This window comes from Brevundimonas sp. TWP2-1, assembly GCF_049897645.1.
GTDB lineage: Bacteria > Pseudomonadota > Alphaproteobacteria > Caulobacterales > Caulobacteraceae > Brevundimonas.
Window position 1 is genome coordinate 2,010,781 of the sequence record NZ_JAFCWR010000001.1, and the last position, 49,104, is coordinate 2,059,884.

A 49,104-nucleotide genomic window follows, 5' to 3' on the forward strand; every position below is an offset into this window, starting at 1 on the left:
GTTGCGCACCGAACGCTCGGTGGTGCTCTTGCACTATGCGCCCGTGGTCGAGACGGTGATGGGCGAACCGCCCGAGATCCACGCCTTCCTGGGCTCGTCGCGCTTGGCCGAGACCATCGATCGCTACGACAACGTCAGCCTGGTCGTGCATGGGCACGCCCATCGCGGCGGGCCGGAGGGGCGCACCAACAAGGGGGTGCCGGTCTATAATGTCGCCCTGCCCGTGCTGAAGACATTGGGCGACACACCCTATCGGGTCTTTGAAATCTGATCCGGGTGTAGGAGTGTGCCGTCCAGGGCGGATACTAAGCCTTATCTCTGGTCGCGAAGCGGCCTGTTTAGGAGTTTCCCATGCGTCTTCTGTCTTGCGTCGCGGCCGTCGCCGCCCTGGCCCTGACCACCCCGGCCTTCGCCGCCGGCCAAACCCCCGCGCCCCAGGCGGCGCCCGCGCCCGCCGCAGCGCCTGCGCCTGCTGAAGAAGCGGACAGCCCGGAAGAAGCCGCCTTCGAAGCCAAGGGCGAAGCCTTCGGCGAGAAGATGGAGACCATGTCCAACGAAATGCAGGCCGCCGCCGCCCAGACGGACAAGGCCAAGGCCAAGACCGATCTCGACGCCCTCCAGGCGCGCTATCAGCCGGAAGTCGACGCCTTCGCCCAAGAGCTGCAGGCCTTTGCCATGACCCAGGGCGCGCCGGCCGATCAGATGGCTGCGGTCGCGGCGCAGATCCAAGGCATCCCCGCCAAGGTTCGCACCCAAGTCGAACAGGCCGCCGCCGCGCCGGCAGCCCCAGCCCCGGCCCAACCGCAGTAAGCCGCGCCTTACCGCGATTTCACTTGAGACGGGGCGGCGCAGGGTCGAGTTTGCACGGGTCATTCAACGGGAGCCCTCCCATGATCCGCCTGCTCAGCCTGACCGCCGCCCTGGCGATCCTGCCCCTGTCCTCCGCCCTGGCCCAGGACGGGACGCCCACCCCTGAATCCGCCGAGGTCCGGCTGGAAACCGCCGCCTCCGCCTTCGAGGCCCGGATGCAGGCGTTCGGCGAACGCGCCGAGGCCATCTCCGAAGACAAAAGTCTGAGCGAAAGCGTGCGCGGCCAGCGCGTCGCCGCCCTTTGGGCCGAATATGCGCCGGACGTGGCCGCCTTCACCGCCGAGGCGACCAAACACGCATCCGAGATCGCCGCCCAGGCGCTGAAGGACATCGACGTCGACGCCCTGGTCGCCGACGCCCTGAACAGTCCCGAGGTCAAACAGGCGATCGAGGAGGGCGTCCATAAGGGCGTCGTCACCGCCAACGGCATCGCCCAGAACAGCGCCTGGACCAATCCGACCCCCGAGCAGATGGAAACCTACAGCCTGGTCGCCCAGTACGCCCTGGACCAGGCCGCCGACGCCGTCGTCGAGGACGACATGGCGGCCGAGGTTCCCGAAGCGCCGGAGCCGCCGGCGCCACCCGTTCGTCCGACGGCGTAATCCATTGCCCCCTCCCCTCTTGTGAGGGACACAGACGCTTGACCGCGCCGACCTAAGCAGCGACATCGCGCCGCATGTCCGCCCTGCCCGTCGATCCGCACCTCTATTCCACCTTCCTCGGCGTGATGGCGGTGATGGCGATCACGCCGGGGCCCGCCAATCTTTTCGCGGTCGCCGCCGGGGTCGAAAAGGGGCGCGCCTCGGCCCTAGTCGGGGTGGTCGGGATGAATGCGGCGACCCTGGTGTGGTTCGGCGCGGCGGCCCTGGGTCTGGGCGCCCTGGTCAAGGCCTTTCCCGCCGCCTTCAAGGTGATCGCCGTCCTCGGCGCCCTCTATGTCGCCTGGCTGGGGATCAAGGCCCTGCGCGGCGCCTTCGCAACCGCCGCCCAGCCTGACCACGTCGTCGTCAAGAAGGGTCGCAGCGCCCTGATCGACGGGTTCGCCGTCCAGATCGCCAACCCCAAGGCCATCCTGTTCTTCACCGCCGTCCTGCCGCCGTTCGTGGACGTGAACCGGCCGGTCGCGCCGCAATTGGCCCTGTTCGCCGTCGCCGTGATCGGCATGGATATGATGTCGATGAGCGCCTACGCCCTGTCCGGCGCCGCCCTGTCGCGTCGCATGCAGCAGCCCCGGTTCAAGCGCGGATTCGGGATCTTCGTCGGCCTCCTTTTGCTGACCGCTTCGGTCCTGATCGCCCTGCGCATCTAGACGCGACCGCGCTTCGTCCTAGATTGAAGGGGAACGCCGCCATTCATGCTCCGTTCAGCCGTCAGCGCGCCCGAATGGGCGATCAAGGAGTTTGATTTCATGAAAGCCCTTCCAATGAAGACCCTGGCGATGACGGTCGCCGCCGGCCTCGCGCTGGCGGCCTGCGCCACCGCCACCCCGTATCAGCCCGCCGGCTTCAACGGCCAGCGCGGCGGCTATGCCGAGCAGCGTCTGGAAAACGACCGGTTCCGCGTCAGCTTCTCGGGCAACTCGCTGACCTCGCGCGAGCAGGTCGAGCAGTCGCTGTTGCTGCGCTCGGCCGAACTGACGGTCGAGAGCGGCTATGACTGGTTCGCCACCGTCAACCGCGCCACCGACCGCGACACCCGGTTCGTCGGCACGCCCGACCCGTTCTATGCGGGCTACAATCGCTTCTACAGCCCCTACTGGGGTCCGTCGTGGCGCTACTATCGCAGCGGCTTCTGGAGCCCGTGGGATCGCTATGGTCCTTGGGGCGCCAACGACTTCGACGTGCGTCAGGTCGATCGCTTCGAGGCCAACGCCGAGATCGTGCTGGGCCGCGGACCCAAGCCCGCCGGCGACCCCAACGCCTTCGACGCCCGCGAGGTGATCCAGAACCTGGGCCCGCAGGTCACGCGGCCGGCGGCGTAAGACAAAAGCCCCTCTCCACGGCGTGGAGAGGGGCTTTTTCGTTTATCCCACGCGCGGCGACTTCAGCCGGCGCTTGTTCGAGTGGGTGGCCGGCGCCGTGCCCAGGGCCTCTGGCACCTCGCCCTTGAAGTAGTAGCGCTGCCACGCCTCCTTGGCCGCATCGGGATCGCCGCCGGCGAGGCGCTGGTTGAAGTCGGTGCGGGCGCGGTTCCAGGCCTCGAACTGGCCCTTCATCACCGGATTGGACTCCAGCGTGCGGATGATCGGCTGGAACTGCTCGACCTTCTTGTGCTCGATCAGATTGATGAAGCAGAAGGGCTCGCCCTTCTCGAAGGTGATCCGGCCCGGCCGGGTGAAGATCCAGTTCATCGTGAAGGGGAAGGGCAGCCAGTCCGTCTCGATCAGGCCGACCAGGGGCTGGATCCCGTCCTTCACATGGTTGGGCGACCCCGAGCACATCATCCCCCAGCCCGGCGGCGTGCGGAACAGATATTGCGGGTGCATGGTCAGGACGCCGCGCGAGAAGTGCGAGGTGACGAAATGGTCCAGATCGTGCTGGGGCCGGTCCGGCGTGATGACGATGTCTTCCTGACGCGGGCCGCCGTTCCATTCGGCCGAGAAGCCGAACGGGCACAGGATCTCCCACCCCGTGGTGTTGGCCATGTTCAGCGGCAGGCACCGATAGGGGTGGCGGCTGATGAAAGCGTCCATCCAGTTGCGCGACTGGCGGCCGGGCACGAGGTCCGGCGGCCGGGCCGTCATCGGATAGCATTCCAGTTCCAGCGGGCGCGTCTTGACGGTATCGACCATGATCATTTCCTAACGCCCGAAACCCGACGGCTCAACCATGACTGACGAACCCGCTTTCGACCGCGAGACATTGACCGTCTGGTTGACCGCGAACGGCGTGGACCACGTCACCCACGACCACCCCGCCGTCTTCCGCGTCGAGGAAGGCCTGGACCTCAAGGCCGACCTGCCCGGCGCCCACACCAAGAACCTGTTCCTGAAGGATCACAAAGGCCGGCTGTGGCTGATCTCGGCCCGCCAGGACACGGTCATCGACCTGAAGCGCGCGGCGGCCGCCATGGGCTCCGGCCGCCTGTCTTTCGGAAACGAGACGCTGATGTACGAGACCCTGGGCGTCCGTCCCGGCTCGGTCACGGCGCTGGGCCTGATCAACGACACAGACCGCCGCGTGACCTTCGTCTTGGACCGCCGCCTGTGGGACGCCGACATCGTCAACTTCCATCCCCTGACCAATACGGCGACCACAGCGCTGGATCAGACGGCGTTCCGGCGGGTGCTGGAATTGCTGGGGCGAGAGCCGGTGGTGGTGGATTTCGAAGCCCTGAACTGAGGCTTCCGACATTCCTAGCGTTGCCTTAGCGCCGTCGTCACCGCCTGGCCGCTGTCGAAGATCGTCACCTCGTCACCATTGAAGGCGAACTGAAGATCCCGGTCCGTCGCGGCGAAACGCGCCTCGCTGACCGGAAAGAGGACCAGCGACAGATCGCCGGACTGCATCCGCAAACCCCGTCCCTCGACCGACAAGGTCACGTCGCCAAAGTCCGGCGACCGATACAGACCGGCGTATTCTGGCAGGCGCGCAACATCGAACGCCGCATCGACGGGCGGCGGCGCATAGGGCGGCGGGCCGTGATCGTAGCTGACCACCCGGGCCATCCGCCATCGCCCGTCTTCGCGGCGCCAGACATCGGCGAACCGGGCGCGGGCGCTGACATGCTCGGTCTCGCCGTCCTGACGGACGTAGAACTGATGGTCCCCGACGAGGAAGATGTTGCGGTCCGCCAGCGGAAAGGCCTGGACCGTGCCCTCGACGACTTCGCGGCGCAGATGCTGGCCCGCCGTCCCGCACGGTCCGCTCATCAGCGAGGCAACGATAGCGTCGCGCCCGCGCGTCAGGCCGGTGATGTCGTGATAGAATTCCGCGTCCTCGGTGAAGGCGTCCGCCATCCGTTCGCGGTCGCAGTCATTATAGGCGGCCCAGAAGGCCTCGTCCGCCCGCTCCACCTCGACGGCAGGGCTCGGGGGAGACTCAGGCCCGCCCGCCAGGAATGCCGCAAGGATCGCTGCGATGATGATCATGGCTTCTCACTCGTGACGACCCTGAACTCAGGCTCAAAGGACAGGAGGCGTCCAGCGGCCCGAACGGATGCAGCGCCGGTCCTTTTCGTCGCGCCACCGACAGCTTGAACCCCGCGACCAAGGCCCCATCTCGCTGTTCAGGACCGATCAGCAGGGGAGCGGGCGGTGTTTTCAGACGATTCAGACGAATTAGACTCAGTTTTCTGCGGCCCGAGTCTGAAATCCCGGCGCGACCAATTCGCCGCTTGATGCCGACGCATCCCGACGCCATCTGATCCGTTGAACCTGACCGACCCTGCACGGACTTCGCCCATGACACTGCTTGATCCGACCCTGACCCCCGGCCACTCCGGCGACGACCTGATCAAGGAAGGCACCGACGCCTCCTTCATGACCGACGTCATTGAGGCGTCGAAGCATCAGCCGGTCATCGTCGATTTCTGGGCCACCTGGTGCGGGCCGTGCCGGACACTGGGCCCGGCGCTGGAGAAGAACGTGCGCGCCGCCAAGGGGGCGGTGAAGATGGTCAAGATCGATGTGGACGCCAATCCGGCCTATGCGGGCCAGCTGCGGGTGCAGTCGATCCCGACGGTCTACGCCTTCATTGACGGTCAGCCGGTGGACGGCTTCCAGGGCGCGATCCCCGACAGCCAGATCAAGGCCTTCATCGACAAGCTGACCGGCGGCCAGGGCGGTTCGACCGAGACGGCGCAGCTGCTGGAGCTGGGCGAGGAGTCACTGGGCCTGAACGATTTCGGCGGCGCGGCCCAGGCCTTCGCCCATGTCCTGTCGATCGAGCCCGAGAACGAAAAGGCCATCGCCGGCATGGCGCGGGTCTATCTGGCGGGCGGCGACCACGAACAGGCGCTGCAGACCATCGCCATGGCGCCCCAGGACTCCAAGGAACCGACGGTCCAGAGCGTGCGCGCCCAACTGGCCTTGGCCGCGAAGGCCCCATCGGGTGCAGCAACCGAACTGGAGGCCAAGGTCGCGGCCGATCCGAACGATCACCAGGCCCGGTTCGATCTCGCGGAGGCCCAGAGCGCCGCCGGCGATTTCCAGGGCGCGGTCGACAATCTGCTGTCCATCATCAAGGCTGACCGCGAATGGAACGAACAGGCGGCGCGCAAGCAACTGCTGGTCATCTTCGAAGCGGCGGGCGTTAGTTCCGACGTGGCCAAGGACGGGCGGCGCCGGCTGTCGTCGATCCTGTTTTCGTAGGCTCATTAGGCGGGCCTCAAGTAGCGCGAAGCGCGATAGGCCCAAGGAGAAATAATGCCGCAAGGTTATGTCCGCGCACTCGACCTGCCGCAGGTGATCCCGGTGTTCCCGCTGGGCGGGACCATCCTGCTGCCGCGCGGGCAACTGCCGCTGAACATCTTCGAGCCGCGCTATCTGAACATGGTGGACGACGCCATGGCGGGGGACCGGATCATCGGCCTGGTCCAGCCCAATGGCGGAACCCCTGCCCTTCCCAGCCTGTCGCCCATCGGCTGTGCGGGCCGGATCACCAGCTTCGCCGAGACGTCCGATGGCCGTTATCTAATCACCCTGACCGGGGTGTCGCGGTTCCGCATCGCCGCCGAAATGCCCTCCAAGGCGCCCTATCGCCAGATCCGCGCCGCCTTCGAGGCCTATGAATCCGATCTGGTTTCTCCGCCCGAAGAGCCGGACTTCGACCGCGAGGCCTTCCTGGACGCCCTGCGCGCCTATATGGCCCACCGCCTGCTGGACATCGACTGGGAGACGGCCGAGAGCGCGCCGATGGAGGCCCTGGTCAACAGCCTGTCGATGGCCCTGCCGTTCGAACCGGCCGAGAAACAGGCGCTGCTGGAGGCCATGGGCCTGATGCCCCGCGCCGAGGCCCTCACCGCCCTGCTGCGTATCGACGCCGCCGACGCCGGTGACGACGCCGCGCCGTCCATGCAATAAGCGGCCACGCTTTCAGGAAACCGCCATGAGTGACGCCTTCAACACCCCGGTCTCGGTCGATCCCCGCCTGCTTGAGGTGCTGGTCTGCCCGGTCACGCGCGGCAAGCTGACTTACGACCGCGACGCGGGCGAGCTGATCTCGGCCGGCGCCAAACTGGCCTATCCGATCCGCGAGGGCGTGCCGATCATGCTGGCCGAGGAAGCCCGTCAGCTCGATTGAGCTCCAGCCCGCCTACACCCGAACACCCACCGGCCCGCGCGTATCGCACCCTACGGGCCTCAAGTAGCGCGAAGCGCGATAGGCCCAAGACACCATGACCCTCAAAGTCGCCATCCAGATGGACCCGATCGAGGCCGTCGACATCGCCGGGGACACCACCTTCCTGATGGCCGAGACGGCCCAGGCGCGCGGGCACAAACAGTGGGTCTATGACTTCCGCACCCTGGCGCTGGAGGAGGGCCGCCTCTACTGCCGCGCCCGGCCGATCACCGTGCGGCGCGAGGTCGGAAACCACGTCGATTTCGGCGACTGGGTGAAGCTCGACCTGGCCGAGGACGTGGACGTCATCCTGATGCGCCAGGACCCGCCCTTCGACATGGCCTATGTCACCGCCACCTATCTGCTGGAGACGGTGCATCCACGGACCCTGGTGGTCAACGACCCGGCCCAGGTGCGTTCGGCCCCCGAAAAGCTGATGGTCACCGCCTTTCCCGGCCTGCAACCGCCGACCCTGATCTCGGCCGACCCCGTCGCCCTGACCGCCTTCCACAAGAAGCACGGCGAGGTTGTGCTGAAGCCCCTGCACGGCAACGGCGGCTCCGGCGTGATCAAGCTGCGCGCCGACGATCCCAATCTGGACGCCCTGATCGAGATCCACGCCGCCGGCAGCCGCGACCCGCTGGTGATCCAGAAATTCATCCCCGCCGTGTCCAAGGGCGACAAGCGGATCATCCTGATCGACGGGGAGCCGGTCGGCGCCATCAACCGCGTGCCGGCGGCCGGCGCCGTGCGGTCGAACCTGCACGTCGGCGGCACCGCCATGCCGGTGGAACTGACCCCGCGCGACCTGGAAATCTGCAAGGCCATCGGCCCGACCTTGAAGGAGCGCGGCCTGATCTTCGTCGGCATCGACGTGATCGGCGACTATCTGACCGAGATCAACGTCACCTCTCCCACGGGCGCCCAGCAGTTGAAGACCTTCACCGGCATCGACGCCACCGCCCTGATGTGGGACGCCATCGAAGCCCGCCGCGCCGCACAGGTTGCGTAACCGCCACTTGAATTAGACTTCAGTTCATGGTTCGTTCTCTCGCGGGAAGCGGGAGGACGTCATGGTCGCACGGGTTGTCACGGTCGCCTTCGACGGGGTGGAGGCCCGGCGCGTGGACGTCGAGGTCCAGCTGGTCGGCCAGAACCGGGAGACGGTCTTCACAATCGTCGGCCTGCCGGACAAGGCGGTGGCCGAGAGCCGCGAGCGGGTGCGCGGCGCCTTTTCCGGCATCGGCCTGGCTCTGCCGGCGGCGCGGATCATCGCCAATCTGGCGCCCGCCGACCTGCCCAAGGAGGGCAGTCATTTCGATCTTCCCATCGCCCTGGCCCTGATGGCAGCCATGGGGGTGATCGCGCCCGACGCCCTGGACGGCTGGGCCGCCATCGGGGAGCTGGGGCTGGACGGACAGATCGCGCGGGTCGGCGGCGCCCTGCCGGCCGCCGTCGCCGCCGACGCCATGGGCCTGGGCCTGATCTGCCCCGAAGCGACAGGACCGGAGGCGGCCTGGGCCGGCGGTGCGCGCATCCTGGCCCCGCGCTCGCTGATCGGCCTGGTCAATCACTTCAAGGGGACCCAGGTGTTGCGTGCGCCCGAGCCCGGCCCGCTGGCCAGCGGCAAGGCCGTGCCCGACCTGCGCGAGGTCAAGGGCCAGGAGAGCGCCAAGCGCGCCTTGGAGATCGCAGCGGCGGGCGGTCACAACCTGCTGTTCATCGGCCCGCCGGGATCGGGCAAGTCGATGATGGCGCAGCGTCTGCCGGGCCTATTGCCGCCCCTGACCTCGTCGGAACTGCTGGAGACCTCGATGGTCTGGTCGGTCGCCGGCCTGATCGAGCGGGGGGCGCTGACACGGGATCGGCCCTTCCGCAGTCCGCACCATTCGGCGTCGATGGCGGCCCTGACGGGGGGCGGCCTGCGCGCCAAGCCCGGTGAAGCCTCCCTCGCGCACAACGGCGTGCTCTTCCTGGACGAGTTGCCGGAATACAGCGCCCAGGCCTTGGATTCGCTGCGAGCGCCGCTGGAGACGGGCGAGATCGTCGTCGCCCGCGCCAACGCCCATATCCGCTATCCGGCGCGGTTCCAGCTGGTGGCGGCGATGAACCCCTGCCGCTGCGGCATGGGCGGGGCCGGACGCGGCGCCTGCGGCAAGGCCCCGCGTTGCCAGCGCGATTATCAGAACCGGGTGTCGGGTCCGATGTTCGACCGCATCGACCTGACGGTGGAGACCCCGCCCGTGACCGCAGCCGACATGGCCCTGCCGCCGCCCGCCGAGGGCACGGCCGAGGCACGGGCGCGCGTCGAGACCGCGCGCGCCATGCAGGAGGATCGAGTGCGAGAGGCGGGGCTGGACCCGGCCCAGGGCCTGAACGCCCGCGCGTCCGGCGACACGCTGGACCGGTTCGCCACGCCCGACGAAGCGGGGCGGATGCTGCTGATGCGGGCGGGCGAGGCCGGGGGACTGACGGCGCGCGGCTGGACCCGCACCCTGCGCCTGGCGCGCACCATCGCCGATCTGGACGGCTGCACCGGCGTGCTGCGCCGCCACATCGCCGAGGCCCTGATCTATCGCCGCAACACCGTCGGGGCCGAGGCCGATTTCGACCGGCGCGTGGCGTCCCGAAACGACGCAGCGTTCGGCATGCGGGAGGACGACGGCGCGCAAACCCCGTTCCTTCATTCATGAACGATGAGGAGATATCCTTAACCCGTCGCGCTTAAGGTCTGTGGCGATGGGGGAGGCCACCATGGCGCGACGCACGGAGACGAAGCGGATCGAGGATCAGGCTGTTCAGCCTGCCGATCCCGCCCAGCAGTTCCTGCGGCTGATGAGCCACGAGATGCGCACGCCGCTGAACGGCGTCATTGGCATGATCAACCTGCTGCAACGAACCCGGCTAGACGGCGCCCAGCGCGCCTATGCCGAAAACGCCCGTCAGTCGGCGGAACATCTGCTGGGTCTGGTCAACGACCTGTTGGACTATGCGCGGCTGGAGGCCGGGGCGCTGGAGTTCGACCTGGCCCCCGTCGATCTGGAGGGGCTGGTGCGCGGCGTCGCCGAACTTCTCAGCCCCCGCGCCCACGACAAGGGCCTTGAGATCGTCTGGTCGGTCGCCGCAGACGCGCCCGATGTCCTGGCCGACGAAGGCCGGCTACGCCAAGTTCTGTTCAATCTCGCCGGCAATGCCGTGAAGTTCACCGAGACAGGCGGCGTGCGGATCACGGTCGAGCGCGCCGGCGGCAGCGCGGCCCGCCCGCGCCTGGCCTTCCTGGTCGACGACACAGGGCCGGGCGTCGCGCCAGAGGCCCGCGCGCGCATCTTCGAGGAGTTCGGTCACGCCGATTCCTCCGACGCCGTGCGGCATGACGGCGCCGGCCTGGGGCTGGCGGTCGTGCGCAAACTGGCCGCCGCCATGGAGGGCTCGGTGCGGGTCGAGGACCGGCCCGACGGCGCCACATCCGGCAAGGGCGCCCGCTTCCGCTTCGAGGCCGCCTTCGCCGCCGTCGCCGTGGCGCGCAACAAGCCGCTGCGGAACCATACGGTCGCGGTGCGCTCGCCCGACCCCTTCGTCCTGTCCGCCGCCGGCGCCCAGATCCAGGCCTCTGGCGGCACGATCGCCGACCAGGCGCCGGTGACCCTGATCGACCACGCCGGCGCCTCGGCGGGAAGTCTGGCCGCCCTGCCCGCCACCGGCCGTGGAATCGTCCTGCTGAAACCGTCGGAGCGCGATCTGATCGCCCGATATCGGTCCGCAGGCTTCCACGGCTATCTGATCAAGCCCCTTCGTCGCGCCTCCCTGGCCGAACAGGTCCTGGCGGCAGTCGGCGCCGAGACGGGCGACAGAAGCGCCGCTCCCGTCGCGGCCCATGTCGAGGACGACCGCGTCTCGCCTGTGCAGTTCGCCGGCATTCGCGTGCTGCTGGCCGAGGACAATCCCGTGGGCGCGCTTCTGGCCCGCACCCTGCTGCGCCGCGAAGGCTGCACCGTCGAGACCGCCGCCACCGGCGTGGAAGCCGTCGCGGCCTTGAAGCGCGCACGCTACGACGTGGTCTTCATGGACATGCGGATGCCCGGCATGGACGGCCCCGCCGCCGCCCGCGCCATCCGCGCCGGGGGCGACATGACGCCGATCCTGGCCCTGACCGCCAACGCCTTCGCCGAGGACCGCCGCGCCTGTCTGGAGGCCGGCATGGACGACCATATCGTCAAGCCGCTGGACGCCGACGCCCTGCGCGCCGCCCTGGCCCGCTGGACGAAACGCGACATCCGCGCCAAGGTCGGCTGAGTTACAGGCGCCCGCGTTTCCGGCCGCCGCGCCGGAGCCGTGCATGACCGACCAAGCCACCCCCGCCGCCACCGGCAAACCCGCCGGACGTTTCGGCGGCCTCGCCGTCTATGGCGAGCGGCGCGTGTTCATCATGCTGCTGCTGGGGTTTTCGGCGGGCCTGCCGTATCTGCTGATCTTCGACACCCTGTCGGCCTGGCTGCGCGAGAGCGGCCAGACGCTTGAGGTGATCGGCTTCTTCGCCCTGGCCACGCTCAGCTATTCGTTGAAGTTCGTCTGGGCGCCGCTGGTGGACCGCACTGCGATCCCGCTGCTGACGCCGCTGCTGGGCCATCGCCGATCGTGGATGCTGGTGACCCAGGCCGTGGTCATCTTCGGCCTGTGGTCGATCTCGGGCCTCGACCCGTCCAACGCCCTGGTGGCCATCGCCCTGTTCGCCACCCTGGTCGGCTTCTTCGGGGCCACTCAGGACATCGTCATCGACGCTTGGCGGATCGAGGCGGCGGACGACAGCCGCCACGGCGCCATGGCCGCCGCCTATCAGATGGGATACCGCGTCGCCATGATCGTCGCCGGGGCCGTGCCGCTGGTGCTCGCCGATCTCTACAACTGGAACGTCTCCTATGCGGTGATGGCGGCCCTGATGGGCTTCGGTATCGCCGGCGTCCTGTTCGCCCCGCGCGAAAAAGCCCATTCGATCCGCGCCATTCCGGTGGGCGACACGCCGTCGCGACCCAAGCTTGAAATCCTGGAATGGATCGCGCGCCTGATCGTGATCGCCGCCGCCGCCATGGTGGTGGGTTCGGGCCTGACCGCGCAGGCGGGGCCGCTGAACGGCTTGCTGGGCCTGTTCGGTCTGGGCGCCGAGGGCCAGACGGCCATCGCCGACGCCTGGGCCGCCAAGCCGGGCGGCGTCTATCTTCAGGTCGCGGCGGTGTTCGGCGGCCTGGCCCTGCTGGTGCTGGCCTGCTGGCCTTTGCCAGGAACCAGGACCCGGCCGGGCGCCTATCTTGCGGGATCGTTCGGCGAGCCAGTGGCCGACTTCTACAAGCGGTTCTCGGGCGTGGCGACGCTGATCCTGGCGCTGATCTGCGTCTATCGCCTGGCCGATTTCGTCCTGAACATCATGAACCCCTTCTATCTGGACCTGGGGTTCTCGAAGATCGAGCTGGCCGAGGTGCGCAAGGTGTTCGGGGTCGTCATGACCACCCTGGGCGTCTTCATCGGGGGCTGGTCGGTGGCCAAGCTGGGGTTGATCCGAACCATGGTGATCGGCGCCTTCATGAGTCCGGTGTCGAACCTGGTCTTCGCCTGGCTGGCGACCCAGGGGCCCAGCATTCCGGCCCTGACCATCGCCATCGGGGTGGACAACATCGCCACCGGCTACGCGGGGACGGCCCTGATCGCCTATATGTCCAGCCTGACGTCGATCGGCTTTACGGCGACCCAGTACGCCCTGTTCAGTTCGCTGTACGCCCTGCCCGGCAAGCTGATCGCGTCCCAGTCGGGCCGCATCGTCGAGGCCTCGGCCCGCGCTGCGGAAGGGGCAGGTCCATTCTCCGCGCTGCGTCCCCTGTTCGCCCGCCTGCCCGAAGGGTCTCTGGCGGCCGGGGCGGCGACCAGCGGCGTGACCCCGGCGGCGCTGGGCGCGGGTTATGTCGTCTTCTTCCTGTATTCGACGATCATCGGCGTATTCGCCGTCGTCCTGGCCTTCGTCGTCGCCGGCAAACAGACCGCGTTGCAGGAACGCCAGAAGGCGGCGGCCGAAGAGGACGCCGCTATTGCGGCGACGGAGGGCCAACCCTCTTGAGCGGACCCTCCTGACGCCTCAGCGCTTCAGGAAGCCGCCGATCATGTCGCCCAGACCGCCAGCAAGCCCGCCCGGCAGCTTGCCCAGCAGGTCGTCGGCGCCGTCGATCTGACCGCCGGGGGTCAGGCGGTCGATGGCCTCGGGCAGCAGGCCCGCCAGGGTCTCGCCGGCCTGCTGGGGCGAGACGCCCATCTTGGCGGCGATGTCGGCGATAGGGCCGTGGCCCAGGACGGCCGTGATCTGCTCGGGCGAGATATTGGCGTTGGGGCCCGTGCCGACCCAGGAGCCGATCACGTCGCCCAGGCCCGCCTGGCCGAACTTTTCCGCCAGGCCGCCGACGCCGCCCTGACCCTTGAGCAGATCGGCAAGGCCCCCTGCGGCGTCGTCGCCCAGGCCCTTCACCACATTGTCGAGAAAGCCCATCGTCCGTCTCCTGTCTGAAGCCGAACCGTAACATCGTCATGCGACGGATACGAGAAAGGCCCGCCGGGAATCCGACGGGCCTTTGCAGCCTCAGCTTTGGCCGAAGCTTAGTTCTTGGCGTCGTTCGCGCCGGTGGTGACGGCCGAACCGGCGGCCGAGACATCACGGCCGGCGCCGGCGATGGTGTTGCAGGCCGACACGGCCAGGGCGGCGGCGACGATGGTCAGAGTGATGATCTTGCGCATGGTGTGAACCCCTTGTTGGTATGGTCAAGCTCCGTCCAAACGCCGACCTTGAACTTGGGTTGCATCAAGCGACGCCGTATTGGAATTTCGTCTGGACGTGTCGGATCGCCGCAACGCCTGCGACATTGGCGGCTTGCGCCCGGCGAACGCGCGCCCGAAGGTGAGCCCCTGTTTCACGAGGGGTTGTCCATGCGTCGTCTTCTGATCTCGTCCGCCGCCATGATGGCGGTGCTGTCCGCCGCGCCTGCAATGGCCCAAACGCCGGCGGCGACACCGACGGGGGCGCCGGCAGCCGAGGCCCAGAGCGAGGACGCGCGGCTGAACGCCTTCTTCGAAGAGGCCTTCCAGGCCCGCATCGCCCTCAGCCCGCAGCAGATGACCTCGCTGGGCATCAAGACCGACTACGACAAGCTGGACGACGTGTCGGACGCCGCCGCCGACCGCGCCCTGGCCCTGTCCGAAAGCCAGCTGGCGCGGATGAAGGCCGGGTTCGACCCCGAGAAACTGGGGCCTCAGGCGCGGTTGTCGTGGCGGATGTTCGAATACGGGGTGCAGCAGGCGCGGCTGTCGAACCAGTGGCGCGATTGGGGCTTTCAGTTCGCCGCCAACGGCAATCCGACCACCAGCCTGCCCGTCTTCCTGATCAACAACCACCGCGTCTCCAGCGTCGCCGACGCCGAGGCCTATGTCGCCCGCCTAGGCGCCGCCCAGGTCCAGATGGGCCAGGTCGCCGACGAACTGCGTCAGCGCGCGGCGGCCGGCGTGGTCTCGCCCCGTTTCGTCTTCGAACCCTCCATCGCCAACACCCGCAATGTCATCTCCGGCGCGCCGTTCGACGATGGGGCGGATAACGCGGTCTGGGCCGACTTCAACAAGAAGATCGCGGCGCTGGAGGCCGATCAGGCGACCAAGGACCGGTTGCTGTCCGAAGGACGCGCCGCTCTGACCGGCCCCTACAAGACCGGGTTCGAGACCGTGCTGACGGCCCTGGCCGAGGTTCAGCCTATGGCCGACAGCGACGCTGGCGTGTGGCGCCTGCCGCAGGGCGAGGCCTATTACAACGCCCGGCTCCAGCTCTCGACCACCACCGCCCTGACCGCCGACCAGATCCACCAGATCGGCCTGGACGAGGTAGCCCGCATCCAGGCCGAGATGGAAGTCATCAAGGCCCAGGTCGGCTTCACCGGCACGCTGCAGGAGTTCTTTGCTTTCCTGAAGACCGATCCGCGCTTCCAGTATCCGAACACGCCCGAGGGCAAGGAACAGTATCTGACGGACGCGCGCGGCTTCATCGCCCAGGTGATGGCGGCGGCCCCGCAGTGGTTCTCGACCCTGCCCAAGGCGGCGCTGGAGGTGCGGGCGGTGGAGCCGTTCCGCGAGGCGACAGCTTCGATCGCCTTCTATAACTCCCCGGCGCCGGACGGGTCGCGGCCCGGCATCTATTACGTCAACCTGTCGGACATGACCCAGGTGCTGAAACCCCAGATCGAGGGCATCAGCTATCACGAGGGCGCGCCCGGCCACCATTTCCAGATCGCCTATGCGCAAGAGATCGAGGGCCTGCCGCGCTTTCGCCGGTTCGGCGGTTACGGCGCCTATGCGGAAGGGTGGGGGCTGTATGCCGAACAGCTGGGCAAGGAGATGGGCTTCTATCAGGATCCCTATTCCGACTTTGGCCGACTCTCGACCGAGCTGTGGCGCGCCGTGCGGCTGGTGACCGACACGGGACTGCACGCCAAGCGCTGGAGCCGCGAACAGGCGATGGACTATTTCCGCCAGAACTCCCTGCTGTCGGAGCGCGACATCGAAAAGGAAGTCGAGCGCTACATCACTAATCCCGGCCAGGCGACCAGCTACAAGATCGGCGAGCTGAAGATCGAGGAACTGCGCGACCGGGCCAAGGCGGCGCTAGGCGACCGGTTCGACATCAAGGACTTCCACGCCGTGGTCCTGGGCTCCGGCTCGGTGCCGCTGGACGTTCTGGAGGACCAGATCGACGGATGGATCGCGGCGGGCGGCGGGGCGCCCACGGCCTGAAACAGCTTCTCCCTCCCCCTCGGGGGAGGGTGGTCGCGAAGCGACCGGGTGGGGGCGGCAAGGCAAGAACGCATTTGCTCATGCCAGAAGGATTGTTGAGAAAGTCGCCTTGCCCTTCCCACCCGGCTTCGCTGCGCTCAGCCACCCTCCCCCGAGCGGGGAGGGAGAGGTCTGGAGTCGGATTTTTCCGCCTTTGTGTGTATGAGCCGCCGCCATGCCCTTTACCGCGACCGTCCTGACCATGTTTCCCGAGGCTTTTCCCGGCCCGCTCGGCGTGTCGCTGATCGGCACCGCCTGGCGCGAGAAGGGCTTGTGGAGCCTGGATACGGTTGACATTCGCGCCTTTTCCACAGATACGCGCGGCTTCCTGGACGACACCCCTGCGGGTGGCGGCCCGGGGGCTGTGCTTAAGGCGGACGTGGTGGCTCGGGCGGTGGATAGCCTTCCGGGACCCAAGCGGCCGCTTTTGTACATGAGCGCCCGGGGTCGACCCCTGACCCAGGCGCGCGTCAAGGAATGGGCGAAAGCCGACGGGATCGTCGTGCTTTGCGGTCGTTTCGAGGGGGTGGATCAGCGGGTGCTGGACGCACGTGGGTTCGAGGAGGTCTCGGTCGGAGACGCGGTGCTCGCCGGCGGCGAGGCGGCGGCGATGGTCGCGATCGAGGCGTGCGTAAGACTGATCCCTGGAGTGCTCGGCGCGGCGGACAGCCTGTCGTCCGAAAGCTTCGAGGATGGGCTCCTGGAACACCCGCAGTACACGCGACCGCGGACGTTCGAGGGGCTGGAGATACCCGAGGTGCTGGTGTCGGGCGACCATAAGAAGGTCGCACAATGGCGCGAGATGCAACGGGAAGAGACCACGCGAGAGCGGCGACCAGACCTCTGGGAAGCGCATCTCGCCAAATCACAGCTAAAGGGCGCAAAGCCCGAGGAGAAATGACATGAACATCGTTCAACAGCTGAACGCCGAAGAAAAAGCCCGCGTTCTGGGCGAGCGCACGATCCCGGTCTTCCAACCCGGCGACACCCTGCGCGTCAACGTGAAGATCAAGGAAGGCGAGCGCGAGCGCGTCCAGGCCTTCGAAGGCGTCTGCATCGCCCGTGACGGCGGCGGCATCAGCGAAACCTTCACGGTCCGCAAGATCTCGTTCGGCGAAGGCGTCGAGCGTAAATTCCCCATTCTGTCGCCGAACATCGAGTCGATCGAAGTGAAGCGCCGCGGCGTCGTGCGTCGCGCCAAGCTCTATTACCTGCGCGATCGTCGCGGCAAGTCGGCCCGTATCGCCGAGCGCCAGACGGTCCGTCCCGCCAAGGGCGTCGTCGTTCCGGAAACCGGTTCGGCCGCCAAGGGCGACGAAGCCTAGTCCACTTTGTGGCGCTAACGCGCTTCGCGCTGCTTGAGCGCGGATTGGCTCAAAGCTGAAATGACGAAGGCCCCGGCGGAAACGCCGGGGCCTTTTTCTATTCCGCCTTCGTAAGGCTACTGCGGATAGAGCGGGTTGTCTGCGTCGCGCTGGCCTTCCAGGCTGTGCTTCAGCGCCTCCATCTGCTCATGCTCGGTCTTCACCGCCGCATAGGCCCGCCGGATCGTCTCGCGGGTGGTGGCGGAGATGCCGGTGTCCTCCAGCGCCTTCTCGTATTTACCGGCGATGAAGCCTTCGCCGCTGTTGATCGAGCCGACGACGGAATCATCGTTGCGCAGCAGGGCGTGTTTCACGTCGAGGAAGGCCCGGTGGGCCTTGGCCAGGATCGAGCCGTCGGATTCGGGGTCGCCGCCTAGGCCGCGCACGGCGGCGGACAGGTCTTCGACGACCTGTTGGCGTTCGGCGCCGCGGCGCTCGAACAGGCTGCGATAGTGAGGGTCCTGCGTCTGTTCTGCGGCTTCGCGATAGCCGTCGGCGCTGTCCAGCGTCGTTTCGATCAGGCCGTTCAGAACCTTGATGTCGTGGGCGTTGGGATTGCTCATCTCGTCCATTCCTTCCGCTGTTGCGGTCGAACGGCGAAATGGCCGGGCGCGGCGAAGGTTGCCGCCCTGCGACATCAAAGTTTGGTGCGAAGGGACCACAGCTCGGGGAAGCAGCGCTTTGTCAGGGTCGAGGCCAGATAGGCCGCCCCCTCGGTGCCGCCGGTTCCACGTCGCCGGCCGATGATGCGCTCGACCGTGACGACATGCTTGTGGCGCCAGGTCAGCAGGGCGTCGTCCAGATCGACCAGCTTCTCGGCCAGTTGATACAGCACCCACCAGCGCTCGGTGTCTCGATAGACCTCCAGCCAGGCCGCCTCGACGGCCTCGGACGGTTCATAGGGCTGGGTCACGTCGCGGTTCAGCACCTCGGCCGGCACCGGCAAGCCGGCCTTGGCCATCTGGGCCAGGGCGTCGTCATACAGGCTGGGGGCGGCGATGGCGGCCTGGAGCGCGGCCAGGGCCTCGGGGCGATCCTCGTGGAACTTCAGGAAGCTGGCGTCCTTCAGGCCCAGCATGGCCTCGAACCGGCGGAACTGGTCGCTCTGGAAGCCCGAGGACGATCCCAGGGAGCCCCGGAACCGCAGATAGTCGGCCGGGGTCATGGTCGACAGGATGTCCCAGCTGTGGGTCATCACCGCCTGGATGCGCGAGACCCGCGCCAGGCTCTTGTAGGCCGGCACCAGATCGCCGGCGCGCACCAGCCGCTGCGCCAGGGCCGTCTCGTGCAGGATCTGCTTGAGCCACAGTTCCTTGGTCTGGTGGATGACGACGAACAGCATCTCGTCGTGCTGGTCCGACAGCGGATGCTGGGTCGAAAGCAGATCGTCCAACGCCAGATAGCCGGCGTAGGTGATGTCGCTGGATTGGGTCATGCCCGCCTATCGCCCGCGATGGCGGACAGCGCAAGGCGGCTTGGTGCTGGCCCTAATGCTGACCTTGGGCCGAGACGTTCGAGGCGATCTGACGCCCGGCGTCGAAGGCGTCGCGCGCGCCTTTGTAGATAAAGCCGTAGGTCGGATAGACCGTGGTGCCCAGATCGTTGATCGGATTGTACCAGACCTTGACCTGGGACCAGTCGTTGGAGGGCGAGACGTCGACGACGGTGACGTTCTCCTCGACCTTGCCGCGGCTGCCGCCCCAGTTGGCGTGGGTGACGCGGACCACGCGGTCCGTCAGGATGTCGGAGACGACGGCGACGTGGCCCCGGCTCATGCGGCCCTCGGGGCGGAAGACCAGGACGGAGCCGGTTTCAGGCGCGCGGCCGGTGCGGAAGCCGGCGGAGGCCTGCCGCCACCAGGTCCAGGCGTCGCCGAAGATGTTGATCCCCGAGAACATGCGCGCGAAGGTCACGCACTGCCAATACGGCTCGTCAGCCTTCGCACTAGAGGGAACAGCGCCCAATGCAAAAAAACCGAGGGTCGCCGCAACCGCGGCGGCTTTGAGCCGTTTCGTCATGCTTAGGGGTATCCCGACCCGTCTTTGGGGTGCCCTTTAGGCCACGGGTTCACGCTCGGTAGCAAGTTGTTTCGGCGTAGCGCCGGACTTCAGACTGCTTGCCGAAGTCTTATCGCCCCGCTTGCCCATGCCGCGCAAAGCCTTGCGGACCGGGTGCTCGATGAGGTGATACGAGACGGCGGCCACGACCGGCAGCAGGGCCAGAATCGCCAACCACACGAAAATTTGAAGCTGCTTGTCGGGCGCATCCACAAGCTTGGCGGCGAGACCGACGGCCAGAAGCTTCCACGGCACGCAAACCATATAGACCGAATAGCTGATCTCGCCGAGGTAGACCGCCGGCTTGGAGGCGAGCCATCCGGCGCGCTCATTGGGCAGCGACGCCAGCGACAGGATCAGGGCGCCGGCCAGCAGAACCGTCACTCCATCCCACAGGCCCAGCGCGGCGCTGAGCACCATCAGACCGAACGAGACGGCGGCGCACAGCCACGGCGCCTTCAACGGCGCGCGGCGATAGACGAGGTAGAGGGCGCACCCCAGGGCGAAGCACGGCACGATGCGCAGCGCGCCCCAGCGGATCGTCGCCTCGGTCAGAGCGAAGCCGGCCCACTGTTCGAAGACGAAATAGAGGATGGCCAGGAAGGCCGCCGCGCCGACGACGGCCGCGATGGGACGATGACGCGCGCGCCAAAAGACGAAGGCGAACAGCGGAAAGCAGAGATAGGCGAACCACTCCGCCGAGATCGACCAGGACGGATGGTTCCAGCCCGCCACCGGCGCCAGGCCCCAGGCGTGGACCATGAACAGGTTGGCGGGCAGCGACGCCCAGCTCAGCACATTGCCGTCCACGCTCATGCCCGCGAACAGGGCGGCGGCCGCCAGCAGCCCGACCCCGATCAGGGTCGCGATATGCAGCGGATAGACCCGCGCCACCCGCGCCCACAGGAAGCTTTTATACGAGAACCGCCTCTCGCCCGCCGCCGCCAGATAGACATGGCTGAGGATGAAGCCGGACAGGACGAAGAACAGTTCGACCCCCAGATACCCTTTGGCCACCAGCCCGACCTGACTGGCCCCGGCCAGGTTTTCCCAGAAGCTGTAGACGGCCACCCACATCGCCGCGCCGAAACGCAGGGCGGTGATGGGGCGAAGATCGGCGGGCGTCTGGACGGGGGTCATGGTCTCATCTTGGCACGTCAGCCTTTTCGAACCGTGAAGGCCCGCAAGGGTTGTGCCTTCAGCGCATCGCCGCCAGCGCATGATCCGCGATCAGGGTGTCGGCAAGCCCGTGCGGATTGCGAACGTCGAAGTTCTCGGTCGTCACGACCACCACGGCGTCGAGATCCGGGATGATCGCGACCTTGTTGCCGCCGGTGCCCGACATGGTCCAGGCGGGATGCGGCGCGCCGGCGACCTGATAGGTCGGCAGCCAGATCAGATAGCCGTAGTCGCCCTTCTGCGGATCGACGCTGGCGTGCGGCGCGGTCATGGCTCGGGTCCAGGCCTCGGGCAGAACCTGGCGTCCGTCCCAGCGGCCCTGGTTCAGCAGCAATTGACCGAGGGTGAGCAGATCACGGCTGCGCAGGCCCAGGCCGCCGCCGCCCTGGGCCAGGCCCGTCGGCGATATCTGCCATTGCTCGCCCTCGATCCCCAGCGGGCCGAACAGGGCCTCGTGCGCGAAGTCCTGAAGCGGCTCGCCCGTCGCCTTCTGCACCACGGCGCCCAGGGTGGTCACGCCGGCGGTGCAATAGCTGAAGGCCCGACCATAGGGTTGGTCCGCAGGCTTGGGGATCCAGGCCGGAAAGCCGCGGATCGGCAGGTCCATGGCGAACTTCACCCAGTCCTCGATCAGATACATCCGCTCTTCATTGCCGCGCGAAAACGAATTGTCGTCGTCGCACTCCAGCAAGGAGCTCATGGTCAGCAGGTCCTCGACCGTGATCGCCGCCTTGCGCGGGTCGGGACTGTCGAAGGGGCCGTGGTCCGCGACGAAGGGTATGACCGGGGCATCGACGCTGGCGATGTCGCCGCGCGAGACGGCCGCGCCGACCAGCATGGATGTGACGGTCTTGGTCACGGAGCGGGTGTTGCGCCGGCTCTCGCGGCCCGCCTCATCGAAATAGACCTCGTGCACCAGCCGGCCGTGGCGGGCGATCAGGATGCTGCTGATCTTGTGGAAGGTCCCGGCGCGGACGGCGGCGTCCATGGCCGCCAAACCCTCTGCGGAAACGTCCTGGGTTTCGGGTGCGGCGACCGGCCAGTTCGGCTCGGCCATCACGGGTGAGGCGATGAGCGCGAGCCCGAGGGTCGCGAGAAGCAGATGACGCATGACGGTCCTGGATTGGGGAAGTAACGGGCGGACATCCCACGCGGCGGGCCGTCCGTCTTGAACAGACGCAACCGATCAGGCGAACAGGCCGCGATATCGGGCCGGCGTCAGGCCATAGAGGGCGCCGAACTCGCGCGTCATATGGCTCTGGTCGGCATAGCCCGCGCCCAGTGCCAGTTCGGCCAAGTCCCGCCCGTGCGCGATCTGACCCGCCGCCCGATCCGCCCGTGCGCGTCGAATGGCGGCGGCGGGCGAACAGCTGAAATGGCGGCGATAACGGCGGGCCAGGGAGACGGGATGAACCCCGACCAGGCGGGCGACCGTCGCCACCTCCAGTCCCGGTTGATCGGCCAGGTCATGCAGCACCTCATGGGCGCGCAACAGCCACTCCGGCGCCGGATCCTCGTCCAGCTCCCCCGGCGACAGGACCGACGCCGCCAGATCCAGGGTCAGACCCTCCATCACGACCGCGTCCCCCGCCGCGAACCGCCCGGCGACCCCGACCAGACGACGCGCCGCCCCTTCGGCCAGGGCGCCGCGCAGCCGCATAGGGTCGCCGCGACCGGAGCCCTTGGGCGGATCGAAACTGATCGACAGGAAGCGACCGCCGGCGACGTCGAAACAGTCGCGATGCTCGACGCCCGGCGGATTCCACACCAAAGCGCCGGGACCGAAGGCGGCGTTACGGGGTGTCAGCGGATCATGGGCCAGGCTGCGATAGCCGTCGTCCAGCGCCAGGACGAAATGGGCGTCGTCATGGGCGTGCAGTTCGACGCCCTCGGGCGGGCGGCTGGCGATCCATAGGCCGACCCGGAAGCCCCCGGCCTCAACTGTCCGCGACGCCGCGCCGAAGAAGTCGCCCGACGGCAGATGGGGCTTGCTCATGACTGACGATCCCCGCGCAGCGCCTCCTGCCACGCTTGGCATCATGCGCAGGACTCGCGCAAAGAAAAAGGCCCGGAACCTGGGTTCCGGGCCTTTGTCTCTCGGTACTCGCGACGTGGACTAGTCCAGCGAGCGCTTGATCTCTTCGACCGTGAAGCACTCGATGTAGTCGCCTTCCTTGATGTCCTGGAAGCCCTGGAACTGCATGCCGCACTCCTGGCCCGCCGTGACTTCATTGACCTCGTCCTTGAAGCGTTTGAGCGTGTTGAGCACGCCCAGCTCCAGAACCACCACATCGTCGCGGATGATGCGGACGCGGGCGCCCTTGCGGACCACGCCTTCCGACACCCGGCAACCGGCGATCTTGCCGATCTTGGAGATGTCGAACACCTGCAGCACGGCGGCGTTGCCCAGGAAAGTTTCCCGTTGCAGCGGCGCCAGCATGCCGGACAGCACGCCCTTAATATCGTCCAGCAGGTCGTAGATGATCGAATAGTAGCGGATCTCGACGCCCTCGCGGTCGGCCAGATCGCGCGCCTGTTTCGAGGCCCGGACGTTGAAGCCGAGGATCGGCGCGCCGGCCGACTTGGCCAGGTTGACGTCGCTCTCGGTGATGCCGCCGGCGCCGGAATAGACCGTGCGAGCGCGCACCTCGTCGGTGCTCATCTTGTCCAGCGAACCCATGATGGCTTCGGCGGAGCCCTGGACGTCGGCTTTGATGATGACCGGCAGTTCCGAGGCCTTCTTGGAGCCCAGCTTGGCCATCATGTCGACCAGCGAGACCGAGCCGCCCGAGACCTGGGCCTTTTCGCGCTTCACCCGCTGACGATATTCGGTCAGCTCGCGGGCGCGGGCTTCGGATTCCACCACGGCGAAGACGTCGCCCGGAGACGGGGCCTCGTCCAGACCCAGGATCTCGACCGGGACGGACGGACCGGCCTCGGTCAGCTGCTCGTTGCGCTCGTTCAGCAGGGCGCGAACCTTGCCCCACGAACCGCCGGCCACGACGATGTCGCCGCGCTTCAGCGTGCCGCGCTTGACCAGGACGGTGCCGACCGGGCCGCGGCCCTTGTCCAGCTTGGCCTCGATGACCACGCCTTCGGCCGAACGATCGGCGTTGGCGCGCAGGTCCATGACCTCGGCCTGGACCAGGATGGCTTCCAGCAGGCCGTCAAGGTTCATCCGCTCCTTGGCCGAGACCTCGATGATCTGGGTCTCGCCGCCCAGGTTTTCGGCGATGACTTCGTGCTGCAGCAGCTCGTTGACGACCTTCAGCGAGGTCGCCCCCGGCTTGTCCATCTTGTTGACCGCGACGATCAGGGGAGCCCCGGCCGCCTTGGCGTGCTGGATGGCCTCGATGGTCTGCGGCATGACGCCGTCGTCGGCGGCCACGACCAGCACCACGATGTCGGTCACATTGGCGCCGCGCGCCCGCATGGCCGAGAAGGCGGCGTGGCCGGGGGTGTCCAGGAAGGTGACCTTCTGGTCGTTCTCCAGGCGCACCTGATAGGCGCCGATATGCTGGGTGATGCCGCCGGCTTCGCCGCCGGCGACGTCGGTGGTGCGCAGGGCGTCCAGCAGCGAGGTCTTGCCGTGGTCGACGTGGCCCATGATGGCCACGACGGGGGCGCGCATATCCGCCGCCTCGGCGTCGTCGGCGTCGCCGATGAAGCCGAACTCGATGTCGGATTCCGACACCCGCTTGACCGCCATGCCGAACTCTTCGGCCACCAGTTCGGCGGTGTCGGAGTCGATCACGTCGTTGATCTTCATCATCAGGCCCTGTTTCATCAGGAATTTGATGATGTCGACGCCGCGCACGGCCATCCGGTTGGACAGCTCCTGCACGGTGATGACGTCGGGGATGACCACTTCGCGCGGACGGTTCGGCGCGTCGGTCGAGCCGCCCTTACGCTTTTCCTTCTCGCGTTCGCGGGCGCGGCGGACCGAGGCCAGCGAGCGCATGCGTTCGGCGGCGTCGCCGTCGCCGACCACGGACTGGATGGTCATGCGGCCTTCGCGGCGCTTCGGTTCGCCGCGCGTGCGGCTGACCGCCTTGCCGGCGTCGGAGAAGCGCTTTTCACGATCGTCGTCGCGACCGACCGGACGGCCGAAGCCGGCGCCGGGCGCACGGGCCGGACGCAGGACATTGGCCTCGGCCGGAGGGGCGTTGGGGGTCGGACGGCCGCCAGGGCCGGTGCGTGCGCCGCCGGGACGGGCGGCGCCGGGGGCCGGACGCGGGTTCAGGGCCGAATAGCGAACGGGCTCGGCCGGCTTGGCGCCTTGCGGACGGCCTGCGCCGCCGGGGGCCGGACGTGCGCCCTGCGGGCGGTCGGTCTGCGGACGATCCGAATAGGCGCGGTCTCCGCCGCCCATGGCCTGTTCGCGGGCCGAACGGCCGCCGAAGGCGGGACGCTCGGGCGCGGCGCGTTGGGGATTGCCGGGCTTGGGCACGCGCTGGCCGAAGTTGACGACCGGGCGAGCCGGAGCGGCTGGACGGGCCGGGGCGGCCGGAGCCGGCGTGGCGGCGGCGGTCGGTGCAGGCGCCGGAGCCGGAGCCGGGGCGACCGGTGCGGCGGCGACGGGCGCAGCCGGCTTGGGCGCAGGCTTGGCGGGCTGAGGCGCGGCGGCCGTCAGCTTGGCGGCCTCGGCGCGGGCGGCTTCGGCAGCGGCCTGGGCGGCGGCGGCTTCGTCGCGAGCGGCCTGGGCGGCGCGTTCGGTGGCGGCGGCCTGGTCGCGAGCGGCGGCGTCGGCGGCAGCCTTTGCGGCGGCGGCGGCGTCAGCCTTGGCGGCGTTGGCCTGGGTCGCCATGGCGATGGCGCGGCGGCGCGCTTCCTGCTCCTCGGGCGACAGGGCGCCGCCGGCGGGTTGCGGCGAACGCTGACCCTGTGGACGCGGCGCCTGAGAGGCCTGTTGCGGACGTGCGACATCGAAGCCCTGCGGACGTTGCGGTCCGCCGGCGCCAGCGCGGCGCTTGGTCTCGACCACCACCGTCTTGGATCGGCCATGGCTGAAGCTCTGCTTCACGGTCCCGGTCGGGACCGATCCCACAACGCGCGGCTTCAGGCTCAGCGGAGCACGGGGCCCCGTCTGGGACGGCGTGCCGCCCGTGTTGCCCTGGCCTTCGTTGGTCTTGTCGTTTTCGTCGCTCATCCGGTCGCTTTACTCGGGGCGGAAAGGCCCGCCGTTCTTATCTAATGCACATGAACGACCGTGAGCCCGTCTCCGCCCTTGGAGACAGGCCCTCGGCCGCCAAAATCCTAACTCACCCCTGAAGGGTTTGCTCCCGCCGATCCGCCCTCGACACTGAAAACCTCCCAGTGAGGGGGGCGAAGCGGCCGAAATCCAGCCAGTCGTTCGACCTCTACGGTCCACCGATCGGCGCGTCCGCCCGCAAGCAGGACGGCGTGTATCGCATTTTCCAGCCCAAGGGCCAAACTCAAATCGTCCACAGTGAACGCGCCGCAGACTTTCGCGGTCTGATGGCGGGCCAGGGCGAGGATCTTTCCGCGCCCGTCGGCCGAGCCGTCGGCGGCTTCCACCACCCAGGCGGCCTTGCCCGAACGGATGTTCGCGGCGGATTTTTCAAAGCCAGAGATAAGCACGCCTTCGCGCCGGGCAAGACCCAGCTGGTCGAGACAGCGCCTTACAAGCAGCCGTTCGACGACGTCGGCCAGGTCAGCCGGAGCGGTCAGCTTGGTCTTGGCGGCGCGGGTGAAGCCGTTCTTCTTGACCGCCGTCTCAATCGAGGCGCGGCTGGCTTCGACCCACAGGCCGCGTCCGGGCAGTTTCCTGCCCAGGTCGGGAACAACCTGGCCATCGGGCCCGGCGACGAAACGGATCAGGCGAGATTCGTCCATGACCTCGTGAGTGACGAGGTCCCGGCGTTCCCTATCGATCGTTGCGTCGCGCAAGCTCATATGCAGCCAGGTCTCCCATCACGCGTTCGACGGTTCGGAGTCGTCCTCGGCGAGGACCTCCGTATCGTCGGAAGCGTCAGCCTCGGCAGGCGCATCGCCGAACACCTGATCCGGGTCGTATTCGCCCTCGGCGAACTCGCCGTCTTCAAACTCTTCCGGCTCGGGCTGCGGCAGTTCCGAAGCATCGATCCAGCCGGCGGCGACGCGAGCCTGCAGGATCAGCAGTTCGGCGTCTTCCTGGGCCAGGTTGAAGCTTTCCAGCACGCCGGGGACCTTGACCCGCTCGCCGTTCTTCACTTCGTAGCCGCCGCGGATTTCGTCGGTGGCCAGGTCGGCCAGATCCTCGACCGTCTTCACGCCGCCTTCGCCCAGGGCGACGGCGATGGGCAGGGTCACGCCCGGCACCTGAAGCACGCCGTCCTCGACGCCCAGTTCCACGCGCTTGGCGTCCAGCTCGGCGGCCTTCTTGTCCAGGAATTCGCGGGCGCGGGCCTGCAGTTCCTCAGCGGTCTCCTCGTCGAAGCCTTCGATCTCGGAGACTTCATAAGGATCGGCATAGGCCAGATCTTCCACCGTGGCGAAGCCTTCGGTGACCAGCAGCTGGGCGATGACCTCGTCCACGTCCAGGGCTTCCTGGAACAGGCCGGTCCGTTCACTGAACTCGCGCTGGCGACGCTCGGAGTCTTGCGCCTCGGTGATGATGTCGATCTGCCAACCGGTCAGCTGCGACGCCAGGCGCACGTTCTGGCCGCGACGACCGATGGCCAGCGACAGCTGCTCGTCCGGCACGACGACTTCCACGCGGCCGGCTTCTTCGTCGAGCACGACCTTGGAGACTTCGGCGGGGGCCAGGGCGTTGACGATGAAGGTGGGCTCGTCCGGGTTCCACTGGATGATGTCGATCTTCTCGCCCTGCAGTTCGGCGACGACCGCCTGAACGCGCGAGCCGCGCATGCCGACGCAGGCGCCGACGGGATCGATTGAGCTGTCGTTGGACAGGACGGCCATCTTGGCGCGCGAGCCCGAGTCACGCGCCGCAGCGCGGATCTCGATCACGCCATCATAGACTTCCGGCACTTCCTGGGCGAACAGCTTGGCCATGAAGCCCGGATGGGCGCGCGACAGCATGACCTGCGGGCCCTTGGCCTCGGGCCGGACGTCGTAGATGTAGGTGCGGATCCGGTCGCCGATGTTGAACACTTCGCGCGGGATGGACTGGTCGCGGCGCATGACGCCCTCGCCCCGGCCCAGGTCGACGATGGTGTTGCCGTATTCGACGCGCTTGACCGTGCCGTTGACGATCTCGCCGACGCGATCCTTGAACTCTTCGTACTGGTTGGCGCGCTCGGCCTCGCGGACCTTACCGGTCACGACCTGGCGGGCCATTTGGGTCTGGACGCGGCCGAACTCGAACGGCGGCAGGGTCTCGACATATTCCTTGCCGACGACGGCTTCAGGATCGCGCTTGGAGGCGTCCGTCAGGCGCACCATGGCGCTGTCGTTGAACTCTTCCAGCTCGTCTTCCGGCATCCAATCGTCCTCGACGATTGTGACGTGACGGGTCAGGGACAGTTCGCCGGTCTTGTGGTCGATCTTGGCGCGGATGTCGTGATGCGCGCCGTAACGCGACTTGGCGCCCTTTTGGATGGCTTCTTCGATCGCCTCGATGACGACCTCGCGCTCGATGTTCTTTTCTTGCGCGACCGCATTGGCGATCTGCAGCAGTTCGAGGCGGTTGGCGGAAATACCGGTGACGGCCATCAGGCGTTGTCCTCAGAAGGGGTCGTGGTGTCGGTTGTCAGTTCAGCGGCTTCCCCTTCGGGCAGGCCGTCGTCTTCGGGTTCGCCGCGCGCGGCGCGAATGGCGGCGCCCCGCTTCATCAGCGCGTCGGTCAGGACCAGCTTGGCGTCGCTCAGCCAGTCGAAGGGGATCAGGGCGGTCTCTTCCTCGCCGTCCAGGTCGATCAGGACGTTGCCGTCTTCATAGCCGGCCAGCACGCCCTTGAAGCGCTTGCGGCCCTCGATCATCCGGTCGGTCTCCAGACGCGCCTCCTCGCCCTCGAACAGGTCGAAGTCGATGGGACGGGTCAGGGGCCGGTCGATGCCGGGCGACGAGACTTCCAGCATATATTCGCCGGCGATGGGGTCGGCGGCGTCGAACACCTCGGACACGGCGCGGCTCAGCTTGGCGCACTGTTCGACCGATATGTCGTGGTCGGATGGGCGCTCGGCCATGACCTGCAGGCGCTGGCGCTTGGAGCCGGTCATCAGTCGGACGCGCACGACTTCCAGACCGAGCGACTCCGCGATGGGGTCGATCAGCTCCAGCAGTTGGCGATCCTGGGCGGTTCTTGCGCGCAAGCGACGAATATCCAAAACAAAAGCGGCGGTCCGTCCGGGCCGCCGCTTGGAACGACGCCGTTGGACGCCGGTCTAACGATGTGAGGCGCCATATAGGCTGTTCACGATCGCTTGTCAGCCCTCTTCGTCAGCTTCGGGCGAAGTCGGGGGTCAAATCAGCGCCAGCCGACCCAGATAATCCATCTTGCCCAGCGGCACGCCTTCCTTGCGCAGGATGGCGTAGGCGGTCGTAAGGTGGAAGTGGAAGTTGGGCAGGACGAAGCTGGTCAGATAGCCGGCGCCGTCGAAGTGCAGCTCGCGGTTCGGCGTCTTCACGACGATCGGCCGGGTCTCGGCGCCGACGAAGGCGGCGGGATCCACGCTTTCGATGAAGGCGATCGTGCGGGCGATGCGGTCCTTCAGCTCGGCGAAGGTCGTCTCGGTGTCGGCCATCGACGGATTGTCCACGCCGCCCAGCCGCGCGACGGCGCCCTTGGCCGAGTCCGACGCCAACTGGACCTGCGACGCCAGCGGCCGCATGTCCTCATGGAGACGCGCCTGGACCAGGGCGGCTTCGTCGAAGCCCTCCGCCGACGCCTTGTCCAGCCAGCCCGACAGATTGGTCAGGCCGCGCAGAAAGATCGGCGAGGCGGCGTCGTAGATCGAGAAGGTCATCGCAGGGCTCCGGTTGGCGCCATAGCTGGGCGGCGCCTCGTCGAAACGCCAGCCCTGCCGACCTCCTAAATCAGAACGCTTCCCAGCCATCCTCGGCCGCCATGGCGGCGACCCTGGGCGCCGCGCCGCCTCGGCCGACCGTCTTCAGCGCGGCGACGAGATGGGGCGAGCGCGCCGGCGGGGCGGCGGTTGAAGACGCCCTGCGTGGCGCGGGGATCGGCGCCGATGCGACGGTCGAGCCGACGCGGAACTGCGCGACTGACGCCTGCAGGCTTTCGGCCTCCTGGGCCAGCGAGTGGCTGGCGGCCGTCGATTGCTCGACCATGGCGGCGTTTTGCTGGGTGACCTGGTCCATCTGGTTCACGGCGGTGTTGACTTGGGCCAGGCCGACGGCCTGTTCCTGGGCCGAGGCCGCGATTTCACTGACAAGGCCGTTGATTTCGGCGACGCGGTCGACAATCCGTTGCAGGGCCTCGCCGGTCTGGCCGACCAGTTTGACGCCCGATCCGACCTGGGTGGTCGAGGTGGAGATCAGGGTCTTGATCTCTTTCGCGGCTTCCGCCGAACGCTGGGCCAGGGCCCGGACCTCGGAGGCCACGACCGCAAAGCCGCGACCGGCGTCGCCGGCACGAGCAGCCTCGACGCCCGCGTTCAAGGCCAGAAGATTGGTCTGGAAGGCGATTTCATCGATCACGCCGATGATCTGGCTGATCTGCGAGGATGAGTTCTCTATGGCCTGCATGGCCTGAACGGCGTCGCGGACGATGACGCCCGAGGTCTCGGCGTCGCCCTTGGCGGCCTGAACGACATCGGAAGCCTGACGCGCGCCGGACGCCGTCTTGTTCACCGTGGCCGTGATCTCATCCAAGGCGGCAGCCGTCTCTTCCAACGAAGCCGCCTGTTGTTCGGTGCGGCGCGACAGATCGTCGGCGGCCTGCGAAATTTCGCCGGCGCCCGAGCGGATACCCGCCACATTGCCCAAGACCACGCCCAAAGCCTGCTGCAACTGGGCGATGGCCGCGTTGAAGTCGGTCTTCAGCTTGGCGTAGTCGTCAGGGAATTCCTGGGCGATACTGTAGGTCAGATCGCCGCGCTTGAGGTGGTCCAGCCCTTCGCCCAAGGCTGCGACCACGACCGCCTGTTCACGGGCCCTGGCGTCTGCTGCGCGCTGGTTTCTGGCGCGTTCCTCGTCCGACTGATTGCGAAGCGCCGCCCCTTCGGCCTCCAGCTGAATCTTCTCGATGGCGGCGTCGCGGAACACCAGCAGGGCCAAGCCCATCTTGCCGATCTCGTCCTTGCGCTGGGCGTGCGGCACCTCGATGGTGGTGTCGCCGCCGGACAGCTTGGCCATCCGTTCCCCGATGCCCGTCAGGGCGCTGACGATGGAGCGGGACACGATCAGGCCCACAGCCATCGCGATCAGGGTCGCGATGCCGATGGCGATCAGAGTGTTCATGGCGGCCTGGCCCACGTCCGCCGACAGCTGGGTCGACTTCTCGGCGCTGGCCGCGACCTTGGCGTTCGTAAAGTCGGTCAACTTGGGGATCACAGCCGCCATCTTGCCGTCCATCTCGGTCATCAAGGGGCCTGCCGCCTCGTCATTGGCCAGACCGAGCGCGATAGACCGCGTCGCCAGGTCGCTGACCTCTTTCAGGGGCGCACGCAACGCGTCTACCTCCGCCTTCCATTCCGGAACCAGGGTTTCGGCCTCGCTCAGCAAGGTCTCGATCGCCTGAATTTTCTGGGTCGCGTCGTCCGCCGCCTCGCGCGCTCTGGCCGAGGAACCGTCGTAAACCAGGACCTTGTAGGCGTCGTAGGCCATGCCCTGCATGGTTCGATTGACCCGAACCATCTTCACCAGGGCGACGTTCTCGACATCGACCAACTGGCTGTACTGGGCGTCGATCTTCTTCATGTTCCAGGCGCTGTAGGCGGCGCCGCCCAGCGCCACCAAGGCCAGAAGAATCAAGGGCACGATGATCTTCACCGAGATCTTCGTATCGGACAGAATCTTGTTCACACCCATCTCCAGGCCCAGGGGCCGATCGGATTCGAGACGTCGAATCCTTGATTCAATAAACGCGCAGGACGGCCCAGATCGTCTGGATACAGACCTTTCGAAAGCGACAGACGCGCGAGTCTGAAACTCGACTTGGAAGCTGCGCCGTTCGTCACGAAAAAGGGTAAACGACGAAATAGGTGGGATTACATATATCGAAGATCATTAAGAGACTTATGCAGCCTCTCCTGGTTCAGAATTCTTCCCAGCCTTCTGACGCGGCCTGAGGTTTGAGCGCGGCGCCGCCGCGACCGACGGCCTTCAGTGCCTGCACCTTGAGATTAGGGGAGTGGCCCACGCGAGCGGACGCCGTGCGTGACACCGGCGCCTGGACGTTGTCGCCCACACGAAACTGAGCCACCGAGGCTTGCAGCGACTGCGCTTCCTGGGCCAGCGAATGGCTGGCGGCGGTCGATTGCTCGACCATGGCGGCGTTTTGCTGGGTGACCTGGTCCATCTGGTTCACGGCAGTGTTGACCTCGGCGAGGCCCACGGCCTGTTCCTGGGCCGAGGCGGCGATTTCCGACACCAGCCCGTCAGTCTCGGCGACCCGGTCCACGATCCGTTGCAGGGCTTCGCCGGTTTGACCGACCAGTTTCACGCCCGAACCGACCTGGGTGGTCGAGGTCGAGATCAGCGTCTTGATCTCTTTCGCTGCCTCGGCCGAACGCTGGGCTAGGGCGCGCACTTCAGAGGCGACGACGGCGAAACCGGGACCGGCCTCGCCGGCACGGGCCGCCTCGACCCCTGCGTTCAGGGCCAGAAGATTGGTCTGGAAGGCGATCTCGTCGATGACGCCGATGATCTGGCTGATCTGCGACGACGAGCCTTCGATCGCCTGCATGGCCGACACCGCGTCGCGGACGATGACGCCCGAGGTCTCGGCGTCGCCCTTGGCGGCCTGGACGACGTCCGAGGCCTGACGCGCGCCCGAGGCCGTCTTGTTCACCGTCGCCGTGATCTCGTCCAGAGCGGCGGCGGTCTCCTCCAGCCCTGCCGCCTGTTGCTCGGTCCGGCGCGACAGGTCGTCGGCGGCCTGGCTGATCTCGCCGGCGCCCGAGCGGATGCCCGCGATGTTGGCGACCACGACCGAGACGGCCTGCTGCAACTGGGCGATGGCGGCGTTGAAGTCGGTTTTCAGCTGGGCGGCCTTGGGCGCGAACTCGCCCTCGATCCGATAGGTCAGGTCGCCGTCGGCCAGGCCGCGCATGCGCCGACCCAAGGCCACCACCGGCCTGGATACCGAGCGTCCGATGAACCAGCCGGTCGCCCCGATCGCCAGCGCGACCGCCAGCGCCATGGCGCCCAGCGTCATGGCCGCCTTGCCGACGGTGGCGGCGATCTGATCGGTATAGACGCCCGAGCCGATCACCCAGCCCCAGGGGCGAAGCCCTTCACATAGGAGATCTTGGAGGAGGCCTCTTCCTGGTTCGGCTTGGCCCATTCATAATCGACGAAGCTTTCGCACTTCTGCTGAACGACACTGACGAACTCCTTGAACATCAGAACGCCGTCGGCGTCTTTGTTCTCGCTCAGATCCGTGCCGTTCAGGGCCGGCTTCATCGGGTGCATCACCATGGTGGGATGCACGTCATTGATCCAGAAATAGTCGTCGTTCCCGTAGCGCATGGCGCCGACGGCGGCCTTGGCGGCGTCCTGGGCCTGGACGCGGGAAAGGCGACCCGCCTGTTCCTCAGCCTGATAGTGGGCCACGACGCTGTAGGCGATTTCGACCGAGGCCTTGGTGCGGTCGGCGATGTCCGCACGCATGGCGGCGTCCAACCGCATCAGCGATAGACCCGTGATGACCAGAAGCCCCGCCATGGTCACCAGGGCGAGCAGATTGATCCGCCCGCCGATCGTCAACGCCTTCATAGGCCCCGTCCCCAAATCTCACCGTTTGGGACACTGCTAACGAGGTCGTTAAATATCCGCGAAAGGGCCGGTTGCGTAAGACGACGCAACCCCTGCTTCATTTCGTCCTTCGAAACTCCAGGAAGACCGGAACGGTGTCGCCCAGCTTCTTTTCCTCATAGCGGGTGACGACGTGGTCGGCGGGCGGGACGAACCAGTCCTGATCCGGCGCGCCGATCCGCTCAAGCCCCGGCGTACGGTTCAGCCGCTCCAGCGCCCATTCGGCATAGTCCAGCCAGTCGGTGACGAAGCGCAGGGTGCCGCCGGGTTTCAGGATGCGGGCGAAGGCCTGGGCCGTCTCGTCCTGCAACAGGCGGCGCTTGTTGTGGCGCGCCTTATGCCAGGGATCGGGGAACAGGATCAGCACCCGATCGACCGAGGCGTCGGGCAGGGCGTCGACTAGGTCGCGCGCGTCGTCGGCATGGATGCGGACGTTCTTCAGCCCGCCCTCTTCCACGTGACGCAGGGCCGAGGCGACGCCGTTGAGGAAGGGTTCGCAGCCGATCACCAGGGCGTCCGGCCGCGTCGCCGCCTGGGCCGCCATATGTTCCCCGCCGCCGAAGCCGATCTCCAGCCACACCTCGGTCGCCTCGGGCATCATCGCCTTTGGATCCAGCGGCCCGGCCTTGGGTTCGGGCACGGCGATTTCGGGCAGCAGCGTCTCCATCAGCGCCGCCTGACGGGGCTTGATCGGACGGGCCTTGATGCGGCCGAACGACCGCAGCGGGCGGTCGAGATGGGGGTTTTCGTCCTCGGGACGGTCGTCGGAGCTCATGCGCCTGCCGTTAGCCGTCGCAGGGCGGGGCGTCCAGAACAAGCGCGCCCAAACCGCTGCCATGGGACGAACACCGAAACCTTTTGACGGTCGCGACCGAACGCCTTTCTATGACGGCTGCAAGCGGCGTCGGGGCTGACGCATTCGCGGGGAGAGGGATTTCGATGATCGGACATCATCTGCGGGGCGTCAGCGTCGCGGCCATCACATGCGCCGTGCTGGGCCTGTCGGCCTGCGCCACCACCGGCCAGACCCCCGACGACACCGCCGCAAAACCGTCGAAGGACCGGACGATGGCCGCCGGGCTGGATCCCGCGACCACGCTGAACCCCTATCCTTCCACCTATCAACCGTTGCCGCGCGAGAATTTCGCCGTGGTCGGCGCCACCGTCCTGACCGGGACGGACCGCAAGATCGAAAACGGCGTGGTCGTGGTCACGGACGGCAAGATCGCCGCCGTCGGCGACGCCTCCACCCCCGTCCCCGCCGGCTATCGCCTCATCGAGGCGCGCGGCCGTTATGTCACCCCCGGCGTCATCGACGTCCACAGCCACCTGGGCGTCTATCCGTCCCCCGGCGTGCAGGGCATGAGTGACGGCAACGAGGCCACCAGCCCGAACACCGCCCAGGTCTGGGCCGAACATTCGCTGTGGCCCCAGGATCCGGGCTTCAACACCGCCCGCGCCGGCGGCGTCACCACGCTTCACATCCTGCCCGGCTCGGCCAATCTGTTCGGCGGCCGGGGCGTGACCATCCGCAACACGCCCTCGATCACCATGCAGGGCATGAAGTTCCCGGACGCCCCCTATACGGTCAAGATGGCCTGCGGCGAGAACCCGTCGCGCGTCTATGGCGGCCGTAACCAGAGCCCGGCGACCGGCATGGGCAATATGGCCGGCTACCGCGCCGCCTTCATCGCCGCCCGCGACTACAAGGCCAAATGGGACAAATGGCGCGAGGACGGCGAGGGCGCGGCCCCGACCCGCAACCTGCAGAACGAGACCCTGGTCGGGGTGCTGGACGGGTCGATCCTGATCCAGAACCACTGCTACCGCGCCGACGAGATGGCCATGATGATCGATATGGCCAAGGAGTTCGGTTACCGCATCACCACCTTCCACCACGCCACCGAGGCCTACAAGCTGGCGCCGCAACTAGCCGCCAACGGCATCTGCGCGGCCATGTGGACCGGCTGGTGGGGCTTCAAGATGGAAGCCCTGGACGCCATCGAGGAAAACGCCGCCCTAGTGGACGCCCAGCAGGGCTCGTGCGCCGTCATCCACTCCGACGACGCCGAACTGACCCAGCGCCTCAACCAGGAAGCCGCCGCCGCCCTGTCGGCCGGTCGCCGCGCCGGTCTGAACATCTCGGAAGAACACGCCATCGGCTGGATCACCTCCAACGCCGCCAAGGCCATCGGCATCGCCGACCAGACCGGCTCGCTGGAGGCCGGCAAGCGCGCCGACGTGGTGATCTGGAGCGCCGATCCCTTCTCGATCTACGCCCGCGCGGACCAGGTCTTCATCGACGGCGCCCTGACCTTCGACCGGACCAACCCCGCCTATCAGCCGACCAGCGATTTCGAGCTGGGCCAGCCGGGCTATGGCCTGACCGCCGCCAACGTCGCCGAAGGAGCCCGCTGATGCGTCTGTCCCATATCCTCGCGGGCGCCGTGGCCGCCCTGTCTCTCGCCGCTCCCGCCCTGGCGCAGGACACCGTCGCCATCGTCGGCGGCCGGGTTCTGACCGGAACCTCCGTCATCGAGGGCGGCACGGTCGTGCTCCGCGACGGCAAGATCGTCTCGGTCGGCGCCGGTGCGGCACCGTCCGGCGCCCGCGTCATCGACGCGACCGGCAAGGTGGTCGCCCCCGGCTTCGTCGCCGTCGATTCCGGTCTCGCCGGGACCGAGGTCGGCGCCGTCGGCGGCACCAACGAACTGCGCAACAGCGCCAACACCCTCAGCGCCGCCTTCGACATCTCCTACGGCCTGGATCCCTGGTCCTTCACCCTGCCGGTCGCCCGGCTGGGCGGCATCACCCGCGCCGTGGTCGTGCCCCAGCACCCCGGCTCGTCCGGCGGTCATGTGCACGAGGACGAAACGGCCGGCGCCGGCGACGGCGGCTATCAGACGCCGGGCCTGTTCGCCGGTCAGGCGGCGGTCATCCGCCTCGCCCAGGGCAGCGACATCCTGGTCCAGCCGCGCGTGGCCATGGTCGCCCCGTTCGGCGAGGCCGGGGCCGACATCGCCGGCGGCGCCCGCGGCGCCCAGTTCGTCCTGTTCAAGGAGACCCTGGCCGAAGTCCGCCTCTACGCCCGCAACAAATCCGCCTATGAGCGGGCGGGCCTGCGCGACCTCAGCCTGTCGCGCGCGGACCTGGAGGCCCTGATCCCGGTCGCCAACGGAACCCTGCCCCTGATCGTCAGCGTCCACCGGGCGTCGGACATCCAGCAGGTGCTGCGTCTGGCGCGCGAGGAAGGGATCAAGCTGATCCTGGACGGCGCCGAAGAAGGCTGGCTGGTCGCCGGCGACATCGCTGCGGCGGGCGTGCCGGTGCTGCTGAACCCCATCTCCAACCTGCCCAGCGATTTCGAGATGCGGGCGGCGCGGATGGAGAATGCGGCGGCCCTGAACGCCGCCGGAGTGGTCATCGCCATCAAGGGCAACGAGGGCTCGACCCACCGCGCCCGCGAGGCCCGCTACAACGCCGGCAACGCCGTCTCGCACGGCCTGCCCTATGGCGCCGCCATCGCCGCACTGACGGTCAATCCCGCGAAAATCTTCGGCATGGCCGAACAGTTCGGCCAGATCGCGCCGGGCGCCGCCGCCGACGTGGTGGTCTGGTCCGGCGACCCGCTGGAGCCGCTCAGCCAGCCCTCGGCCGTCTTCATCGACGGCGTCGAACAACCCCTGACCAGCCGCGCCCTGCTGCTCCGCGACCGCTACCGGCAACAGACGCCGATGCCGCCAGCCTATCGCAACTGACGGCCTTCTAGGTCTGAAGGGAAAGGGCGGGACCGCAAGGCCCCGCCCTTTTTTAATTCCCCGCCCTCTGGGGGAGGTACCGCGCGTCTTCCACGCCGGGACGGAGGGGTGCGTCCGCAAGACCGGCGCCTCTGCGGCGTCCCCCCCCCCCTGTACTGCTTAGCGGTCCCCTCCCCGCAAGGCGGGGATGGGACGGGAAGGCGCGCCAAGATTTGCTTTCCGATCAGATGCGGATTTCGCAGATCACCCATAGGACTCATTCGGAGTGTCCGCTGAGCAAGGACCAGTGCGGACTCTGGGGCGACATCGCCCTGCGCCCTTCGGCGGCGATCAACATTGCATGGCCGAAACGCGCCAGACCGAATGATGACCTGTTGCTAGCAGCAGAGCTGGTCGAACTCGCAGGCCAGGTTAGCGCATCGCTGGAGAATGCTTATGGAATTGAAAGACAAGACGATCATCGTGACTGGCGCAAGCAGCGGCATTGGCGAAGCGGCCGCAGAGCTATTCACGGCCGAGGGCGCCAAGCTTGTTCTCAGCGCGCGCCGCGACTCAAATCTCAAGGGGATCGCGGACCGTATTAACGGTGCAGGCGGGCAAGCGGTGTGGCTCGCCGGCGACGTCCAGGATGAGGGCTACGCTCAGGCGCTAGTGGATCAGGCGCTAAGCGAGTTTGGCGCGCTCAATGGGGCGTTTAACAACGCTGGCTCAGTCGGAGCCATGGTCCCCGTAGCCGACATGAACCTATTCGATTGGAATGATGTGCTCGCCACCAATCTGACCAGCGCGTTCCTAGCTGCCAAGGCACAAATTCCGGTCTTGGCGAGGCACGGCGGAGGCTCAATCGTTTTTACCTCATCGTTCGTCGGCTTCAGTAATGGCGGCCTGCCGGGCATGGCCGCATATGCGGCTTCCAAAGCCGGGTTGATCGGATTGACAAAATCCTTAGGGGCGGACCACGCGGCGGCGAATGTTCGAGTTAATGCACTGCTTCCCGGCGGGACCGTGACTCAGATGGGGGGTGAGGGAAACCCCGATGTCCTGGCTTATGTAGCGGGGTTGCACCCTATGAAGCGAATGGCCAAACCCGTAGAGATCGCACAAGCTGCGCTGTTCCTGCTGGGCGACCGTTCGTCTTTCATGACAGGGAGCCCCATGTTGGTGGACGGCGGAGTATCGGTGCGGTTAGGTTAGCCGGGCCATCCTCCACTAACACCCCCAACGTCCGCTTGGCGTCACACCCCACGCTCGACGACCCGCCCCTGTCCGCGCTAGGTCAGGCCCATGCCGACCGCCCTGTACATCGACGCCGACGCCTGCCCGGTGAAGGAAGAGGTCTATCGCGTGGCGCGGCGCTATGGGCTGAAGACCTATGTGGTCTCCAACGGCTGGATGCAGGTCCCGCGCGAGGCCCTGATCGAGCAGGTGGTGGTGGACGCCGGGCCTGACATCGCCGACGACTGGATCGCCGAACGGGCGGGTGTCGGCGATGTGGTCATCACCGCCGACATCCCTTTAGCCGACCGCTGCCTGAAGGCCGGGGCTCAGGCGCTGAAGTCCAACGGACAGGCCTTCACCCAGGACTCGATCGGTTCGGCCCTGGCCGGGCGGATGGTGGGCGAGCATCTGCGGTCGATGGGAGTGGCCACCTCGGGCCCGCCGCCGTTTTCTGCCGCCGACCGGTCGCGCTTCCTCCAGGCCCTGGACCAGGCCGTGGTCAAGGCGCGCAAGGCGGCGCCCCCGAGCCAGACATGACGACCATTCCCGAGGACGAGCTGGAGTTCCACTTCTACCGCGCCGGCGGACCGGGCGGCCAGAACGTCAACAAGGTCTCGACCGCCGTCCAGATGCGGTTCGACGTCAAGAACTCCCCTTCCCTGACCGAGCCGGTCAAGGCGCGGCTGATGAAGCTGGCCGGTAGTCGGCTGACGCTGGAGGGGGTGATCCTGATCACCGCCGTCCGCCACCGCACCCAGGAGCGCAACCGCGCCGACGCCATGGAACGGCTTCAGGCCATGGTGGACGAGGCCTCGATCCGCCCGGTCTTCCGCGTCCCGACCCGCCCGACCAAGGCGTCGAAGGAGCGACGGCTGAAGGCCAAGACCAGCCGCGGCTCGATCAAATCAGGCCGGAACAAGCCTTTGATTGACTGACCGTCTCCCGGAAGCAGGCGTTCAACATTCATACCGATTGCAGTACCGACGTCTAAGCTCTTTCATCGCCGCCAATTCCCGTGGCGTCGGCTCGGGACAGGCCCTTAGAAACTCCTTCTCTGACGGCATCTCGACTTTTTCGCCGTTCAGAATGCGCCGAAGATCGTCTTCACCAAACAGCCGAGCCAGTTGAATGGTTCTCACCTGCCTCGCTTGCGTGTCAGTCAGCGGTAGCAATTCATCCAGCCAGCCCGACACAACGACCCGTCGGTCATGATCAAGACCCTCCAGCTTGTCCCATTCGTCTTTTGTAGGGTCATCCATGCGAGACGTGATCTGTGTCGCCAAGGCCAAAGCTTCGGGAGTCGGCTGGCGCCCTGTCCATTGCGTCGAAGGCGACTCAAAATCCTCTACGCTGAAATTGACACGGGTGCGGAAGGAACCCGCAACGATCCGTCCGTCAAGACGCGCTGCCTTGATGACACCACTGGCGGCAACCAACCGAGCCGCCCCTCCGAAGCCCAGCCCAGGCGTAGTTTCGGAAAGCACGCGGCAGTTAAATGGATGACCGTCCTGATCCGCTCGACACTGAAGCGTGACGGTGCCGCTAATTCCCATCCAGGCCGCAAAGGTCGGCACAAGAGAGCTAGTTAACTCACTGTCAGGAGGTGTCTCCCAATGGGTTTGGACATAGGTTTGAGCCTCGGCCGAGGCGCTCGCAGCCAAGACGGCGGCAATCAGGCCCAAATTAAAGACTTTCATCGCCCCTCCGGATCCACGCCAATGATCACAGAAGACAATGAAATGTCTATAAAGATCAGCTTTCGGCTGGGCGGAACAGCAAGGCGGCGATCTTGTCCTCGGCGTCGAAGCCGATCAGCCATTCGGTGACCTGGTTGTCGAAGGTGACCTTGAACATCTGGGCCTCGCCTTCCTGTTTGACGTATTCGACGGTCTTGACCGCGCCGAAGCCCTTGATGAGCGGGGCCATCTGGGCCTCTTGCTGGCGGATCTGGGTACCCAGATTGGTCGTGAAGTCCGAATAGTCGAATCCGGTCCCTTGGGCGGAAGCGATCACGGCGCGCAACGCCTCCTCCGAACGGGCGATGTCGGGCGCCTGGGCCGGAGCGCTCGCTGCGGGAGCGGGACGCGCCGGGGCGGTCGGCGCCTGGGCCGGTCGGTCGAAGGCGTTCGGCACGGCGCCGGCTGATGCGGACTGGGCGAAGGCGGGAACAGGCGCAAGCAGCAGCGCGGCAGCCAGGGTGGTCTTCATCAGGGTCGGCTTCATAGCGAAAGCTCCGGTCAGGACAGATAGGGCCAGAGCGAGAGGCCCAGGGCCGTCAGGGCCGCGAGAACCGCGACCGTGACTGAAGCCGTCAGCCAAGCCGGAGTTCCCGACTTTTCGATGACCACCGCCGCCGGACGCGGCGGCTCCTGCACCAGGCGCGAGATGGCGCGGGCCGCGGCGATCATCTCGTTCAAGGCGTCTCTGGCCTGGGCCTGGGGCCCCAGCTCGCGGCGGATCCAGCGTTCGACCACCGGCTGGGCCGCCTTCCACAGATCGTGGTCGGGTTGAAGGCGACGCGCCACCCCCTCGACCGAGACCATGGTCTTCTGCAGCAGGATCAGCTCTGGCCTCAGCCGCATGTCGAACAGGGCCGTGATCTCGAACAACTGGCCCAGCAGCCGGCCCATCGACACCTGGCTGGCGGCCCGGCCGATCACCGGCTCGCCGACCGCGCGCAGGGCCTGGGCGAATGTCTCGACCGAATGGTGGGCGGGCACATAGCCGGCCTCAAAATGGACGCGGGCGATCCTGTCGTAATCCCGCGAGATGAAGCCCCACAGGATCTCGGCCAGATAGCGCCGCTCGGCCGGGCCCAGCCTCCCGACGATACCGAAGTCGATGGCGGTCAAATGGGCCGGGGCGCTGGCGAACAGATTGCCCTCGTGCAGGTCAGCGTGGAACACCCCGTGGTCCAGGGCCTGGACCAGGAAGGCGCGCACCACATTGTCGGCCAGCAGATCGGTGTCCAGGCCCGGCAGGTCCGCCAGAGCCGGATCAGTCATGGGCACGCCCTGCGCCCACTCCAGGGTCAGCACCCGCTTGCCCACCCCGTCCCAGATGACGGCCGGGGCGGACATATAGCCGTCCTTGGCCATGACATCGGCCATTTCGCTGGCGGCGGCGGCTTCCAGCCGCATGTCCAGCTCCAGATCCATCGAATTGGCGATGGTTTCGACGAAGGCTTGGGGCTCCAGCCGGCGCGACAGGGGAACCAGCCGATACACCAGAGCGGCGCCCAACCGCATGGCGTCCAGACCGTCGGCGACCCGGCGCTCGACCCCCGGCCGCAGCACCTTGACCGCCACGGCCCGACCGTCGGCCAGGGTCGCCCGGTGCGCCTGGGCCAGGGAGGCGGCAGCGACCGGCGGGCTCAGGTCGATGAACAGGCTCTCGACCGATCGGCCCAGCGACTTCTCGATCTCGCGCCGCGCCTCTTCCAGCGGAAAGGGCGGCAAGGCGTCCTTCAACCGGCCCAGGTCGCGCGCGAACTGCAGGCCGAAGATGTCGGCGCGGGTGGCCAGGACCTGACCCAGTTTGATCGCCACCGGCCCCAGATGTTCGAACGCCTTGCCCAGCCGCTGGCCCGGCCGGCCCTGACGGCCGTCGCGGCCAGACAGCATCTGCACGGCGCGGGCAAAGGGACGGGCCCAGACGGGCAGCAGGGGGTTGGCCTCGCGCGGGATCAGGGCGTCATGGCGCGCCAGAACCCACAGCCAGCCCAGCAGGCGCAGAAAGGCCGCCACGGGATTATGCACCGCGACGGTGGCGGGCGGCGGCGGGGCCGTGCGATAGATCCTGCTGGTCAGATCGCCCACCCGTGGTGGATGGCGGCGATCCCGCCCGACAGGTTGGTCACGGACACGCGGCGGAAGCCGGCGTCCTCGATCAGGCCCTTGAAGGCCGCCTGGTCGGGGAAGCGGCGGATGCTCTCGACCAGATACTGGTAGCTGTCGCGATCCTTGGCCACCCAGCCGCCGATGCGCGGAATGGCGTGGAAGGACCAGGCGTCATAGACCTTGCGGATCGGGCTGGTCGTCGGACGCGAGAACTCCAGGCACAGGAACCGCCCGCCCGGCTTGAGCACGCGACGCGCCTCGGTCAGGGCCTTGTCGATATGGGCCACGTTGCGGATGCCGAAGCTGATCGAATAGGCGTCGACCGAGGCGTCCGGCAGGGGCAGGTTCATCGCATCCCCGACCGACCAGCTCATCTCGGGCTCGCCGCCCTTGTGGACCCCGGCCAGGATCATCTCGGTATTATAATCCAGCACGATCACATTGGCGTCTTCGCCGCCGCGCCGCTCCTGAGCCGCGCGGGCCATCTTTGAATAGCGTCGCGCCATGTCGCCGGTGCCGCCGGCCACGTCCAGTATGGTCTCGCCCGGACGGGGGTTCAGCTTGGCGGCGGCCATGTCCTTCCAGATGCGGTGGACGCCGACGCTCATCAGATCGTTCATCACGTCGTAGCTGGAGGCGACGGAATCGAAGACCCCCCGCACCATCTTGACCTTCTCGCGCGCGTCCACGTCGCGGAAGCCGAAGGAGGAACGGTCACCCTGCGAATGCGGGCCGTGAGAGGAGGCGTCTGTCATGGGTCACCGTCTAGCGCGTCGTCGCGGTCCCGTCACCCGATCTGACACCGGATCAGGCGGCTTGCGGCTGCGGCAATTTGAGATCCTTCATCACGTCGCGCATCAGGCCGTAACAGCCGCACGACGCCTTCTCCAGGCCGTCCCGGTCCAGCACCTTGACCCAGCCGCGCCCTCGCTGGATCAGATCCTTGCCCTCCAGCACCGTCCCGACCTCGGACACGGTGGCGCGTCGCACCCCCAGCATGCCGGCGATGTCGGCCTGGGTCAGGTCGATCCGGTCGTCTTCGGCCCGGTCATGCAGCATCAGCAGCCAGCGCGCCAGCCGCTCGTCCAGCCGGTGCTGGGCGTTGCAGGCGGCGGCCTGCTGCACCTGGGCCATCAGCCCCTCGGTGAAGCGCGACAGGGCCAGGCGCAGGCTTTCGCTTTCGTCCAGCGCCTCACCGAAGACCTCAGCGGAACAATAGGCGGCGACGCCGTCACGTTGCGAGATCGCCCGGCTGGCGGCGCGGGCGTTGAACGGTCCGCAGGTCACGCCGATCAAACCTTCGCGTCCGATGGCGGCGGTTTCGACCATCTTGTCGTCGGGCAGGATGGTCATCAGCGACACCACCCCCTTGATCGGAAACCAGACGTGGTTGACCGCTTCGCCGGCGTCATAAAGCATCTGGCCGCGCGCGATCTCGCCCTGCTTCAGATGAGGTTCGATCCGCTTGCGGTCGGCCGCGTCCAGCGCGGCGATCCAGAGATTGTCCATCTTAACCCCGCTGACGATCTGAAGATGCCCGAAGGTGACGTCTCCACGGGAACTGAAACGCGAAAGCTTGACCATGAGTTCCGAGAGCAGCCTCGCCGCTTGCCGCGATCCGTCGGGCGCCTTACGCCGGATGAAAAGAGGAAACGCGATGACCGACACTCGTCTTGACGTAGCGGAAACGCTTAAGGATTTTCCGGCCTGGCGCGCTCATGACGGCGACCGTTCGGCCATCACGCGGACGCTGAAGTTCGCCGACTTCAACGCCGCCTTCGGCTTCATGACCCGCGTCGCCCTGATGGCCGACAAGATGGACCACCACCCCGAATGGTCCAACGTCTATGACCGGGTCGAGGTGCTGCTGACCACCCATGACGCCGACGGCGTGACCGACAAGGACGTGACCCTGGCGCGCTTCATCGACGCGGCCGCCGCCGAGATGGGCGTCAAGTCGTGAGCGCCGCCCGCACGGGCCGCGTCGCGGGAAAGACCGTCCTGATCACCGGCGCCGCCGGCGGATTAGGCGAAGCCATGGCCTTGATGTTGGCCCGCGAAGGCGCACGCGTCGCCGTCACCGACATCGATGGCGATCGCGCCGCCGCCCTGACAAGCCGCATCAATGAAGAGCTGCCCGGGGCCGCCTTCGCCTATGCCCACGATGTCGCCAGCGAGGCCGATTGGGAGCGGGTCGTGACCGCCGCCGTCGCCGACTTGGGCGGCCTGTCGGTCCTGGTCAACAACGCCGGCGTCGGCGGGCCACTGGCCTTCGTCGAACAGGACACGGTCGACAACTGGCAGCGTCAGTACGAGATCAACCTGCGCTCCGTCATGCTGGGCGCCAAACATGCGATGCCGCACCTGCGCGCCGCCGCCCCGGCTTCGATCATCAACATCTCCTCGATCGCCGGCATGGTCGCCGCACCCGGCATGGGCGCCTACAACGCCACCAAGGCCGCCGTCTGGATGTACACCAAGACCTTGGCTCTGGAAGCGGCCAAGGCCGACTGGAACGTGCGCTGCAACTCGGTCCATCCGGTCTTCATCAAGACCCCGATCCTGGACCCCTTCATCGCCATGGCCGGCGGCGACGAAGACAAGGCCCACGAACGCCTGGCGCGGGGCATCCCGCTGAAGCGGATCGGGGAGCCCGACGACGTCGCCTACTGTGTCCTCTACCTGGCTTCGGACGAGTCGAAGTTCGTCACAGGCTCCGAGTTCAAGATCGACGGCGGCATGACGGCGCAGTAGGGCGCAGCAGGGCGACGGCGCCCTGCTGCATTCTTTTTGGGCCTATCGCGCTTCGCGCTGCTTGAGGCCGTTGACCTTCCTTGGCGGTGATTGAGGGCGGCCATCCGGTCGTCATCCGCGCATTCGGGATTGAGGCCGCCTGCACCTTGCTGTAAGCGGCCTGTTCCGGCGTCACGCCGCATGCGCACCCGTAGCTCAGCTGGATAGAGTACTGCCCTCCGAAGGCAGGGGTCACAGGTTCGAATCCTGTCGGGTGCGCCATCTTCTTTTTCATGACCGCATCGCAAGTCAGTCGCTCATCAAGACGAAGATCGACGCGCAAGAACTGTTTCGCCTGCGTCACAGGCAAGCGGCGATCAAAGAGCGTTCGCCTGCTAGCCCCTTGACCGTTCGTGATGTTATCTCATAACACAGCGACTTCACTCCCCGAAGGTCACTGTCATGCGTCCCTCTTCCGTTTCGCGTTCGCTCCTTCTCGCGGCCGTCGGTTCCACCGTCCTGGCGGGCGCCGCCGCAGCCCAGTCGACGAACACTACCCCTGCCGAATTGGGCGACATCATCGTCACGGGCGCGCCCTATGGCATCAGCCAGCGGGCCTCGGTGATCGCGACGGACGTGGTTGACGAACAGGCTCTGGCCACCGCACCTGCCACGTCGCTGGGCGACCTGTTGAACGGCCGGCCCGGCATCCGCTCCACCGACTTCGCTCCAGGCGCCAGCCGCCCCGTCATTCGCGGCCTCAGCGGTCCGCGCGTCCAGGTGCTGACCAACGGCATCGGCCTGATCGACGCCAGTTCGGTGTCGCCCGACCATGCGGTCGCGACCGACCCGGCCGAGGCCAACCGCATCGAGATCATCCGGGGCCCCGCCACCCTGGTCTATGGCGGATCGGCCATCGGCGGCGTGGTCAATGTTCTGGACAACCGCATCCCGACCGAAATCCCCGAGGGCGGCATTTCCGGCGTCGTCTCGACCCAGGCCTCCAGCGTCGATGACGGCCGCAGCGCCTTCGGCCGCGTCACGGTCGGCAGCGGCCATTTCGCCTTCAACGTCGATGGCGTGAAGCGCAAGAGCGACGACTACGACATTCCCGCCCCGGCCATTTCCGCCCGGCGCGCCGCCGCCGAAGGCATCGCGCGCGGCGACGGCGGCAGCCAGCCCAACAGCTATAGCGACTTGGAAGCCTGGGGCGTCGGCGGGTCCTACATCGGCGACAAGGGCTTCGCCGGCGTGTCCTACAAGAACACCGACAGCGAATACGGCACGGTCGCGGAAGAATCCGTCTTCATCAAACTGAACCAGAAGCGCTGGGACGCGCGCGGCGAATACCGGTTCGACGCCGGCCCCTTCGCCGCCCTTCGCGGCTCCTACGGTCACGCCGACTACACCCACACCGAGTTCGAGGACGTGGGCGAACCCGGCACCATCTTCAACTCGGACGGCTGGGAAGGCCGTGCCGACCTGGTTCAGCGCGAACGCGACGGCTGGAACGGCGCCGTCGGCGTCCAGACCCTGTCGCGCAACTTCGAGGCCATCGGCGAGGAAGCCTTCGTCCCGACCGTCAAGATCGACGAGCTGGGGATTTACACGGTCCAGCGACTGGACCGGGGCAACCACGGCTTCGAGGGCGGCCTGCGCTATGACCGGCGCGAACTGAGCGCCACGCCCATCGGCGGGACCAGCGAGGTGAACCGCGAGTTCGACAACTGGTCAGCCTCGGCCGCCGCCTTCATCCGCCCGGTTACCGGCCTGTTCCTGGGTCTCAGCCTGGCCCATAACGAACGCGCCCCCAGCGAGGTCGAACTGTTCGCCGACGGCGTCCACATCGCCACGGCCGCCTATGAGACCGGCGACCTGAATCTGAACTCCGAAAAGGTCACGACGCTGGAGGGCACCGCCCACTATGATCGCGGACGCTTCACTGGCGATCTGCACGTCTATCACTCGTGGTACGACGGCTTCATCGACGAGCGACCGACAGGCGAAGAATTCCTCTTCGAGGAGGAGAACGAGACCTTCCCCGTCTATCGCTTCGTCCAGACCGACGCAAAATTCTATGGCTTCGAGCTGGAGGGCGCCTATGCCCTGTGGCAGGACGGCGATCGCAAACTGTCGCTGGAAGGCGCCGCCGACTATGTCCGCGCCCAGACCGACTTCGGACCGGCGGCACGGATCCCGCCCTATTCCGTCACCGGCCGCCTGGCCTGGACCTCGACCAAGTTCGATGTCAGCGGCGAGGTTCGTCACGTCGGCGAACAAGACCGCGTCGCCAACGCCTTCGAACTGCCGACCGACGACTACACCTTGGTCAACGCCTCCGTGGCGGTGCGGCCTTTCAGCCAGCAGAACGTCACCCTGTTCGCCGAGGCGCGGAACCTGACCGACGAGGAGGCCCGCGAACACGTCTCCTTCCTCAAGGACATCGCCCCGCTTCCCGGCCGTAATCTGCGCGTCGGCGTCGCCTACCGCTTCTGATCGCAACATAGCTCCGGTGGGCGGCTCTCCCCGCTCACCGGGTTTCTGAACACTCAAACGACTTTGACAATCCGGCTGCGGCTGACCCTTCGCCAAAGCCAGAACCGACCAACAGCACGACCGCAACGGCGACGACCGCCGTCAGGTGAATGTGGACGGGCAGATGTCGGAAGACATGTTCGATCGCCGTCCCGAACGCGACCCTAGACAGACCAAGATCCCCGCCCAGGTCAGTGCGCCAACCAAGTTGAACAGCGCGAAGCGTATCGCCGATACGTTCGACGTCCCGATCATCAAAGGCGTCAATGAGCGTAATTCAAACAGAAACCTAAAACTGAGCACCGACCCGACCGGGTATCGTTCAAATCCGCAGATCACGCGGGCTTGGGCTGGGCCAATGCTCGCGCGCTGCACCAATAAAAAGGAGGGGGAAGCCAAACTGGGCGACGAGGGTTTCGAACGCCCTGGCGGCGCCCCTGTGCCGGGCGAAACCTGTCCCGCTTAAGGCCAGCCACGATGCTCCAAAGCATCCCTTTGACCCACCGTGCAGCTGCCGCGTCGAAGGCGACGACCTCCTTATTATCGATGCACCACAGACTTTCCGACGGCTGGCGCGTTGTGAGCTCCATGACCGAAAAAGAACCGCGAAAAACGCCTATCGGCTACGAAGATGGGCCGGACAAGCCGACCAAGGGCGCATTTCGCCTGATCGCGCTCGCGATCGGCGTCGCTGCAGTCGTGTGCATTGCGCTCATAGTCTTTGTGATCAAGCAGAGCGGCGGCATCTAGATCCGTAGCCTGCGACTAGGTTTCGCCTGCCCCGACCAGCCTCTCCGGATCGTGATCCAAAGCCCCGTTGTGCCTTGGTTTGCGCTCTGAATGTTTCGACGTGGCTTCCACGCCTGGGTTCTGAATGTTTCCACGTGGCTTCTACGGGTGGTTTTGGGGCGCGGAATTTGGTCAAAGAAAAACCCGCTATCCTATTGGAATAGCGGGTCAAATCGTTGGGTGCGGGAGTAGGATTTGAACCTACGACCTTCAGGTTATGAGCCTGACGAGCTACCGGGCTGCTCCATCCCGCGGCAAACGGTAGTGTCGTGAAGGAAGAACGGTTCGAGAAGATGCCGTCAAGTCGCGCGAAGCGCGTTAGGGCAGATATCATGTGTGCTTGGTAGACCCGGCGACGACCTACTCTCCCGCGCCTTGAGACGAAGTACCATTGGCTCTGGAGGGCTTAACGACCGAGTTCGGAATGGGATCGGGTGGGGAACCTCCGACATAGTCACCAGGTCAACCAAGCACACATGATGTCTTGCTGGGCCTATCGCGCTTGCGCGCTTGAGGCCGACCGCTCTGAATCAGTCCTAGGGCCGATAGAGCGAGCAAGAACATCATCCAAGTTCAAACAGTGCTAGCGCGTTAGCTTGAACAAGGATGAGAAGAAGACATTGTCTGAGATTGCTTCGGTCAAGGAGCAATCATCGAATGAGTTTTGCTGAGAAACGATCAAACCGATCGGATTATTAGTACCAGTAAGCTTCATGGGTCGCCCCACTTCC

49 protein-coding genes, 2 tRNA genes, 1 rRNA gene and 1 pseudogene (1 of these 53 only partly in view) are annotated in these 49,104 nt (G+C 66.9%); 27 read left to right on the forward strand and 26 right to left on the reverse strand.

Features of this window, described 5'->3' with window-relative positions:
* The 5 genes from ACP7BH_RS09930 to ACP7BH_RS09950 all read left to right on the forward strand — a co-directional run.
* Positions 1–271, forward strand: the 3' end of a protein-coding gene (locus ACP7BH_RS09930; protein ID WP_425981506.1) for a metallophosphoesterase family protein. Its footprint begins 503 nt before the window's first position; only the last 271 of its 774 coding nucleotides appear in the window; its start codon lies off the left edge, out of view; the stop codon is at positions 269–271.
* 80 nt (positions 272–351) lie between these two features.
* The gene (locus ACP7BH_RS09935) at positions 352–810 is read left to right on the forward strand and encodes a translation initiation factor IF-2 (protein WP_425981503.1); all 459 of its coding nucleotides are present in this window, start codon (positions 352–354) and stop codon (positions 808–810) included.
* Between the two features lie 80 nt (positions 811–890).
* Positions 891–1,472 carry a hypothetical protein gene (locus ACP7BH_RS09940; RefSeq protein ID WP_425981500.1) on the forward strand — a complete coding sequence of 194 codons (582 nt, stop codon included), beginning with the start codon at positions 891–893 and terminating at the stop codon, positions 1,470–1,472.
* 74 nt (positions 1,473–1,546) lie between these two features.
* Entirely contained in the window at positions 1,547–2,179 is a 633-nt protein-coding gene (locus tag ACP7BH_RS09945; protein WP_425981498.1) for a LysE family translocator, read from the forward strand.
* Between the two features lie 99 nt (positions 2,180–2,278).
* Positions 2,279–2,851 carry a CC0125/CC1285 family lipoprotein gene (locus ACP7BH_RS09950; protein WP_346494668.1) on the forward strand — a complete coding sequence of 191 codons (573 nt, stop codon included), beginning with the start codon at positions 2,279–2,281 and terminating at the stop codon, positions 2,849–2,851.
* A gap of 42 nt (positions 2,852–2,893) precedes the next feature.
* Here ACP7BH_RS09950 and ACP7BH_RS09955 read toward each other — a convergent pair whose 3' ends face one another.
* Positions 2,894–3,661 carry a DUF6065 family protein gene (locus ACP7BH_RS09955; RefSeq protein WP_425981497.1) on the reverse strand — a complete coding sequence of 256 codons (768 nt, stop codon included), beginning with the start codon at positions 3,659–3,661 and terminating at the stop codon, positions 2,894–2,896.
* Between the two features lie 37 nt (positions 3,662–3,698).
* Here ACP7BH_RS09955 and ACP7BH_RS09960 point away from each other — a divergent pair, with 37 nt between their 5' ends.
* Entirely contained in the window at positions 3,699–4,211 is a 513-nt protein-coding gene (locus ACP7BH_RS09960) for a prolyl-tRNA synthetase associated domain-containing protein (protein WP_425981494.1), read from the forward strand.
* 14 nt (positions 4,212–4,225) lie between these two features.
* Here the strand turns inward: ACP7BH_RS09960 and ACP7BH_RS09965 are convergent, their stop codons facing one another.
* On the reverse strand, positions 4,226–4,960 hold the full coding sequence (locus ACP7BH_RS09965) for a DUF4440 domain-containing protein (protein ID WP_425981492.1): 735 nt from the start codon (positions 4,958–4,960) through the stop codon (positions 4,226–4,228).
* A 312-nt stretch (positions 4,961–5,272) separates the two neighbouring features.
* On the opposite strand from ACP7BH_RS09965, the gene ACP7BH_RS09970 reads away from it, so the two are divergent.
* The 7 genes from ACP7BH_RS09970 to ACP7BH_RS10000 all read left to right on the forward strand — a co-directional run bounded on the left by ACP7BH_RS09970 (position 5,273) and on the right by ACP7BH_RS10000 (position 13,254).
* Positions 5,273–6,181 carry a tetratricopeptide repeat protein gene (locus ACP7BH_RS09970; protein ID WP_425981489.1) on the forward strand — a complete coding sequence of 303 codons (909 nt, stop codon included), beginning with the start codon at positions 5,273–5,275 and terminating at the stop codon, positions 6,179–6,181.
* Positions 6,182–6,235: 54 nt separating this feature from the next.
* Positions 6,236–6,892, forward strand: a complete 657-nt coding sequence (locus ACP7BH_RS09975; protein WP_135194399.1) for an LON peptidase substrate-binding domain-containing protein — start codon at positions 6,236–6,238, stop codon at positions 6,890–6,892.
* 25 nt (positions 6,893–6,917) lie between these two features.
* Positions 6,918–7,112, forward strand: a complete 195-nt coding sequence (locus tag ACP7BH_RS09980; protein ID WP_271164955.1) for a Trm112 family protein — start codon at positions 6,918–6,920, stop codon at positions 7,110–7,112.
* A gap of 94 nt (positions 7,113–7,206) precedes the next feature.
* A complete protein-coding gene (gshB, locus tag ACP7BH_RS09985; protein WP_425981486.1) occupies positions 7,207–8,163 on the forward strand; it encodes a glutathione synthase in 957 nt (318 codons plus the stop codon).
* Between the two features lie 61 nt (positions 8,164–8,224).
* On the forward strand, positions 8,225–9,844 hold the full coding sequence (locus tag ACP7BH_RS09990; protein WP_425981483.1) for a YifB family Mg chelatase-like AAA ATPase: 1,620 nt from the start codon (positions 8,225–8,227) through the stop codon (positions 9,842–9,844).
* Positions 9,845–9,905: 61 nt separating this feature from the next.
* On the forward strand, positions 9,906–11,444 hold the full coding sequence (locus tag ACP7BH_RS09995) for a response regulator (RefSeq protein ID WP_425981480.1): 1,539 nt from the start codon (positions 9,906–9,908) through the stop codon (positions 11,442–11,444).
* Between the two features lie 43 nt (positions 11,445–11,487).
* Positions 11,488–13,254, forward strand: coding sequence for an AmpG family muropeptide MFS transporter (locus ACP7BH_RS10000; protein WP_425981477.1), 1,767 nt, complete (start codon positions 11,488–11,490; stop codon positions 13,252–13,254).
* An 18-nt stretch (positions 13,255–13,272) separates the two neighbouring features.
* On the opposite strand, the gene ACP7BH_RS10005 is transcribed toward ACP7BH_RS10000, so the two are convergent.
* Both ACP7BH_RS10005 and ACP7BH_RS10010 read right to left on the reverse strand, forming a co-directional pair.
* Complete coding sequence (locus ACP7BH_RS10005; protein ID WP_425981474.1) at positions 13,273–13,677, reverse strand: YidB family protein; 405 nt, start codon at positions 13,675–13,677, stop codon at positions 13,273–13,275.
* 107 nt (positions 13,678–13,784) lie between these two features.
* Positions 13,785–13,922, reverse strand: coding sequence for an entericidin A/B family lipoprotein (locus ACP7BH_RS10010; protein ID WP_055754663.1), 138 nt, complete (start codon positions 13,920–13,922; stop codon positions 13,785–13,787).
* Positions 13,923–14,111: 189 nt separating this feature from the next.
* Here ACP7BH_RS10010 and ACP7BH_RS10015 point away from each other — a divergent pair, with 189 nt between their 5' ends.
* From ACP7BH_RS10015 to rplS, 3 genes are all read left to right on the forward strand, one after another.
* Positions 14,112–15,959 carry a DUF885 domain-containing protein gene (locus ACP7BH_RS10015; RefSeq protein ID WP_425981472.1) on the forward strand — a complete coding sequence of 616 codons (1,848 nt, stop codon included), beginning with the start codon at positions 14,112–14,114 and terminating at the stop codon, positions 15,957–15,959.
* A 214-nt stretch (positions 15,960–16,173) separates the two neighbouring features.
* Positions 16,174–16,899, forward strand: a complete 726-nt coding sequence (gene trmD / locus ACP7BH_RS10020) for a tRNA (guanosine(37)-N1)-methyltransferase TrmD (RefSeq protein ID WP_425981469.1) — start codon at positions 16,174–16,176, stop codon at positions 16,897–16,899.
* A gap of 1 nt (position 16,900) precedes the next feature.
* Positions 16,901–17,323 carry a 50S ribosomal protein L19 gene (gene rplS / locus ACP7BH_RS10025; protein ID WP_135194390.1) on the forward strand — a complete coding sequence of 141 codons (423 nt, stop codon included), beginning with the start codon at positions 16,901–16,903 and terminating at the stop codon, positions 17,321–17,323.
* Between the two features lie 116 nt (positions 17,324–17,439).
* On the opposite strand, the gene ACP7BH_RS10030 is transcribed toward rplS, so the two are convergent.
* From ACP7BH_RS10030 to trmB, 15 genes and pseudogenes are all read right to left on the reverse strand, one after another.
* On the reverse strand, positions 17,440–17,925 hold the full coding sequence (locus ACP7BH_RS10030) for a PA2169 family four-helix-bundle protein (RefSeq protein ID WP_425981467.1): 486 nt from the start codon (positions 17,923–17,925) through the stop codon (positions 17,440–17,442).
* Positions 17,926–17,999: 74 nt separating this feature from the next.
* A complete protein-coding gene (locus ACP7BH_RS10035) occupies positions 18,000–18,797 on the reverse strand; it encodes a tryptophan 2,3-dioxygenase (RefSeq protein WP_135194388.1) in 798 nt (265 codons plus the stop codon).
* Between the two features lie 52 nt (positions 18,798–18,849).
* Positions 18,850–19,380: a CHAP domain-containing protein gene (locus ACP7BH_RS10040; protein ID WP_135194387.1), complete on the reverse strand. Its 531-nt coding sequence runs from the start codon at positions 19,378–19,380 to the stop codon at positions 18,850–18,852.
* A gap of 36 nt (positions 19,381–19,416) precedes the next feature.
* Positions 19,417–20,559 carry an acyltransferase family protein gene (locus ACP7BH_RS10045; protein ID WP_425981464.1) on the reverse strand — a complete coding sequence of 381 codons (1,143 nt, stop codon included), beginning with the start codon at positions 20,557–20,559 and terminating at the stop codon, positions 19,417–19,419.
* A 58-nt stretch (positions 20,560–20,617) separates the two neighbouring features.
* Positions 20,618–21,709, reverse strand: coding sequence for a serine hydrolase domain-containing protein (locus ACP7BH_RS10050; RefSeq protein ID WP_425981462.1), 1,092 nt, complete (start codon positions 21,707–21,709; stop codon positions 20,618–20,620).
* A 75-nt stretch (positions 21,710–21,784) separates the two neighbouring features.
* On the reverse strand, positions 21,785–22,594 hold the full coding sequence (locus ACP7BH_RS10055) for a helix-turn-helix domain-containing protein (RefSeq protein WP_425981459.1): 810 nt from the start codon (positions 22,592–22,594) through the stop codon (positions 21,785–21,787).
* Between the two features lie 120 nt (positions 22,595–22,714).
* Positions 22,715–25,747, reverse strand: coding sequence for a translation initiation factor IF-2 (infB, locus tag ACP7BH_RS10060; RefSeq protein ID WP_425981457.1), 3,033 nt, complete (start codon positions 25,745–25,747; stop codon positions 22,715–22,717).
* A 107-nt stretch (positions 25,748–25,854) separates the two neighbouring features.
* Complete coding sequence (locus ACP7BH_RS10065; RefSeq protein WP_425981455.1) at positions 25,855–26,514, reverse strand: RNA-binding protein; 660 nt, start codon at positions 26,512–26,514, stop codon at positions 25,855–25,857.
* An 18-nt stretch (positions 26,515–26,532) separates the two neighbouring features.
* Complete coding sequence (gene nusA / locus ACP7BH_RS10070) at positions 26,533–28,275, reverse strand: transcription termination factor NusA (protein ID WP_425981452.1); 1,743 nt, start codon at positions 28,273–28,275, stop codon at positions 26,533–26,535.
* On the reverse strand, positions 28,275–28,874 hold the full coding sequence (gene rimP, locus ACP7BH_RS10075) for a ribosome maturation factor RimP (protein ID WP_159847796.1): 600 nt from the start codon (positions 28,872–28,874) through the stop codon (positions 28,275–28,277). The genes nusA and rimP overlap by 1 nt, the downstream gene beginning before the upstream one ends.
* Positions 28,875–29,024: 150 nt before the next feature.
* On the reverse strand, positions 29,025–29,528 hold the full coding sequence (locus ACP7BH_RS10080; RefSeq protein WP_425981450.1) for a DUF1993 domain-containing protein: 504 nt from the start codon (positions 29,526–29,528) through the stop codon (positions 29,025–29,027).
* 70 nt (positions 29,529–29,598) lie between these two features.
* Positions 29,599–31,554 (reverse strand): HAMP domain-containing methyl-accepting chemotaxis protein, encoded by a 1,956-nt coding sequence (locus tag ACP7BH_RS10085; RefSeq protein WP_425981447.1) that lies wholly within the window; start codon positions 31,552–31,554, stop codon positions 29,599–29,601.
* A 226-nt stretch (positions 31,555–31,780) separates the two neighbouring features.
* A pseudogene (locus ACP7BH_RS10090) lies at positions 31,781–32,812 on the reverse strand (methyl-accepting chemotaxis protein); the annotation flags it as partial.
* A 143-nt stretch (positions 32,813–32,955) separates the two neighbouring features.
* Entirely contained in the window at positions 32,956–33,462 is a 507-nt protein-coding gene (locus ACP7BH_RS10095) for a cache domain-containing protein (RefSeq protein ID WP_425981445.1), read from the reverse strand.
* Between the two features lie 97 nt (positions 33,463–33,559).
* Entirely contained in the window at positions 33,560–34,276 is a 717-nt protein-coding gene (trmB, locus tag ACP7BH_RS10100) for a tRNA (guanosine(46)-N7)-methyltransferase TrmB (protein WP_425981442.1), read from the reverse strand.
* A gap of 164 nt (positions 34,277–34,440) precedes the next feature.
* Between trmB and ACP7BH_RS10105 the strand changes: the two genes are divergently transcribed.
* The 5 genes from ACP7BH_RS10105 (at position 34,441) to arfB (ending at position 39,412) form a co-directional block, all read left to right on the forward strand.
* On the forward strand, positions 34,441–35,919 hold the full coding sequence (locus tag ACP7BH_RS10105) for an amidohydrolase (protein ID WP_425981439.1): 1,479 nt from the start codon (positions 34,441–34,443) through the stop codon (positions 35,917–35,919).
* Positions 35,919–37,259, forward strand: a complete 1,341-nt coding sequence (locus tag ACP7BH_RS10110) for an amidohydrolase family protein (protein ID WP_425981436.1) — start codon at positions 35,919–35,921, stop codon at positions 37,257–37,259. The genes ACP7BH_RS10105 and ACP7BH_RS10110 overlap by 1 nt, the downstream gene beginning before the upstream one ends.
* A gap of 435 nt (positions 37,260–37,694) precedes the next feature.
* Entirely contained in the window at positions 37,695–38,453 is a 759-nt protein-coding gene (locus ACP7BH_RS10115) for an SDR family oxidoreductase (protein WP_425981433.1), read from the forward strand.
* Between the two features lie 90 nt (positions 38,454–38,543).
* Positions 38,544–39,014, forward strand: coding sequence for a YaiI/YqxD family protein (locus tag ACP7BH_RS10120; RefSeq protein WP_425981430.1), 471 nt, complete (start codon positions 38,544–38,546; stop codon positions 39,012–39,014).
* Positions 39,011–39,412, forward strand: coding sequence for an alternative ribosome rescue aminoacyl-tRNA hydrolase ArfB (arfB, locus tag ACP7BH_RS10125; protein ID WP_425981427.1), 402 nt, complete (start codon positions 39,011–39,013; stop codon positions 39,410–39,412). Before ACP7BH_RS10120 ends, arfB begins: the two co-directional genes overlap by 4 nt.
* 21 nt (positions 39,413–39,433) lie before the next feature.
* On the opposite strand, the gene ACP7BH_RS10130 is transcribed toward arfB, so the two are convergent.
* From ACP7BH_RS10130 to ACP7BH_RS10150, 5 genes are read right to left on the reverse strand one after another with little or no spacing between them, the layout of a single operon-like run.
* The gene (locus tag ACP7BH_RS10130; RefSeq protein WP_425981424.1) at positions 39,434–40,174 is read right to left on the reverse strand and encodes a hypothetical protein; all 741 of its coding nucleotides are present in this window, start codon (positions 40,172–40,174) and stop codon (positions 39,434–39,436) included.
* Positions 40,175–40,229: 55 nt separating this feature from the next.
* Positions 40,230–40,700, reverse strand: a complete 471-nt coding sequence (locus ACP7BH_RS10135; RefSeq protein WP_425981421.1) for a hypothetical protein — start codon at positions 40,698–40,700, stop codon at positions 40,230–40,232.
* Between the two features lie 14 nt (positions 40,701–40,714).
* Complete coding sequence (ubiB, locus tag ACP7BH_RS10140; protein ID WP_425981418.1) at positions 40,715–42,295, reverse strand: 2-polyprenylphenol 6-hydroxylase; 1,581 nt, start codon at positions 42,293–42,295, stop codon at positions 40,715–40,717.
* Entirely contained in the window at positions 42,283–43,071 is a 789-nt protein-coding gene (locus ACP7BH_RS10145; RefSeq protein ID WP_425981415.1) for a class I SAM-dependent methyltransferase, read from the reverse strand. Before ACP7BH_RS10145 ends, ubiB begins: the two co-directional genes overlap by 13 nt.
* Positions 43,072–43,123: 52 nt before the next feature.
* The gene (locus ACP7BH_RS10150; RefSeq protein WP_425981412.1) at positions 43,124–43,825 is read right to left on the reverse strand and encodes a Crp/Fnr family transcriptional regulator; all 702 of its coding nucleotides are present in this window, start codon (positions 43,823–43,825) and stop codon (positions 43,124–43,126) included.
* A gap of 148 nt (positions 43,826–43,973) precedes the next feature.
* Between ACP7BH_RS10150 and ACP7BH_RS10155 the strand changes: the two genes are divergently transcribed.
* The 6 genes from ACP7BH_RS10155 (at position 43,974) to ACP7BH_RS10180 (ending at position 48,334) form a co-directional block, all read left to right on the forward strand.
* On the forward strand, positions 43,974–44,279 hold the full coding sequence (locus ACP7BH_RS10155; protein ID WP_425981410.1) for a 4a-hydroxytetrahydrobiopterin dehydratase: 306 nt from the start codon (positions 43,974–43,976) through the stop codon (positions 44,277–44,279).
* Positions 44,276–45,070: an SDR family oxidoreductase gene (locus tag ACP7BH_RS10160; RefSeq protein ID WP_425981407.1), complete on the forward strand. Its 795-nt coding sequence runs from the start codon at positions 44,276–44,278 to the stop codon at positions 45,068–45,070. The genes ACP7BH_RS10155 and ACP7BH_RS10160 overlap by 4 nt, the downstream gene beginning before the upstream one ends.
* A gap of 184 nt (positions 45,071–45,254) precedes the next feature.
* Positions 45,255–45,331: transfer RNA gene (locus tag ACP7BH_RS10165), tRNA-Arg, on the forward strand.
* A gap of 180 nt (positions 45,332–45,511) precedes the next feature.
* Positions 45,512–47,545, forward strand: coding sequence for a TonB-dependent receptor (locus ACP7BH_RS10170; RefSeq protein ID WP_425981404.1), 2,034 nt, complete (start codon positions 45,512–45,514; stop codon positions 47,543–47,545).
* Between the two features lie 163 nt (positions 47,546–47,708).
* Complete coding sequence (locus ACP7BH_RS10175) at positions 47,709–48,050, forward strand: hypothetical protein (protein ID WP_425981401.1); 342 nt, start codon at positions 47,709–47,711, stop codon at positions 48,048–48,050.
* 122 nt (positions 48,051–48,172) lie between these two features.
* Positions 48,173–48,334 carry a hypothetical protein gene (locus ACP7BH_RS10180; protein WP_425981398.1) on the forward strand — a complete coding sequence of 54 codons (162 nt, stop codon included), beginning with the start codon at positions 48,173–48,175 and terminating at the stop codon, positions 48,332–48,334.
* A 216-nt stretch (positions 48,335–48,550) separates the two neighbouring features.
* On the opposite strand, the gene ACP7BH_RS10185 is transcribed toward ACP7BH_RS10180, so the two are convergent.
* A tRNA-Met gene (locus ACP7BH_RS10185) sits at positions 48,551–48,627 on the reverse strand.
* Positions 48,628–48,720: 93 nt separating this feature from the next.
* Positions 48,721–48,835, reverse strand: a 5S ribosomal RNA gene (gene rrf / locus ACP7BH_RS10190).
* Between the last annotated feature and the right edge of the window lie 269 nt (positions 48,836–49,104).

What these genes read in the sequence shown, in the direction of transcription:
- ACP7BH_RS10110 (WP_425981436.1), top strand. Translation starts at nt 35,919, where the DNA reads ATGCGTCTGTCCCATATCCTCGCGGGCGCCGTGGCCGCCCTGTCTCTC.
- ACP7BH_RS10015 (WP_425981472.1), top strand. Translation starts at nt 14,112, where the DNA reads ATGCGTCGTCTTCTGATCTCGTCCGCCGCCATGATGGCGGTGCTGTCC.
- ACP7BH_RS10120 (WP_425981430.1), top strand. Translation starts at nt 38,544, where the DNA reads ATGCCGACCGCCCTGTACATCGACGCCGACGCCTGCCCGGTGAAGGAA.
- ACP7BH_RS10085 (WP_425981447.1), bottom strand. Translation starts at nt 31,554, where the DNA reads ATGGGTGTGAACAAGATTCTGTCCGATACGAAGATCTCGGTGAAGATC.
- rplS (WP_135194390.1), top strand. Translation starts at nt 16,901, where the DNA reads ATGAACATCGTTCAACAGCTGAACGCCGAAGAAAAAGCCCGCGTTCTG.
- ACP7BH_RS10175 (WP_425981401.1), top strand. Translation starts at nt 47,709, where the DNA reads ATGTCGGAAGACATGTTCGATCGCCGTCCCGAACGCGACCCTAGACAG.
- arfB (WP_425981427.1), top strand. Translation starts at nt 39,011, where the DNA reads ATGACGACCATTCCCGAGGACGAGCTGGAGTTCCACTTCTACCGCGCC.
- trmB (WP_425981442.1), bottom strand. Translation starts at nt 34,276, where the DNA reads ATGAGCTCCGACGACCGTCCCGAGGACGAAAACCCCCATCTCGACCGC.
- ACP7BH_RS10170 (WP_425981404.1), top strand. Translation starts at nt 45,512, where the DNA reads ATGCGTCCCTCTTCCGTTTCGCGTTCGCTCCTTCTCGCGGCCGTCGGT.
- ACP7BH_RS10080 (WP_425981450.1), bottom strand. Translation starts at nt 29,528, where the DNA reads ATGACCTTCTCGATCTACGACGCCGCCTCGCCGATCTTTCTGCGCGGC.
- ACP7BH_RS10055 (WP_425981459.1), bottom strand. Translation starts at nt 22,594, where the DNA reads ATGAGCAAGCCCCATCTGCCGTCGGGCGACTTCTTCGGCGCGGCGTCG.
- ACP7BH_RS10000 (WP_425981477.1), top strand. Translation starts at nt 11,488, where the DNA reads ATGACCGACCAAGCCACCCCCGCCGCCACCGGCAAACCCGCCGGACGT.
- ACP7BH_RS09995 (WP_425981480.1), top strand. Translation starts at nt 9,906, where the DNA reads ATGGCGCGACGCACGGAGACGAAGCGGATCGAGGATCAGGCTGTTCAG.
- ACP7BH_RS10180 (WP_425981398.1), top strand. Translation starts at nt 48,173, where the DNA reads ATGACCGAAAAAGAACCGCGAAAAACGCCTATCGGCTACGAAGATGGG.
- ACP7BH_RS10105 (WP_425981439.1), top strand. Translation starts at nt 34,441, where the DNA reads ATGATCGGACATCATCTGCGGGGCGTCAGCGTCGCGGCCATCACATGC.
- infB (WP_425981457.1), bottom strand. Translation starts at nt 25,747, where the DNA reads ATGAGCGACGAAAACGACAAGACCAACGAAGGCCAGGGCAACACGGGC.
- ACP7BH_RS10050 (WP_425981462.1), bottom strand. Translation starts at nt 21,709, where the DNA reads ATGCGTCATCTGCTTCTCGCGACCCTCGGGCTCGCGCTCATCGCCTCA.
- ACP7BH_RS09965 (WP_425981492.1), bottom strand. Translation starts at nt 4,960, where the DNA reads ATGATCATCATCGCAGCGATCCTTGCGGCATTCCTGGCGGGCGGGCCT.
- ACP7BH_RS10130 (WP_425981424.1), bottom strand. Translation starts at nt 40,174, where the DNA reads ATGAAAGTCTTTAATTTGGGCCTGATTGCCGCCGTCTTGGCTGCGAGC.
- ACP7BH_RS09940 (WP_425981500.1), top strand. Translation starts at nt 891, where the DNA reads ATGATCCGCCTGCTCAGCCTGACCGCCGCCCTGGCGATCCTGCCCCTG.
- ACP7BH_RS09960 (WP_425981494.1), top strand. Translation starts at nt 3,699, where the DNA reads ATGACTGACGAACCCGCTTTCGACCGCGAGACATTGACCGTCTGGTTG.
- ACP7BH_RS10030 (WP_425981467.1), bottom strand. Translation starts at nt 17,925, where the DNA reads ATGAGCAATCCCAACGCCCACGACATCAAGGTTCTGAACGGCCTGATC.
- ACP7BH_RS09975 (WP_135194399.1), top strand. Translation starts at nt 6,236, where the DNA reads ATGCCGCAAGGTTATGTCCGCGCACTCGACCTGCCGCAGGTGATCCCG.
- ACP7BH_RS09945 (WP_425981498.1), top strand. Translation starts at nt 1,547, where the DNA reads ATGTCCGCCCTGCCCGTCGATCCGCACCTCTATTCCACCTTCCTCGGC.
- ACP7BH_RS09970 (WP_425981489.1), top strand. Translation starts at nt 5,273, where the DNA reads ATGACACTGCTTGATCCGACCCTGACCCCCGGCCACTCCGGCGACGAC.
- ACP7BH_RS10135 (WP_425981421.1), bottom strand. Translation starts at nt 40,700, where the DNA reads ATGAAGCCGACCCTGATGAAGACCACCCTGGCTGCCGCGCTGCTGCTT.
- ACP7BH_RS10150 (WP_425981412.1), bottom strand. Translation starts at nt 43,825, where the DNA reads ATGGACAATCTCTGGATCGCCGCGCTGGACGCGGCCGACCGCAAGCGG.
- ACP7BH_RS10010 (WP_055754663.1), bottom strand. Translation starts at nt 13,922, where the DNA reads ATGCGCAAGATCATCACTCTGACCATCGTCGCCGCCGCCCTGGCCGTG.
- nusA (WP_425981452.1), bottom strand. Translation starts at nt 28,275, where the DNA reads ATGGCCGTCACCGGTATTTCCGCCAACCGCCTCGAACTGCTGCAGATC.
- ACP7BH_RS09955 (WP_425981497.1), bottom strand. Translation starts at nt 3,661, where the DNA reads ATGGTCGATACCGTCAAGACGCGCCCGCTGGAACTGGAATGCTATCCG.
- trmD (WP_425981469.1), top strand. Translation starts at nt 16,174, where the DNA reads ATGCCCTTTACCGCGACCGTCCTGACCATGTTTCCCGAGGCTTTTCCC.
- ACP7BH_RS10065 (WP_425981455.1), bottom strand. Translation starts at nt 26,514, where the DNA reads ATGAGCTTGCGCGACGCAACGATCGATAGGGAACGCCGGGACCTCGTC.
- ACP7BH_RS09950 (WP_346494668.1), top strand. Translation starts at nt 2,279, where the DNA reads ATGAAAGCCCTTCCAATGAAGACCCTGGCGATGACGGTCGCCGCCGGC.
- ACP7BH_RS10145 (WP_425981415.1), bottom strand. Translation starts at nt 43,071, where the DNA reads ATGACAGACGCCTCCTCTCACGGCCCGCATTCGCAGGGTGACCGTTCC.
- ACP7BH_RS10045 (WP_425981464.1), bottom strand. Translation starts at nt 20,559, where the DNA reads ATGACCCCCGTCCAGACGCCCGCCGATCTTCGCCCCATCACCGCCCTG.
- ACP7BH_RS10155 (WP_425981410.1), top strand. Translation starts at nt 43,974, where the DNA reads ATGACCGACACTCGTCTTGACGTAGCGGAAACGCTTAAGGATTTTCCG.
- ACP7BH_RS10035 (WP_135194388.1), bottom strand. Translation starts at nt 18,797, where the DNA reads ATGACCCAATCCAGCGACATCACCTACGCCGGCTATCTGGCGTTGGAC.
- ACP7BH_RS10005 (WP_425981474.1), bottom strand. Translation starts at nt 13,677, where the DNA reads ATGGGCTTTCTCGACAATGTGGTGAAGGGCCTGGGCGACGACGCCGCA.
- ACP7BH_RS09990 (WP_425981483.1), top strand. Translation starts at nt 8,225, where the DNA reads ATGGTCGCACGGGTTGTCACGGTCGCCTTCGACGGGGTGGAGGCCCGG.
- gshB (WP_425981486.1), top strand. Translation starts at nt 7,207, where the DNA reads ATGACCCTCAAAGTCGCCATCCAGATGGACCCGATCGAGGCCGTCGAC.
- ACP7BH_RS10095 (WP_425981445.1), bottom strand. Translation starts at nt 33,462, where the DNA reads ATGAAGGCGTTGACGATCGGCGGGCGGATCAATCTGCTCGCCCTGGTG.
- ACP7BH_RS10115 (WP_425981433.1), top strand. Translation starts at nt 37,695, where the DNA reads ATGGAATTGAAAGACAAGACGATCATCGTGACTGGCGCAAGCAGCGGC.
- ACP7BH_RS10040 (WP_135194387.1), bottom strand. Translation starts at nt 19,380, where the DNA reads ATGACGAAACGGCTCAAAGCCGCCGCGGTTGCGGCGACCCTCGGTTTT.
- ACP7BH_RS09980 (WP_271164955.1), top strand. Translation starts at nt 6,918, where the DNA reads ATGAGTGACGCCTTCAACACCCCGGTCTCGGTCGATCCCCGCCTGCTT.
- ACP7BH_RS09935 (WP_425981503.1), top strand. Translation starts at nt 352, where the DNA reads ATGCGTCTTCTGTCTTGCGTCGCGGCCGTCGCCGCCCTGGCCCTGACC.